Source organism: Sulfitobacter sp. CW3, from assembly GCF_019392245.1.
Classification (GTDB): Bacteria; Pseudomonadota; Alphaproteobacteria; order Rhodobacterales; family Rhodobacteraceae; genus Sulfitobacter.
Map to the genome: position 1 here is coordinate 401,615 of NZ_JAHXRL010000002.1, position 56,083 is coordinate 457,697.

At 58.1% G+C, this 56,083-nt stretch carries 59 protein-coding genes and 1 tRNA gene (1 of these 60 only partly in view); 31 read left to right on the forward strand and 29 right to left on the reverse strand.

Going from position 1 to position 56,083, the window contains the following annotated elements; translation table 11 throughout:
- Window positions 1-27 precede the first annotated feature (27 nt).
- The 3 genes from KZZ06_RS05305 to KZZ06_RS05315 form a co-directional block, all read right to left on the reverse strand.
- Window positions 28-1,206, reverse strand: a complete 1,179-nt coding sequence (locus KZZ06_RS05305) for a type III PLP-dependent enzyme (RefSeq protein WP_219578998.1) — start codon at window positions 1,204-1,206, stop codon at window positions 28-30.
- Window positions 1,207-1,436: 230 nt separating this feature from the next.
- A complete protein-coding gene (locus tag KZZ06_RS05310; protein WP_219578999.1) occupies window positions 1,437-2,537 on the reverse strand; it encodes an endonuclease/exonuclease/phosphatase family protein in 1,101 nt (366 codons plus the stop codon).
- Window positions 2,538-2,675: 138 nt separating this feature from the next.
- Complete coding sequence (locus tag KZZ06_RS05315; RefSeq protein ID WP_219579000.1) at window positions 2,676-3,440, reverse strand: DUF1013 domain-containing protein; 765 nt, start codon at window positions 3,438-3,440, stop codon at window positions 2,676-2,678.
- A 129-nt stretch (window positions 3,441-3,569) separates the two neighbouring features.
- Between KZZ06_RS05315 and KZZ06_RS05320 the strand changes: the two genes are divergently transcribed.
- Window positions 3,570-4,214, forward strand: a complete 645-nt coding sequence (locus tag KZZ06_RS05320; protein ID WP_219579001.1) for a ribonuclease T2 — start codon at window positions 3,570-3,572, stop codon at window positions 4,212-4,214.
- A gap of 129 nt (window positions 4,215-4,343) precedes the next feature.
- Here the strand turns inward: KZZ06_RS05320 and KZZ06_RS05325 are convergent, their stop codons facing one another.
- From KZZ06_RS05325 to KZZ06_RS05345, 5 genes are all read right to left on the reverse strand, one after another.
- Window positions 4,344-5,318 carry a quinone oxidoreductase gene (locus KZZ06_RS05325; protein WP_219579002.1) on the reverse strand — a complete coding sequence of 325 codons (975 nt, stop codon included), beginning with the start codon at window positions 5,316-5,318 and terminating at the stop codon, window positions 4,344-4,346.
- Between the two features lie 9 nt (window positions 5,319-5,327).
- Window positions 5,328-6,314: an NAD(P)H-quinone oxidoreductase gene (locus KZZ06_RS05330; RefSeq protein ID WP_219579003.1), complete on the reverse strand. Its 987-nt coding sequence runs from the start codon at window positions 6,312-6,314 to the stop codon at window positions 5,328-5,330.
- A gap of 92 nt (window positions 6,315-6,406) precedes the next feature.
- Window positions 6,407-7,003 (reverse strand): energy-coupling factor transporter transmembrane protein EcfT, encoded by a 597-nt coding sequence (locus KZZ06_RS05335; protein WP_219579004.1) that lies wholly within the window; start codon window positions 7,001-7,003, stop codon window positions 6,407-6,409.
- Window positions 6,978-7,703 carry an energy-coupling factor ABC transporter ATP-binding protein gene (locus KZZ06_RS05340; RefSeq protein WP_219579005.1) on the reverse strand — a complete coding sequence of 242 codons (726 nt, stop codon included), beginning with the start codon at window positions 7,701-7,703 and terminating at the stop codon, window positions 6,978-6,980. Before KZZ06_RS05340 ends, KZZ06_RS05335 begins: the two co-directional genes overlap by 26 nt.
- A gap of 83 nt (window positions 7,704-7,786) precedes the next feature.
- Window positions 7,787-8,485, reverse strand: a complete 699-nt coding sequence (locus KZZ06_RS05345) for a COQ9 family protein (protein WP_219579006.1) — start codon at window positions 8,483-8,485, stop codon at window positions 7,787-7,789.
- A 115-nt stretch (window positions 8,486-8,600) separates the two neighbouring features.
- Here KZZ06_RS05345 and rpsU point away from each other — a divergent pair, with 115 nt between their 5' ends.
- Window positions 8,601-8,807, forward strand: coding sequence for a 30S ribosomal protein S21 (gene rpsU / locus KZZ06_RS05350; protein ID WP_176247948.1), 207 nt, complete (start codon window positions 8,601-8,603; stop codon window positions 8,805-8,807).
- Between the two features lie 77 nt (window positions 8,808-8,884).
- Here rpsU and KZZ06_RS05355 read toward each other — a convergent pair whose 3' ends face one another.
- Window positions 8,885-9,613: an STAS/SEC14 domain-containing protein gene (locus KZZ06_RS05355; protein WP_219579007.1), complete on the reverse strand. Its 729-nt coding sequence runs from the start codon at window positions 9,611-9,613 to the stop codon at window positions 8,885-8,887.
- Window positions 9,614-9,693: 80 nt separating this feature from the next.
- Window positions 9,694-10,152, reverse strand: coding sequence for an Lrp/AsnC family transcriptional regulator (locus KZZ06_RS05360; protein WP_219579008.1), 459 nt, complete (start codon window positions 10,150-10,152; stop codon window positions 9,694-9,696).
- Between the two features lie 142 nt (window positions 10,153-10,294).
- Here KZZ06_RS05360 and ald point away from each other — a divergent pair, with 142 nt between their 5' ends.
- Window positions 10,295-11,413, forward strand: coding sequence for an alanine dehydrogenase (gene ald, locus KZZ06_RS05365; protein WP_219579009.1), 1,119 nt, complete (start codon window positions 10,295-10,297; stop codon window positions 11,411-11,413).
- Window positions 11,414-11,483: 70 nt separating this feature from the next.
- Here the strand turns inward: ald and mscL are convergent, their stop codons facing one another.
- From mscL to pyk, 10 genes are all read right to left on the reverse strand, one after another.
- On the reverse strand, window positions 11,484-11,915 hold the full coding sequence (gene mscL, locus KZZ06_RS05370; protein WP_219579010.1) for a large conductance mechanosensitive channel protein MscL: 432 nt from the start codon (window positions 11,913-11,915) through the stop codon (window positions 11,484-11,486).
- A gap of 161 nt (window positions 11,916-12,076) precedes the next feature.
- Complete coding sequence (locus KZZ06_RS05375) at window positions 12,077-12,526, reverse strand: YtoQ family protein (protein WP_219579011.1); 450 nt, start codon at window positions 12,524-12,526, stop codon at window positions 12,077-12,079.
- A 15-nt stretch (window positions 12,527-12,541) separates the two neighbouring features.
- The gene (gene pheT / locus KZZ06_RS05380; RefSeq protein ID WP_219579012.1) at window positions 12,542-14,941 is read right to left on the reverse strand and encodes a phenylalanine--tRNA ligase subunit beta; all 2,400 of its coding nucleotides are present in this window, start codon (window positions 14,939-14,941) and stop codon (window positions 12,542-12,544) included.
- 74 nt (window positions 14,942-15,015) lie between these two features.
- Window positions 15,016-15,813: a polyhydroxybutyrate depolymerase gene (locus KZZ06_RS05385; RefSeq protein ID WP_308340002.1), complete on the reverse strand. Its 798-nt coding sequence runs from the start codon at window positions 15,811-15,813 to the stop codon at window positions 15,016-15,018.
- Window positions 15,810-16,088, reverse strand: a complete 279-nt coding sequence (locus KZZ06_RS05390) for a YrhK family protein (protein ID WP_219579013.1) — start codon at window positions 16,086-16,088, stop codon at window positions 15,810-15,812. The genes KZZ06_RS05385 and KZZ06_RS05390 overlap by 4 nt, the downstream gene beginning before the upstream one ends.
- 29 nt (window positions 16,089-16,117) lie before the next feature.
- Window positions 16,118-17,191, reverse strand: coding sequence for a phenylalanine--tRNA ligase subunit alpha (gene pheS, locus KZZ06_RS05395; protein WP_219579014.1), 1,074 nt, complete (start codon window positions 17,189-17,191; stop codon window positions 16,118-16,120).
- A gap of 148 nt (window positions 17,192-17,339) precedes the next feature.
- Window positions 17,340-17,705 carry a 50S ribosomal protein L20 gene (gene rplT / locus KZZ06_RS05400; protein ID WP_219579015.1) on the reverse strand — a complete coding sequence of 122 codons (366 nt, stop codon included), beginning with the start codon at window positions 17,703-17,705 and terminating at the stop codon, window positions 17,340-17,342.
- Window positions 17,706-17,720: 15 nt separating this feature from the next.
- Window positions 17,721-17,921 (reverse strand): 50S ribosomal protein L35, encoded by a 201-nt coding sequence (gene rpmI, locus KZZ06_RS05405; protein ID WP_008228149.1) that lies wholly within the window; start codon window positions 17,919-17,921, stop codon window positions 17,721-17,723.
- 117 nt (window positions 17,922-18,038) lie between these two features.
- Window positions 18,039-18,266, reverse strand: coding sequence for a hypothetical protein (locus KZZ06_RS05410; RefSeq protein ID WP_219579016.1), 228 nt, complete (start codon window positions 18,264-18,266; stop codon window positions 18,039-18,041).
- A 44-nt stretch (window positions 18,267-18,310) separates the two neighbouring features.
- A complete protein-coding gene (pyk, locus tag KZZ06_RS05415) occupies window positions 18,311-19,756 on the reverse strand; it encodes a pyruvate kinase (RefSeq protein WP_219579017.1) in 1,446 nt (481 codons plus the stop codon).
- Between the two features lie 311 nt (window positions 19,757-20,067).
- On the opposite strand from pyk, the gene KZZ06_RS05420 reads away from it, so the two are divergent.
- Window positions 20,068-20,379: a DUF1244 domain-containing protein gene (locus KZZ06_RS05420; protein WP_219579018.1), complete on the forward strand. Its 312-nt coding sequence runs from the start codon at window positions 20,068-20,070 to the stop codon at window positions 20,377-20,379.
- 91 nt (window positions 20,380-20,470) lie between these two features.
- Here the strand turns inward: KZZ06_RS05420 and KZZ06_RS05425 are convergent, their stop codons facing one another.
- The 4 genes from KZZ06_RS05425 to dgcN form a co-directional block, all read right to left on the reverse strand.
- Window positions 20,471-21,415, reverse strand: a complete 945-nt coding sequence (locus KZZ06_RS05425; RefSeq protein WP_219579019.1) for a glutathione S-transferase family protein — start codon at window positions 21,413-21,415, stop codon at window positions 20,471-20,473.
- Between the two features lie 248 nt (window positions 21,416-21,663).
- Window positions 21,664-22,524: a D-amino-acid transaminase gene (locus KZZ06_RS05430; protein ID WP_219579020.1), complete on the reverse strand. Its 861-nt coding sequence runs from the start codon at window positions 22,522-22,524 to the stop codon at window positions 21,664-21,666.
- 3 nt (window positions 22,525-22,527) lie between these two features.
- A complete protein-coding gene (gene dgcA / locus KZZ06_RS05435; protein WP_219579021.1) occupies window positions 22,528-23,493 on the reverse strand; it encodes an N-acetyl-D-Glu racemase DgcA in 966 nt (321 codons plus the stop codon).
- Window positions 23,494-23,538: 45 nt separating this feature from the next.
- Window positions 23,539-24,540: an N-acetyltransferase DgcN gene (dgcN, locus tag KZZ06_RS05440; RefSeq protein WP_219579022.1), complete on the reverse strand. Its 1,002-nt coding sequence runs from the start codon at window positions 24,538-24,540 to the stop codon at window positions 23,539-23,541.
- A 249-nt stretch (window positions 24,541-24,789) separates the two neighbouring features.
- Between dgcN and KZZ06_RS05445 the strand changes: the two genes are divergently transcribed.
- The 3 genes from KZZ06_RS05445 to KZZ06_RS05455 all read left to right on the forward strand — a co-directional run bounded on the left by KZZ06_RS05445 (window position 24,790) and on the right by KZZ06_RS05455 (window position 27,483).
- Complete coding sequence (locus KZZ06_RS05445) at window positions 24,790-25,749, forward strand: L-malyl-CoA/beta-methylmalyl-CoA lyase (RefSeq protein ID WP_219579023.1); 960 nt, start codon at window positions 24,790-24,792, stop codon at window positions 25,747-25,749.
- Window positions 25,750-25,855: 106 nt separating this feature from the next.
- On the forward strand, window positions 25,856-26,455 hold the full coding sequence (locus KZZ06_RS05450; protein WP_219579024.1) for a LysE family translocator: 600 nt from the start codon (window positions 25,856-25,858) through the stop codon (window positions 26,453-26,455).
- A 65-nt stretch (window positions 26,456-26,520) separates the two neighbouring features.
- On the forward strand, window positions 26,521-27,483 hold the full coding sequence (locus tag KZZ06_RS05455) for an acetyl-CoA carboxylase carboxyltransferase subunit alpha (RefSeq protein WP_219579025.1): 963 nt from the start codon (window positions 26,521-26,523) through the stop codon (window positions 27,481-27,483).
- 60 nt (window positions 27,484-27,543) lie between these two features.
- Here KZZ06_RS05455 and KZZ06_RS05460 read toward each other — a convergent pair whose 3' ends face one another.
- Genes KZZ06_RS05460 through KZZ06_RS05470 form a run of 3 tightly spaced genes read right to left on the reverse strand, consistent with a single transcriptional unit; the run spans window position 27,544 to window position 29,379 of the window.
- On the reverse strand, window positions 27,544-28,194 hold the full coding sequence (locus KZZ06_RS05460) for a GntR family transcriptional regulator (RefSeq protein WP_219579288.1): 651 nt from the start codon (window positions 28,192-28,194) through the stop codon (window positions 27,544-27,546).
- A 37-nt stretch (window positions 28,195-28,231) separates the two neighbouring features.
- On the reverse strand, window positions 28,232-28,666 hold the full coding sequence (locus KZZ06_RS05465) for a VOC family protein (RefSeq protein ID WP_219579026.1): 435 nt from the start codon (window positions 28,664-28,666) through the stop codon (window positions 28,232-28,234).
- Window positions 28,667-28,689: 23 nt separating this feature from the next.
- Entirely contained in the window at window positions 28,690-29,379 is a 690-nt protein-coding gene (locus KZZ06_RS05470) for a M48 family metallopeptidase (RefSeq protein ID WP_219579027.1), read from the reverse strand.
- Window positions 29,380-29,491: 112 nt separating this feature from the next.
- On the opposite strand from KZZ06_RS05470, the gene KZZ06_RS05475 reads away from it, so the two are divergent.
- The 4 genes from KZZ06_RS05475 to KZZ06_RS05490 all read left to right on the forward strand — a co-directional run bounded on the left by KZZ06_RS05475 (window position 29,492) and on the right by KZZ06_RS05490 (window position 31,784).
- On the forward strand, window positions 29,492-29,815 hold the full coding sequence (locus KZZ06_RS05475; RefSeq protein WP_219579028.1) for a TIGR02300 family protein: 324 nt from the start codon (window positions 29,492-29,494) through the stop codon (window positions 29,813-29,815).
- A 117-nt stretch (window positions 29,816-29,932) separates the two neighbouring features.
- Window positions 29,933-30,008 (forward strand) — tRNA-Ala (locus KZZ06_RS05480).
- 182 nt (window positions 30,009-30,190) lie between these two features.
- The gene (locus tag KZZ06_RS05485) at window positions 30,191-30,784 is read left to right on the forward strand and encodes a TetR/AcrR family transcriptional regulator (RefSeq protein WP_219579029.1); all 594 of its coding nucleotides are present in this window, start codon (window positions 30,191-30,193) and stop codon (window positions 30,782-30,784) included.
- Window positions 30,785-30,803: 19 nt separating this feature from the next.
- The gene (locus KZZ06_RS05490) at window positions 30,804-31,784 is read left to right on the forward strand and encodes a zinc-binding dehydrogenase (RefSeq protein ID WP_219579030.1); all 981 of its coding nucleotides are present in this window, start codon (window positions 30,804-30,806) and stop codon (window positions 31,782-31,784) included.
- Window positions 31,785-31,865: 81 nt separating this feature from the next.
- On the opposite strand, the gene pobA is transcribed toward KZZ06_RS05490, so the two are convergent.
- Window positions 31,866-33,035 carry a 4-hydroxybenzoate 3-monooxygenase gene (pobA, locus tag KZZ06_RS05495; protein ID WP_219579031.1) on the reverse strand — a complete coding sequence of 390 codons (1,170 nt, stop codon included), beginning with the start codon at window positions 33,033-33,035 and terminating at the stop codon, window positions 31,866-31,868.
- 61 nt (window positions 33,036-33,096) lie between these two features.
- Between pobA and KZZ06_RS05500 the strand changes: the two genes are divergently transcribed.
- The 19 genes from KZZ06_RS05500 (at window position 33,097) to KZZ06_RS05590 (ending at window position 53,626) form a co-directional block, all read left to right on the forward strand.
- On the forward strand, window positions 33,097-33,990 hold the full coding sequence (locus tag KZZ06_RS05500; RefSeq protein ID WP_219579032.1) for a helix-turn-helix domain-containing protein: 894 nt from the start codon (window positions 33,097-33,099) through the stop codon (window positions 33,988-33,990).
- A 179-nt stretch (window positions 33,991-34,169) separates the two neighbouring features.
- Window positions 34,170-34,970: an urease accessory protein UreD gene (locus KZZ06_RS05505; protein WP_308340003.1), complete on the forward strand. Its 801-nt coding sequence runs from the start codon at window positions 34,170-34,172 to the stop codon at window positions 34,968-34,970.
- 1 nt (window position 34,971) lies between these two features.
- Window positions 34,972-35,274, forward strand: a complete 303-nt coding sequence (locus tag KZZ06_RS05510) for an urease subunit gamma (protein WP_008227618.1) — start codon at window positions 34,972-34,974, stop codon at window positions 35,272-35,274.
- Window positions 35,275-35,286: 12 nt separating this feature from the next.
- A complete protein-coding gene (locus tag KZZ06_RS05515) occupies window positions 35,287-35,472 on the forward strand; it encodes a hypothetical protein (protein ID WP_219579034.1) in 186 nt (61 codons plus the stop codon).
- A complete protein-coding gene (locus KZZ06_RS05520) occupies window positions 35,469-35,774 on the forward strand; it encodes an urease subunit beta (RefSeq protein WP_219579035.1) in 306 nt (101 codons plus the stop codon). The genes KZZ06_RS05515 and KZZ06_RS05520 overlap by 4 nt, the downstream gene beginning before the upstream one ends.
- 25 nt (window positions 35,775-35,799) lie before the next feature.
- On the forward strand, window positions 35,800-37,509 hold the full coding sequence (ureC, locus tag KZZ06_RS05525) for an urease subunit alpha (protein ID WP_219579036.1): 1,710 nt from the start codon (window positions 35,800-35,802) through the stop codon (window positions 37,507-37,509).
- Between the two features lie 8 nt (window positions 37,510-37,517).
- Window positions 37,518-37,970 (forward strand): urease accessory protein UreE, encoded by a 453-nt coding sequence (locus KZZ06_RS05530; RefSeq protein ID WP_219579037.1) that lies wholly within the window; start codon window positions 37,518-37,520, stop codon window positions 37,968-37,970.
- On the forward strand, window positions 37,970-38,605 hold the full coding sequence (locus KZZ06_RS05535; RefSeq protein WP_219579038.1) for an urease accessory protein UreF: 636 nt from the start codon (window positions 37,970-37,972) through the stop codon (window positions 38,603-38,605). Before KZZ06_RS05530 ends, KZZ06_RS05535 begins: the two co-directional genes overlap by 1 nt.
- The gene (ureG, locus tag KZZ06_RS05540) at window positions 38,602-39,231 is read left to right on the forward strand and encodes an urease accessory protein UreG (protein WP_219579039.1); all 630 of its coding nucleotides are present in this window, start codon (window positions 38,602-38,604) and stop codon (window positions 39,229-39,231) included. The genes KZZ06_RS05535 and ureG overlap by 4 nt, the downstream gene beginning before the upstream one ends.
- 136 nt (window positions 39,232-39,367) lie before the next feature.
- Entirely contained in the window at window positions 39,368-39,985 is a 618-nt protein-coding gene (locus KZZ06_RS05545; protein ID WP_219579040.1) for a CHAP domain-containing protein, read from the forward strand.
- Between the two features lie 282 nt (window positions 39,986-40,267).
- The gene (locus KZZ06_RS05550; protein WP_219579041.1) at window positions 40,268-42,442 is read left to right on the forward strand and encodes a DEAD/DEAH box helicase; all 2,175 of its coding nucleotides are present in this window, start codon (window positions 40,268-40,270) and stop codon (window positions 42,440-42,442) included.
- A 313-nt stretch (window positions 42,443-42,755) separates the two neighbouring features.
- Window positions 42,756-44,147 carry an aspartate aminotransferase family protein gene (locus KZZ06_RS05555; protein WP_219579042.1) on the forward strand — a complete coding sequence of 464 codons (1,392 nt, stop codon included), beginning with the start codon at window positions 42,756-42,758 and terminating at the stop codon, window positions 44,145-44,147.
- A gap of 135 nt (window positions 44,148-44,282) precedes the next feature.
- On the forward strand, window positions 44,283-44,540 hold the full coding sequence (locus KZZ06_RS05560) for a YMGG-like glycine zipper-containing protein (RefSeq protein ID WP_219579043.1): 258 nt from the start codon (window positions 44,283-44,285) through the stop codon (window positions 44,538-44,540).
- A 119-nt stretch (window positions 44,541-44,659) separates the two neighbouring features.
- A complete protein-coding gene (locus KZZ06_RS05565; protein ID WP_219579044.1) occupies window positions 44,660-46,123 on the forward strand; it encodes a PLP-dependent aminotransferase family protein in 1,464 nt (487 codons plus the stop codon).
- A 99-nt stretch (window positions 46,124-46,222) separates the two neighbouring features.
- Window positions 46,223-48,001 carry a sulfoacetaldehyde acetyltransferase gene (gene xsc / locus KZZ06_RS05570; protein ID WP_219579045.1) on the forward strand — a complete coding sequence of 593 codons (1,779 nt, stop codon included), beginning with the start codon at window positions 46,223-46,225 and terminating at the stop codon, window positions 47,999-48,001.
- 3 nt (window positions 48,002-48,004) lie between these two features.
- A complete protein-coding gene (locus tag KZZ06_RS05575; RefSeq protein WP_219579046.1) occupies window positions 48,005-49,087 on the forward strand; it encodes an acetate/propionate family kinase in 1,083 nt (360 codons plus the stop codon).
- Between the two features lie 15 nt (window positions 49,088-49,102).
- Window positions 49,103-51,931, forward strand: a complete 2,829-nt coding sequence (locus tag KZZ06_RS05580; protein WP_219579047.1) for a molybdopterin oxidoreductase family protein — start codon at window positions 49,103-49,105, stop codon at window positions 51,929-51,931.
- A gap of 76 nt (window positions 51,932-52,007) precedes the next feature.
- Window positions 52,008-52,754, forward strand: a complete 747-nt coding sequence (locus KZZ06_RS05585) for a 4Fe-4S dicluster domain-containing protein (protein WP_219579048.1) — start codon at window positions 52,008-52,010, stop codon at window positions 52,752-52,754.
- On the forward strand, window positions 52,754-53,626 hold the full coding sequence (locus KZZ06_RS05590) for a DmsC/YnfH family molybdoenzyme membrane anchor subunit (RefSeq protein ID WP_219579049.1): 873 nt from the start codon (window positions 52,754-52,756) through the stop codon (window positions 53,624-53,626). Before KZZ06_RS05585 ends, KZZ06_RS05590 begins: the two co-directional genes overlap by 1 nt.
- 56 nt (window positions 53,627-53,682) lie before the next feature.
- Here the strand turns inward: KZZ06_RS05590 and dapA are convergent, their stop codons facing one another.
- A complete protein-coding gene (dapA, locus tag KZZ06_RS05595; protein ID WP_219579050.1) occupies window positions 53,683-54,558 on the reverse strand; it encodes a 4-hydroxy-tetrahydrodipicolinate synthase in 876 nt (291 codons plus the stop codon).
- Between the two features lie 120 nt (window positions 54,559-54,678).
- Between dapA and KZZ06_RS05600 the strand changes: the two genes are divergently transcribed.
- Window positions 54,679-56,083 carry the 5' portion of a lytic transglycosylase domain-containing protein gene (locus tag KZZ06_RS05600; protein ID WP_219579051.1) on the forward strand. Its footprint extends 569 nt past the window's final position, so 1,405 of the gene's 1,974 nt are visible here — the first part of the coding sequence; its start codon is at window positions 54,679-54,681; the stop codon falls past the right edge of the window.

Sequence of the window (56,083 nt, forward strand, 5' to 3'; positions counted from 1 at the left end):
TCCTTCCCGCGCGACGTTTCTGGTTCTTTACAGAACCAACACATCAAGCGGCGGAAATCCGTTGAACCCGACCGAGCTGTAAGAGCTGGTATAGGCACCACAATTCTTGATCATGATCTTGTCACCGTCCCTAAGGTCAAGCGGCAAGTCCACTGGGTTCTTTTCATACAGAATATCTGCGGAATCGCAAGACGGACCTGCCAGAACACAAGGACCGACCGGGCTGCCGTCATGTGCAGTCACGAATTCGTAGCGGATCGCCTCGCCTTCGGTTTCGGCCAGACCGGAAAAACGACCAATGTCCAAATAGACCCAACGGCGCAGTGCCTCGGTGGATTTGCGCGACACCAGCATGACTTCGGCGGCGATATGGCCAGCCTCGGCGACCATGCCACGGCCCGGCTCTGCCATCACGTACGGGACGTCGCCAAAGCGTTCTTTGACGGCGGCCATGACTGCGGCGGCATAGCCGCGTGGCGCATCAACGGGATCGCCGTGATAGGCTGGGAAACCGCCACCAATGTTCAGCAATTGCAGGTCGTGACCGGCCGCTTTGGCCGCGTGCCATAGGGGTGCAACCTGATCCAGAACCGGGTTCCAGTATTCCGCTTTGCGCGTTTGCGATCCGACGTGAAAGGACAGCCCATAAGGCACCAAGCCTAGGGATTTGGCATAGTCCAGCAGGGACGGCAGCAACGTGTCCGCGCAGCCAAACTTGCGGGTCAACGGCCAGTCCGCCAGCGAATTTTCGACGATCAAGCGGATGTAAACCCGCGCGCCGGGGGCATGTGCTGCGATCTTATCCAGCTCGGCCTCGCAATCGGCGGCGAAAAGCGTGACGCCGATCGAGTGGGCGAATGCGATATCAACACCCCGTTTGATCGTGTTACCAAACGAGATTTTGGCAGGGTCCGCCCCTTGGGACAGGCACAATTCGATTTCCTGACGCGATGCTGCATCAAAGCCCGAACCACGTTCAACCAACAGACGGATGATTTCCGGTGCCGGGTTTGCTTTGACGGCATAGTGGATGTTCGCATTCCCCAAGCCCGCATTCAGCGCATCATATTGTTCGCCCACACGTGCGCGGCTGACCACAAGGGTCGGTTTGTCAAAGCTGTTGTTCCAGATGTAATCGGCGGCTTCGTCAAAATTGGACGGTGCGGACACGGATAGGGCGGCAGTGGTGGAAGCGTTCATGGTCATCTCCAAAGAGCAAGGCGGGGCGGGAGCACCCCAAACTGTCGTTTTAAGAGACGTTACCGTCGCTGCATAAACGCGGGACAATCAGAAAATCTGATGAGCCAGCTGCGCGTGCGTTGGCGTCTGTGAACGCGCATCTATCCTGTTTTCAGATTCGTGCAAGAACCAAATTATCGTGAGTGAATATTCCTCACTTCGCGGGGTCGCGCGGCCACAATCTCTTGTTGCTCGGCTCAATCGTTTTCCCAATCCGTGCCGATCGCCTCTCTGTCTTTTTGACGTTCTTCCTCTACGATCTCTTTGACTTCGTCGCGCTCGCTGGCGTCGCTCGGCTCGGGTGTTGAATTCGCCTTTTTGATGTTGGTCAATGCAAGCGAAAACAAAATCGGAAAGTGATCAGACCCGATGTGACGCAAACGATCCATGCGGATCAGGCGGAATTCGGAACTGTGGAACAGATGATCCAACGGCCAGCGCAGCAGCGGAATACCCGCATGAAATGTGTTGTAGAACCCCCGGCCCACACGCGGATCCAGCAGGCCTGACAACCGTTGAAACCGGCGCGTCGGCGCGGACCATGCCACGTCGTTCAGGTCGCCCGTGACAACAACAGGCAGGTCATCTTTGCCCGCCTCAATCCCAGTCATCGCGATCTCGCCATCACGCCCTTTGGTATCGTGGTTGGGCACGGGCGGTTCGGGATGAATGATATACAGCCGCCAGTTCTGGCCCGACTTGGTCTGAACATGCGTGCGGATAGACGGCACATCGTCCACCAGCAATTCGCGCACCTGTGTCTGGGACAGCGGCAGGTTGGACATCAAAACAATGCCGTAAGAATTGCTTTTGGGCACCTTAACCCAATGCTGATAGTCGTCTTTCAACGCGTCATAGAGTGCATCCACCCAGTCCTGATCAACTTCAAGAGCGGTGGCGATGTCTGGTTGTTCTTCTTTGATCAGATCAACAAGCTGCTGATAATCCCGGTTTGATTGCTTCACATTTGCTGCGATCAGCGTGACATGCGTGTCTGTATCCGCAAGCTCGGCTTGGTTGGCACCAACCGATTGCTTGGTCCAGATCGGCGTGAACTTTACAATATATCCGACATGGATTGCCGCAGCGATACCCAAGGCGCAAATCGCGAAAACTCTGGGCTGCGGTTCCAGCACGAAAACCGATAGCAGGATCATCGCCAAACTCAGGACAAAGAACTGCTCTCGGGGGAATGCGATACCGCGAACGGCCCCATGGGCGATTTTACTGAAGGGCAGAAAGCTCGACAAAAACAAAAAGGCGACGGCAAACCAGAATAACAATGTCAGCAAGAGCATCTGGCGCGGTCCTTTTCTAGCCTTTCAAAACATCATTGGGCGGAGAGAATAATCCCACCGCCCAATACCCAACATCTCGTTGGTTGTTTTGGTTCCACTTTTACCTGATTACGGCAAAGCGGCTTATCTATTGTCGTCTTACTTGTCGTCGTCTTCGTCGCTATCGTCCGCGCCACCCTCGGGCAGTTTAAAGAAACTGTCCGCGTCGGAATAATCACCGCGATCACGGTCATCATCTTCTGCTGGATTGCCAGACAAGGTGAATGTTTCAAGACCCTCGATGGCGGATGGAATTTTGGATTCAGGGTCCATGCCAAGCGACTGTTCAGTACTCACCAGACGGCGACGTTCGTCGTCGGTCATCAATCCACCTTCGGCTGCTTTCTTGGCAGCGGCTTTTTGAACGGCAGCATCCAGTTCGGACTGTTTGCACAGGCCAAGTGCGACAGGGTCAATCGGCTGGATGTTGGCGATGTTCCAGTGGGTCCGCTCGCGGATGGCCTGGATTGTCGGCTTGGTTGTGCCTACCAGCTTGCTGATCTGGCCATCGGACAATTCAGGGTGGAACTTGACCAGCCAATAGATCGACGCAGGCCGGTCCTGACGCTTGGACAACGGCGTATAGCGCGGGCCGCGACGTTTCTCTTCGCCTTGGGCCGCCGCGTTGTACTTAAGCGCCAGTTTGTGCAGCGGGTTGCCTTGGGCTTTTTCGATTTCTTCTTCGGTCAGCTGGTTGTTGGCGACCGGGTCAAACCCCTTGACCCCTTGCGCCACATCGCCGTCAGCAATGCCTTGAACTTCCAGCTCGTGCATCTCAACGAAATCCGCAATCTGTTTAAAGCTAAGGGTCGTGTTGTCCACCAGCCAAACGGCAGTCGCGCGGGCCATAATTGGTTTTGCCATATCGGTCTCTCCTTAAAACACACCTTCCCCGTCGCCTGAAATTGGCTGTCCTGCCGGGGCAGAACGGTTTCCATTGTGGGGGAACTTGCAGCTTATATAATGATCCAAGCTGAATAAGGAAAGACCCCAATGCGTTTGCTGATCCTGTGCCTTGTAACACTTGTTGCGCTTGCCCCCCGAGAGGTGCCTGCAAAAGGTGAAATCGCAGGACAGTTTGACTATTATGTTCTGGCGCTCAGCTGGTCACCAAACTGGTGCATCCTAGAAGGCGATGCACGCCGGTCCCCCCAATGCGACAACGGCGAAGACCACGGGTGGATCATGCACGGGCTGTGGCCGCAATTCCATCGCGGTTACCCTTCGTATTGCCACACCGTACAGCGCCCCCCGTCGCGGGGCATGACGGCCGAAATGGCCGATATTATGGGCACCCCCGGCCTTGCGTGGCATCAGTGGAAAAAACACGGCAGCTGCACGGGGCTGTCAGCGACCGATTACTACGCGACCTCGCGCGCGGCATATGGGGTGATCAAACGCCCCGCCGTCTTTAGAAAGCTCAACAATGATATAACCGTGCCAGCGTCCGTGGTTGAGGCCGCGTTTCTGAAAGACAATCCAGCACTGTCGGCGAACGGCGTAACGGTGACCTGCAAAAGCGGCTATATCCAAGAAGTGCGGATATGCCTGTCCAAGACCCTGGACCCGGTCCCCTGCGGGCGCGACGTGATCAAGGATTGCACACTTGATGACGCGTTGTTCACACCAATCAGATAAAAATATCGCTCTGTGAGCGATTGCCTCCGGCGGGGATATTTAAGAGCCAGAGAAGACAAGCGGTCCTGCCCTTCTCTGGCTTTTTCAATATCCCGGCCGGAGGCAGCGGCGCGGTAGCGGCGCTTTCTCTTAGATCTCAAGGATCGTGCTGCCCGTTGTCTGGCGCGCTTCAAGTGCGGCGTGGGCCTTGGCGACATCTTTCAACGCGAAACGCTGGCCGATGTTTATTTTCACGTCACCGGACAACACTTTATCTGACAAATGCTTGGCCATTGCCTGACAGGTTGCGTGATCGCCGATATGCGTAAAGATCGTAGGACGCGTGATTTTCAGCGACCCTTTTGCCCCTAAAATGCCTACGCTGAACGGTGGTACGGGGCCCGATGCGTTCCCGAATGAAATCATCATTCCCAATGGTTTCAGACTGTCGAGCGAGCCTTCGAATGTGTCAGCGCCCACCGCGTCCATGACCGCGTCAACGCCCGCGCCACCTGTCAGTTCAGCCACGCGTGCGGCCCAATCCGTGGTCCGGTAATTGATGCAATGGGTGGCACCGTGATCCAACGCCAGCTGACATTTCTCATCCGTTCCGGCGGTGCCAATCAGTGTGATCCCTTCGGACTTTGCCCATTGGCAGGCAATCAGGCCAACGCCACCCGCCGCGGCGTGGAACAACACCGTATCGCCCCGCTTGAGCGGCGTGGTGCGATGGAAAAGATACTCTACCGTCATGCCTTTGAGCATCATTGCGGCACCTTCTTCGAACGATATGCCGTCGGGCAGCGGGCATACTTGTGCAGCGGGCATCACACGCGCTTCGGTATAGGAACCGGGGGGTTGTGACGCATAGGCCGCGCGGTCGCCGACCTTGAGATGGGTTACCCCTTCGCCAACCGCTTCGATAATGCCTGCGGCTTCCATCCCCATCGCGTGGGGCAGTTTCATCGGGTACAGGCCGGTGCGTTGGTAGACGTCGATAAAGTTTAGACCAACGGCCTTGTGGGCAATGCGGACCTCATTGGGGCCGGGTTCGCCAACCTCGATATCGACAAGCTTGAATTCTTCCGGGCCGCCGTGGGCCTCGATTACTGCGGTGAGCGCCATAACTATTTCCTATCCATTCACTTTAAGAACGATTTTGCCGATATGGCCGCTGGTCTCCATCCGTGCATGGGCATCGCTTGCTTGTTCGAACTCATACTCACTGTCCATCACGGGCGAGATTTTACCTGCGTCTAGTAGCGGCCAGACGTGTTCGCGCAGTTGGTCTGCGATCCGTGCTTTGGCAAGATCACTTTGCGGGCGGAGGGTGCTGCCCGTCATGGTCAGTCTGCGGGTCATCAAGGTGGCAAAGTTCACCTCGACCTTGGGGCCGCTTAGAAATGCGATCTGCACCAGACGGCCATCTTCGGCGAGCGCTTGCAGATTGCGCGGGATGTAGTCACCGCCCACCATATCAAGGATCAGATCGGCACCGCCTTCGGCTTTCAGCACGTCGACAAAATCGGTGTCCCGATAGTTAATCGCGGCCTCGGCCCCCAGCTTGGCGCAGGCTGCACATTTGCTATCGGTTCCCGCTGTCGCAAAGACGCGCGCCCCAAATTCGCGGGCAAGCTGGATGGCTGTCGTTCCGATTCCCGAGGATCCGCCGTGCACCAGGAACCGTTCGCCCGCCTTTAGGCCACCGCGCATGAACACGTTGGACCAGACGGTAAAGAATGTTTCGGGCAGGCAGGCAGCTTCCTTCATGCCCATGCCGTTTGGCACCGGCAGGCAATGCGCGGCGGGCGTGGCCACATATTCGGCATAACCACCGCCGGGCAGCAATGCGCAGACTTTATCACCGATCGACAAACCCGTCACACCTTCGCCGATTGCCGAAATCTCGCCCGATGCTTCGAGCCCTGGCAGATCGCTGGCTGTTGGGGGTGGCGCGTACATGCCTGCGCGCTGCAACGCGTCGGGGCGGTTCACACCGGCATAGGCAACCTTGATCACGACCTGACCATGGGCGGGCTGCGGAATTGGGCGTTCAACCGGTTGCAAGACTTCGGGTCCGCCGGGTTTGGTGATTTCAATTGCGCGCATGGTGTCTGACATGATGTGGTGCCTCCTCTGGGGTCTGTGTTGCGGATAACATAAGCCACCAGTTGGGGACGTACAGAGCGAACTGATGGGCGTCAGGAAACTAGTTAAAGGCCCCCGCGAGCGCGCAGCGCCTCGGCCACATGTTCAGCATCGTCCAGGGCCAGAACGGCAAAGGGGATGATCGTCCGCCAGCCTAACCGCTTGGCTGACCGTGCCCGCCAAGACTGTGCCAGCATCTGACCTTTTTCCACCAGAACCGGGATAAAGCGGATCACCAACGCGATGCCCAATTCAAGGCTGCGCGTCTGAAGCCCGACCTTGCGCAGGGGGGTCGTCAACCATGTCACCACATCCACCATCTGCGACAGTTTGGTGGTCATCGTGACCAGATTGGCGATGGCCACGGCACAGACCATGCGCAATGCAATCACAGCGCCGTTTTCAAGGTCATCGGTCGCCACATGCCAGATCAGGATCAGCACCATAAAGGGCCACAAAATCCGCAGCCGGGCCATGCCAGTCTTGAAAAACTGCCCGTCAGGAAGCGCGTATAATACCGCCGTCGCAGTTAGCATCGACAGCTGGAACCAAAGCGCTGTGAAGCTGAACAAGATCAGCGTGGCCGCACATAACGCCGCGAGCTTTACCCCCGCTGGCCAAGCATGTGCGCGCGTTTTAACCGGAGAGGTGAGTGAAATCATCCTGCTCTCCCAAGTGCTGCATGCGGGTTACAAAGGCTTTGGTGATCGTTGCTGCCGGGCCATCTTGGGCGATCCGGCCTTCGTCGATCCAGACCACACGATCATAATCGGACAGATATTGCGGGTCGTGGGTGATGTGCACCAAATGCGCATCCAGTTGCGACAACACACGGCCAAGGTGCAGCGTCGTCGGGATATCGAGACCCGCAAAGGGTTCGTCGAGGATAATCAGCTTGGGCTGCATCGCAAGGATCGACATCAGGCAAACCAGCTGACGTTGGCCCTGTGACAATTGGTGAATGGCCGCTTTGGCCCAGTGGGCGCGACCAAACTGGGCCAATATCGTATCGGTGTTATGCGCGGCCTCGACCTTGGACTGGCCAAGCTGGGTCAAGCCAAAGCTGATTTCTTCCTCAACCGTGGGAAAGATGATCTGATGGTCGGGGTTCTGAAACAGGATGCCGACATTGCGCAGGGCTGCCTTGCGGTCTTTTGCGACGTCAATACCCGCGATGCGCGCCTGCCCCGATGTCGGGGCAACCAGCCCGGCCAAGATGCGCGCCAGTGACGTTTTGCCAGACCCGTTACGGCCCACGACACCGATCCGACGCTCGTTTCCCTGCAAGGACACATCATGCAAAACCGCAGCCCCACCGGGGGCAAAAGACACGGCATTCAAGTCGATCAAAGGATGGGACATCGTATTCAGCACCAACGGTTCAGGCCCGCGAAGATTGCGGCCCGTCGGTGGCTAGCAGGTCTGAATGTCAGAGTGAAGCCAACCTAACGGCGGGGGCTGGTCCAACTGCCCGGCAAACCCATCTTTGGCGCGCGCGATGGTGCTTTGACATGAGACAGCAACCAGTTCGGACCGGTCATCAGCTTGCTTAGTGTCGGGCTGTTTCTGACCTGCGCCTTTACCTTTTCGATCTGCATCACATTATCGATGCGCCGGTCCAGAAATGCCCACGTGGCCTGATGCCCGTCGCTTGTATCGCCCAGCCAGTACAAAACCGTTGACGAATATACCGCGCTGAGCGTCGCCCGTTTGGTGTACCAGTTCACATCATCCGATGTATCGCCCAAGGCATCCCAAATCGCGTCGCAGGTGCCCCAGACCAGTTTGGCACCGTCGCCTGCATGTTGCGGCAGGGCAAATAGGGTTGTCCCACGGCGCACCACTTCTTTGTCGGTCACGACCTCAAGGCGGAACCGTACCATCGCGGCGATTTTATCGCGATACTTCATCTCGGTCAGGTCTTCGGACGTCATCCGGTCAATCATCAGGGCATCGCCCTGCTTGTGATAGGCCACAGCCAGATCAACCGATCCACGAGGGCACACGGCATTGGCAACCGTCGAATCGATGCCCGTATCAGCAATGGCCGCTTGAAATGTGGTGTCCGACCAACCATCAAAGGGGACATGTATCAATGCGGCGTCCAGCAACTGATCTTTGGGGTTTTGGGCAGTTTCGGTCATGGCGGGCCTCCTAAGCGGTCAATGGCTTGGCACTAGACAATATAGGTCATGCTTGCTATATGGCCACTTCCTGCAAATCCTTGCAACTTCAAACTAGAAAGGTGGTGAAAACCACATGCAGGTTAGTGTTCGCGATAACAACGTCGATCAAGCGCTGCGCGCCCTGAAGAAAAAACTTCAGCGCGAGGGTGTGTTTCGTGAAATGAAGCTTAAGCAACATTTCGAGAAGCCTTCCGTCAAGAAAGCACGCGAGAAAGCCGAAGCGATCCGCCGTTCCCGGAAACTGGCGCGGAAAAAATTGCAACGCGAAGGCATGATGTAAATCATACCGAGTGTCGTATAAGAATAAGAACCCCCGATACCCTTAGGTGCCGGGGGTTTTATTTTGTCTGATGCAGCTTAGTCGGCGGTGATCCATGCCTGTGCCGCTTCAAAATCGTTCTTGTCGAAATATCGCGCGTCTTTGCCGATCAGACGTTTGACGATCTGAACAACCATCGCTTCCCATTTTGAATCGCCCACCACAGCGGCGCGATCCAGCTGGCCAGCGTGGTCACGTACAAGGCCGAAATGCGCAGCCATTGCGCTGAGCCCCTGCCAACCGTCAAAGCGTCTGATATCGAGCAGCAACCGAAAGCGGTCGTTCTTGCGGATAAAGGCGTTCATGTCTTCGATCTCGGAGGCGTATACATCCGCATCGATTTTACCCAACAATTCGACATGCAGCGCACCGGCACCCAAATCTGTTTGATGAATGGCACCCAGCGATTCGAACAACCACAGGCGGGCATCGTCCTCGTGCCATTTTCCGAACACCGACACAGGGCACGGCATCAAAATCGAAAACGCGCGGACCAGCCGTGTCATCGCCTTGTTCGCGGTGACGATGGCAACCCTTTCAAAGCCGCTCCAGTTGCCGATGCCCATTTTCGCATCATCCCAAAGCGCGCCCATGGTAAAGTCGGTCAGGTCGGCGTCTATCACCACCAACATCCGCAGCTTTTCGCCTTTGGCCAACGCGGCATCCAGCGCAGGTATCAATACTTCGCTATAGTCTTTATCAGTAATCGGTGCCTTCATATGCACCTCTAGCAGGTTCTCCTGCGTTCCAGATTGGACCTCAATCATTGTCTTTTCTCCCTTAGAGTACCCCACCTTGCTAAGGGAGTTGTGAAGGCCGCACGTTGATCTGGATCAACGCCTGACATTCACACAGGCAAAGCGGTGGTATTGCAGACCGTGCGCAAGGCAAAGCTGGATTGCATTTGCCCGACGCCGGGCAAGCGGGCCAGAAACTGACGGTGGATGCGCGCGAAATCTTCGGTGTTTTCAGCGACAACCTTAAGCAGGTAATCAGCCGATCCCGCCATCAGATGACATTCAAGCACAGCAGGTATCCGCGCCACGGCCTTTTCAAACGCATCCAGCACCTCGTCCGCCTGGCCTTGCAAGGTGATTTCAACAAACACAGTGGTGGGCACGCCCATCTTCCGCGCATTCAACAAGGCGACGTAGCCCTGAATGTAGCCTTCGTTCTCAAGCTGCTGCACGCGTCTGTGGCAGGCCGAGGGGGACAGATGCACCTGTTCGGAAAGGTCTGAATTCGACATCCGCCCCTTGCGTTGCAGGGCAGTCAGAATGCGGCGGTCAATATCATCCAAGCTCATCTATGCAATACTCTCTTGCTAATTCGTCAATTCATCGCAGATTATTCTAATTTTGGGCCATAAGGCGACCCATAATCAGTGTCTAATTTCATTTTAAGGGGCGTATTTTGGCGCACAGACTCACCCCAACAGGATAAACCCCATGAAAATCGGTTGCCCAAAAGAGATCAAGCCACAGGAATTTCGCGTCGGCATGACGCCGAATGCCGCATTCGAGGCCGTGAATAGCGGTCACGAGGTTATCATCGAAACTGGCGCAGGCGTTGGCGCAGGTTTTGAGGATGCCGATTACATCGAGGCAGGTGCCAAAATCATCGCCACTGCCGCCGAGATTTTCGCAGCCGCGGACATGATCGTTAAGGTCAAGGAACCCCAAGCGGTCGAGCGCAAGATGCTGCGCGAAGGGCAAATCCTGTTCACCTATCTGCACCTTGCCCCCGACGCAGAACAAACCAAAGACCTGTTGGCCTCTGGTGCGACCTGCATTGCCTATGAAACCGTAACCGACCGCAGCGGCGGCCTGCCTTTGCTTGCCCCCATGTCCGAAGTTGCGGGCCGTCTGGCCCCCCAAGTTGGCGCGTGGACCATGCAAAAGGCAAACGGCGGACGCGGCGTGTTGATGGGCGGCGTTCCCGGCGTTGGCCCTGCGCGGGTTGTCGTGATTGGCGGCGGCGTTGTTGGTACACATGCAGCACGGATTGCGGCAGGTATGGGTGCGGATGTCACCGTGCTTGACCGTTCCCTGCCCCGCTTGCGCTATCTTGACGATGTTTATGGCGGCACGTTCAAGACGTCTTATGCGTCTGCGGGCAACACCATCGAACTGGCCCGCGCCGCCGACATGATTATCGGTGCCGTGCTGATCCCCGGTGCAGCCGCGCCCAAATTGATCAGCCGCGCCCAACTGTCCGAGCTAAAGCCCGGCGCCGTGTTGGTTGACGTGGCCATCGACCAAGGGGGTTGCTTTGAAACCTCCAAGGCCACCACACACCAAGACCCGGTTTATGAGGTCGACGGCATCATGCATTACTGCGTTGCCAACATGCCGGGTGCGGTTGCACGCACATCCACGATCGCACTTGGCAATGCGACGATGCCGTTCATGCTGGCACTGGCCAACAAGGGCTGGAAGAAAGCCTGCGCAGACGATGCGCACCTTAAGGCCGGGCTGAACGTTCACGCGGGTCAATTGACCTATGCGGCCGTCGCCGAAGCGCTTGGCCTTGAAAGCATCACCGCTGACCAAGCCATTGCCGGCTGATCAACGACGATGAATGCAAAAGGCCCGCAGTCACCTGCGGGCCTTTCTCGTTCCGACAAACGGAAACGAATTACTTCTTGGCGAGCGAGTCGCGGATTTGCAAAAGAACGTCCAGCTCGGATGGGCCGGTTTCGACTTCTGGTGCGACTTCTTGTGGGCCTTCGGCTGCGGCTTTCATCTTGTTGACAGCCTTAACCAGCATGAACACAACAAATGCGATGATCAGGAAGTTGATGCAGGCAGTGATGAACGCGCCGTAAGCAAAGATCGCAGCGCCAGTTTCGCGTGCGGCGTCAAGGCCGATACCCGCTGGTACATCGCCGGACAGAACAGCGTAAAGGCTGGTAAAGTCAGCGCCGCCCAAAACCAGGCCGATGATCGGGTTGATCAGATCGCTGACCAGCGAGCTAACGATCGCAGTGAACGCAGCACCGATGATGATACCGACGGCCAGATCCATAACATTGCCCTTGGCAATGAAGTCCTTGAATTCTTGAAGCATAGTATGTCCCTCATGTTTTATTATCCGCACGCTTTTACGTATGTTAACGGCGCGTGCAGCCCGTTAGCACAGGTTGCACCAATTACGAGCATTTATTTTAAGAAAACACGTAAAATAGACGAAATAATGTAAATACCGGCAAATTCACGCCAGTTAAGGGCCTAAACGGGTAGTTTCCCGGTCAAAACGTACCGCAAGATCTGAACGACTTGCGCTGGCTCTTGGGCGACGGCCAAAGCTGCGGCATCGACCTCTTTCAAGGCATGGGCGTGATCGGGGCCATGCAGGATCACCAGCGATTTACCCAATGCCGCGGCATACCCCGCGTCAAAAGCTGCGTTCCATTGCTTGTACTGGTCCCCGAACCGCACAACGACCACATCGGCCATTTCAATGCCCTTGCGCGTCCGGATCGCGTTTAGCTGCGCACCTTTGCGATCATGCCAAAATTTATCGGCTTCGGCGCCCATGATGGCCACGCCGCAATCGTCGCTGGCCGCATGATCCGTAACCGGGCTGTCAAAACTGACATCCAGATCGGCAGCACCATTGATGATCTGCTCGCGCCAGTCGGTGTGAATTTCACCGGACAAATACACATTCAATGTCATGTCGAATTACTCCCCTTAACCGCGCAGAACGCCGCCTGTGGCTTTGGTCACTTTCTCGACCACCTTGGCCCCGACTGCTTCGATATCGGCATCTTTCAAGGTTTGCTCAACCGGTTGCATCCGCACAGTCAACGCGAGCGATTTTTTGCCCTCGCCCAAAGCACCGCCGATGAATTCATCGAATACACGCACGTCATCAATCAGCGCCTTATCCGCGCCCATCGCGGCGTTCACCAATGTCATTGCATCGATATCGGCATCCACCACAAAGGCGAAATCGCGTTCAACGGCTTGCAATGCGCTGGTTTTCAGCGCCGGTCGCGTCGCGCCAACTTTGCGTGGCAACGGCACCTCGGCTGGCCAGATGGTAAAGCCCATGGCCGGGCCTTTCACATCCAATGCGGCCAGCACGCGGGGGTGAATTTCACCAAACACACCCAGCACTTTTTTCGGGCCAAGGCAGATTTGACCGTGACGCCCCGGATGCCACCATTCGGCACCGTTGCGGTTGATCTGCACCTTGGCGGGTGCGCCGATGGCGGACAGCACCGCTTCGATATCGGCCTTCACGTCGAACAGATCGACAGGCCGGGATGCACCATGCACATCCTTTGGGCCAGTGCGCCCGATCAACACGCCGCTGACCTGCAAGTGCTGTTCACCGGGTTCGCCCCCGGTAAATACCGGACCGACCTCGAACAGGGACATATCCGGAAAACCGCGTGCCTGATTGCGCGCAACGGCTTGCAACAACGCAGGCAGCAAGGCCGGGCGCATGTGGCTCATGTCATTGCTGATCGGGTTCTCAAGACGGGTCTCGTCGGTTCCCCCACCAAACAGCGCGGCAGAGGGCTGATCGATAAAGCTGTATGACACGCATTCATTATACCCCAACGCGGCACAGGCACGGCGCGCGGCGGCCTCGCGACGCTGCGCAGGTGACAGGATCGGTTTGGGGATACCTGTCGTCAGACGCGGCAAGGGGCGTCCTTCAAGCTTGGTGAGCGATGCAATACGTGCGACCTCTTCGACCAAATCAGCCTCGCCCTGCACATCGGGGCGCCAGCTGGGCACATGTGCCATATTGCCTTCAAGGCGGAAGCCAAGCGACGTCAATGTCTTGCGTTGGTCCGCTTCGGAAATTGTCATGCCTACAAGCGACTGCACCCGCGCGGCATCCAACTTATACGCCCGCGAGAAATCTGGCACCTTGCCAGCAACCACAACTTCGGACGCTTCGCCGCCTGCATTATCAAGGATCATCCGCGTGGCATGTTCGATCGCGTAAGGCGTCCATTCAGGGTCGATACCGCGTTCAAAACGATACCGCGCATCCGAGTTGATCTTGAGCGCGCGACCCGTATAGGCGGTGCGCACCGGATCGAAATAAGCCGCTTCGACAAAGACATTCACGGTGTCCAAAGAACAGCCGGTCTCGGCTCCGCCCATAACACCCGCGATGCTTTCGACCTTTTCAGCGTCAGAAATCAACGTCATGCCTTCGGTAAATGTGTATTCCTTGTCGTCCAAACCCAACAAAGTCTCGCCGCCCTTGGCACGGTGAACGCGCAGCGTGTTGCCCGCGATTTTATCGGCGTCAAAGACGTGCAAAGGCCGGTTGCGGTCATAGGTGAAAAAGTTGGTCACATCGACAAGGAACGAAATCGGGCGCAACCCGATGGCGCGCAACGCGTCTTGCAGCCACACAGGCGACGGGCCGTTCTTCACTCCACGGATCACGCGACCGTAAAAGACGGGGCATTGGTCCAATGTGTCTTCGTCGATGGACACTGTGACGGGGCAGGGAAATGTCCCCTCGACAGCGGGGGTGTCGCGTTTTTTCAACGTACCCAAACCACGGGCCGCCAGATCGCGTGCAATGCCGCGCACGCCCAATGCATCGGGGCGGTTCGGGGTAATCGCGATCTCGATCACCGGATCAACCTTGGCCGGATCATTTTCGGCCAGCCAGTCGATGAAACGATCCCCGACATTGCCCGAGGGCAGTTCGATAATGCCGTCATGCTCTTCGGACAGTTCCAGCTCGCGCTCGGACGCCATCATGCCAAAGCTTTCGATGCCACGGATTTTGCCGACACCAATCGTTGTATCAATCCCCGGCACGTATACGCCCGGCTTGGCCACAACCACGGTGATGCCTTCGCGGGCGTTGGGGGCACCGCAAATGATCTGCTGAACACCCTCGTCGGTTTCAACCTGACACACGCGCAAACGGTCTGCATCGGGATGCTTTTCCGCAGACTTCACATAGCCCAAGGTAAAATCCGCCAGTTTAGCACCGCGATCTTCGACGCCTTCAACCTCGAGGCCCAGATCGGTCAGCGCATAGGTGATTTCATCAATCGACGCCGTGGTGTCGAGATGATCCTTTAGCCAAGAGAGTGTGAATTTCATCGGGTCAATCCTCGTGCAAATGCTTGGGCTAGGGCGTACCGCTTAATCTGCGCGGGTTCAATGCGGTTAGCGCGTCATTCACGCGCCATCAGGTCATCCAACTGCGTGCCCAGCCAGTGTTCGGGAATAAAATGCCCGCCTGAATGCACATCTAGCGTTACCTTGCGGCCTTGGCTGCACGTGTCCCAGACGATGTTCGTCGCTTCGGTATTGGCGCGGATCAGCCAATGTCGGGTAATCTTGCCCTGACCGCAGCGAAAGGTTTTGCGCCACAGCGCGACAGCGTTGGTTGCATCATGGCCGGGGCCACGCGGCAGGCTCATCCAGATGTCTTGCAAGCCGTGCACATGGCGCACTTGATCGGGTGGATTAAGGCACGGGGTCGCCTGCGGGATCGTGCCCGACATGGTCATCAGCCCCGCAATTTTATCGCCCCGCGCACAGGCGTAGCGCCACGCCATCGCCGCCCCGAATGAAAACCCCGAGATGTAAATCTGGTCTGGGTCCACCGGATAGCGCGCAGCCACATCGGCCAACACGGCATCGGAAAAGTCGATGTCGGCAGGGTCGTCCTGCCAGAACCGCCACGCTCGGTTTTGCGCAGATGGGGCGATGAGCATCACCCCACGCGGTCTGGTTTCAATACCGATCCGCGGGTGGTTCACCACCGTCTTGCCGCGCCGCAGGAAGGCGTGGAAATGCATCATTACCGGAAGGGGAGAAGTACCGTCCCAACCATCAGGCAGCAGAATGTTGTATTCGCGATTGCCTATCTTGCAGGGGATATCACCGCCGCAGGTTTGGGCCGATGCTGCGCTGGCAAAAGCCGGCAACATAAGCAGAATGAACAACAGCCAACGGGTTAGTTTCACTTCGCTCTTTCCGCGAGGTCTTTGACATCGTCCATCCGGTACAGCTTGATCTCGCGCACCAATCGCAAGGTCGGCTTTGCCGCGAACAGAAACGACCCGATCAGGAAAAACCACGTAGCGGGTATCTGCTCTGTCTCGAAAAAAAACAGAATGGACCCGACGATGAAGCAAATGGCAGCCATGAAATCCACGAAGGTATAGACAAGTTCGAACCGCGCATAGACGGTTCGGCTGGCATCTGATGACTCGCGGCTACTATGACGGAAAAGCTTCACTTTAAGGTCTCCGATAACGCGGGCTTTGCTTACCTACTCAAACCACCATGCAAGTTCGGCTGGTCAAGGCTGGCGAACCCGTAGTGGCGCAGCCAGCGCAGGTCTGAATCAAAGAAAGCGCGCAGGTCGGGGATGCCGTATTTCAGCATCGCGATGCGGTCGATGCCCATGCCAAAGGCAAAGCCCTGCCATTCAGCCGGGTCGATCCCGCCCGCTTGCAGCACCTTGGGGTGGACCATGCCGGAACCAAGGACTTCCATCCAGCCGTCACCTTCGCCGATGCGCAACTGGCCGTCGACCCAGGAACACTGGATGTCGACCTCGGCCGATGGTTCGGTGAACGGGAAGTGCGAGGCGCGGAAACGGGTTTTGATGCCGTCGACCTCAAAGAACGCGGCAAAGAATTCTTCGAGCGTCCATTTCAGGTTCGCCATCGAGATGTCTTTGTCGATCGCCAGACCTTCGACCTGATGGAACATCGGCGTGTGGGTCTGGTCGTAATCGGCGCGGTACACACCACCGGGGCAAATGATGCGCAGGGGCGCGCCTTGGGCCTCCATCGTGCGGATTTGCACGGGGCTGGTGTGCGTGCGCAATACATGCGGCGGACGGTCGTCGCCCTCGGCGCGGGCCATGTAAAACGTGTCCATCTCGGCGCGCGCGGGGTGGTGGCCGGGGATGTTCAGCGCGTCAAAGTTATACCAATCCGTGTCGATGCGCGGCCCTTCGGCAACGGAAAAACCCAGCTCGGCAAAGATTGCGGTGACTTCTTCCGTCACCTGACTGACGGGGTGGATCGTGCCCTGACGTGTGCCACGGCTGGGCAATGTCACGTCCAGCCATTCGCTGCGCAGACGCTCGTCCAGCGCGGCATCACCCAAAGCCGCCTTTTTGGCAGCAAGGGCCGAGTTGATCTCGTCTTTCAGCGCATTCAGTGCGGGGCCAACGGTCTGGCGTTCTTCCGGGGTCATCTTGCCCAGTTCACGCATTTTCAACGCGACTTCGCCCTTTTTACCCACGGCGGCCAGACGGATGTCTTCCAGCCCGGCTTCGTCAGCGGCACCAGCGATCTGGCCCAGATATTTCGCTTTCAGGTCGTCCATATCGGCCTCATGTCTTTTGTTCTGGCTGGTGCTACCAGAATTGCGCCCGAATACAAGGCGGCGTGGCAAAAACCGCGCCACCCCACAACGTAAAACGCCGCCCTGAGATCAGAGCGGCGTTTCATTATTTCTAAGATGCGAATGGCGCTTACGCGGCCAGTGCGTCTTGTGCTTGCTTAACAATTGCACCGAACGCGTCTGGTTCATTCACGGCCAGATCGGCCAGAACCTTGCGGTCTACTTCGACGCCTGCAAGGGACAGACCATTGATAAAGCGGCTGTATGTCAGCGCTTCGTCATGGCTGCGCACAGCAGCGTTGATCCGCTGGATCCACAATGCGCGGAAGTTGCGCTTGCGATTCTTGCGGTCACGGGTTGCATATTGGTTTGCTTTGTCGACGGCTTGACGCGCGACCTTAAAGGTATTCTTGCGGCGGCCATAGTAACCTTTGGCTGCTTTAATTACCTTCTTGTGACGGGCGTGGGTGACGACACCACCTTTTGTACGGGACATATCGGCTCTCCTATCTTAGCGGTCGTAGGGCATGAAGCCCTTGATGATCTTTGCATCTGGCGCAGACAATGCTGTCGTGCCACGTGCGTTGCGCAGGAACTTGTTGCTCCGCTTGATCATGCCGTGCTGTTTGCCGGCCTGACTGCCGATGACCTTACCGGTCGCCGATACTTTAAAGCGCTTCTTAGCGCTCGACTTGGTCTTCATCTTGGGCATTTCCGTCTCCTTGACTTGAGTTCGGTAGATGCGCGACTCGGCATGCCACGTGGGCCGGACGCGCGGAACGAAGCTGGCGTATAGGTCGGACCGGGAATTATGGCAAGCCCAAAAGCGTTACCAGAATTTGTACCGGGCGATCACATGCACGATCGCATCGGGAATATCGCTCGGTCCGTACCCCTCGGGGTGGCTGATCAGGGCATATACAATCAACCCGACCGCGATCACCAAAGTGACAACCGAAACGCGCGGCGCGCGGCTGTCGGCAAACGCGGACACCATGGATGGGATCGACAGCACAGCAAGGGCAAGACCCAGAACCAAAGCAAGATCAGTGTCCATGGAATGTTCGCCCTTACCGAATTAATGTCACCTTGCGGCGCAGGTTAGTCCGGATCGGCGCTGAAAATCAAACTTTCATCGCAAGGTGCAACGCGCAAGATGTTCGTACTGCCTTCGACGTTGAAGGGCACGCCCGCTACCACAACCACCATATCTTCCGGCTCGGCATAGCCTTCGTCGCGGGCGGCACGCACGGCGCTGACAACGGCCTTTTTGAACCGGTCAAGCCGTTCGGTGACGACGCAGTTGGTACCCCAGCTGAGCGTAAGCCGGCCGGCAGTCTTGGCAAGTGGTGTCAGCGCGATAATTGGCACCCGAGGACGTTCGCGGGCGATCAACAGGCCCGTTGTACCGCTTTGGGTGAAACAGCAGATCGCCTTGATGTTTGTGGTTTCAGCGATCTCGCGCGCGGCCGCGACAATACCGTCCGCAACCGTCATACGGTCAGCGGTACGCGATGCTTCGATGATCTGCGTATATGTGGGGTCAAGCTCGACCTCGGTGGCGACATTGTCCATCGTCCGTACAGCTTCGATTGGATAAGAACCGGCAGCGGATTCTGCGGACAACATCACCGCATCGGCCCCTTCGTAAATGGCGGTGGCCACATCCGAGACTTCGGCACGGGTTGGCATCGGGCTTTCGATCATCGATTCCAACATCTGCGTCGCAACGATGACCGGCTTTGCCGCCGCACGACATTTGCGGACCAGACGTTTCTGGATCGGCGGGACGTTCTGGATCGGCAGCTCGACCCCCAAATCGCCGCGCGCCACCATGATGCCGTCGCTGACCTCTAGAATATCTTCAAACCGGGCAACCGCAGATGGCTTTTCGATTTTGGACAGCAACGCAGCACGACCCTTGGCCAGTTTGCGCGCCTCAAGAACGTCTTCGGGGCGCTGAACAAAGCTGAGCGCGAGCCAGTCGACACCCAGTTCGCAGACGAACTCTAGATCAGCGCGGTCTTTGTCAGACAGCGCCGCAAGGGGCAGCACCACATCTGGCACGTTCACGCCTTTGCGGTTCGAAATCACGCCCCCGATCACCACTTCGCAATTGGCAAAATCAGCACCGCAATCTTTGACCTTAAGACGGATTTTACCGTCATTTACCAAAAGGCTTGCACCGGGTTCCAGCGCCTGAAAAATCTCGGGGTGGGGCAAGCATACGCGGCTTGCGTTGCCTTCTGCCTCGTCCAGATCCAACCGGAATGGCGCGCCTTCGACCAACAGCTCGCTGTCGCCCGCAAACACACCAACGCGCAGCTTTGGCCCCTGAAGATCGGCAAGAATACCGATGGTCGATCCGGTTTCCTTTTCGACCTGCCGGATAATCTTATGCTTGATGCGAATTTCATCATGGCTGCCGTGGCTCATGTTCAGGCGAAACACATCCGCACCCGCCGCATGCAAAGCCGAGATCATCTCATGCGTATCAGAGGCAGGCCCCAAGGTAGCGACTATTTTTACATTGCGTGTGCGTTTCATACTTTACGTCATCCTTCGTCAGCCGGGCCGGTCATTGGCCCCAAATTTACCCAAGTTCACCCTTCTTTAGCACGGGAGTCGCCCAGAGGGGATAGTAAATAGGTTAGCGGTAACATCAATCGCGCAATGCGGCCCACAATACCCGTCGCCTGCCCCTCGCGTAGAACTATACGTCAAATGGTTTCAGCAATATGACCGGCATCGCCTTTTCAAACGAACTGCGCGATGATCTAGCCGCAGCTGCCACTGGTCCCGATCCTTGACACCACGCGGACCCAAGCCCAACTTTGATCTCAAACAGGAGAGACATCATGCCCACACAAACCGAGATCGAACTGCAAGCCGCCGCCTTTCGCCGCCTGAAACAACACCTAATGCAAGACCGCACCGATGTGCAGAACATCGACATGATGAATTTGGCCGGGTTTTGCCGGAACTGCCTGTCGCGCTGGTATCAAGAAGCCGCTGCCGAACGCGGCATCGACATGGGCAAAGAAGAAGCCCGCGAGCTGTTTTACGGCATGACAATGGACGAGTGGAAAGCCAACTACCAAACGGATGCCAAACCCGAGAAGCAAGAGGCGTTCAAAGTCGCGTTCGAGGAAAATGTCGGCCAAAAATAGCGCTTTCACGTTGTAGAAGCTGACCGGATTCTGGCGGTCCGTGAATATGCGGAAGGCGTTGTGCCTTCCGCAACATTTGACCCATTAGCGGTCAGACTACATCGACGCGGTAACCGGAACGCGGGAAATGCACACAAACCGTGCCAACCTCGTCAGAGCTCCGCTCGATTGCGATACTCTCGGCATTTGCAAAACGGACGGTGCCAGCGACCGGTTGCTCGCCACCGTTAACGTCAGGCATCACTGTGACAGGCATACCCACCTCAAGCCCCTGAGGTTCGTTCGCGGCCACACCCGTTTCTGAAACAGGCCCCAGATCGCGGGCAAGCGCAATGGCATCTTGCGGGTCTAGCGCAATCTGGGTGCCATGGCCGACTGCCTGAATATTCTCTTCCCAACGTACCAGATGGGTGAATTCCGACAGGAATGAAGGACCATCCGCCCAGCGCCCGCGCAAAAACCACACGACATGATAAAACTGCGCATCAATCGCGGCAGGTGCCTGTCCCAACAAAAAGTCGCGACCGTCCGACAGTTGCGCATTAAGCCACGACAAAGGCGCACGTACTTGCGCAACAAGATGCGGCAAATCGGCATTGGCCTTTCGCAATCCTTCGGCCCAGTCTTCGCCCAGATAAAGCCGCCCGCGGTCCGCCGCGAAATCTTTGTCCAGCTTATCCCCAGCCGATCCCAGAACATGCCTGACCGTCTGATCGAACAAGGCACCATCGGTCCACCGGCTAAGGCACCACATCAGGCCCTGATCGTCTGTCGGCATAAGGGTCGGCGACGGAAACCGCCGGTCAAGTTCGCGGATGATACATTGGCTATCGCAATAAATATCAGCCCCGATTTGCATCACGGGCGTCCGACGGTAGCCCCCTGTCAAGGTCGTCAGCATCGGCTTGGGCGGCAACCGCGGGATCTCAACATTGCGCCACGTCAAACCTTTGATACCAAAAACGACCCTCACCTTCTCAGCAACAGGTGATTGCGGGTAGGCGTGAAAAATAACTTCGGAGCTTGGGGCAGGCACTTGGAAATCCTTATTGTTTTGCGGCCCAACCCATAGCACCCCTCACCTGACCGAGATAGCCTCTTACATTGCCACCCGACGGTGCCAGTTTAACCGCAAGGGTCTGGCGAAATATCACGGCGGGTTTGAAGTTTCAGGCACAAGGCCAAGCTGGGTTCGAACCCAAACAAATTCGGTGAATATCGGCGGCTTAGAAACAGGAACGCTGCATCAACAGCGTTCCTGATCATGCGACCATAGACAGTGGCTTAAACAGCCGCCTTACGCATCTCGTCCAGATAGATCTCGCGCAGGCGCGGTGCAATCCGGCCCGGTGTGCCGTCGCCCAGCATAACGCCGTCAATCTCGACCACGGGCATCACAAACGCGCTGGCGGATGTGGTAAACGCCTCATCCGCTTGCTTGGCCTCGTCGATGGTAAAGTTACGTTCCTCCACTTCCATCTGCGCCTCTTTGGCGAAACGCAGAACGGCGGCGCGGGTGATGCCGTGCAAGATATCATTGCTCAGCGCGCGGGTGATGATCTTGTTGCCCTTAACGATATAGGCGTTGTTGCTGGTGCCTTCGGTCACGAAACCATCCTCAACCATCCACGCATCATCGCAGCCCGCCTTCTTGGCCATCATCTTGCCCATCGACGGATACAACAACTGCACCGTCTTGATGTCGCGACGGCCCCAGCGGATGTCTTCGATGCTGATGATCTTGGCACCCTTTTTCGCGGCAGGGCTGTCGGCCATGCCGGGCTTGGACTGGGTGAACAGCACAATCGTCGGCTCGGTCGTTTCAGGATCAGGAAAGGCGAAATCGCGGTCGCCGTCAGACCCGCGCGTGACCTGCAAATAGATCAACCCCTCGTCGATTTCGTTCAGGCGAACCAATTCGCGATGCACCTCAAGCAGATCGTCCTTCGAGATCGGGTTGCGCATTTCCAACTCGTTCAGCGAACGGCTTAAACGGATGGCGTGGCCTTCAAAGTCAATCAACTTGCCATCCAGAACCGATGTAACCTCGTACACCCCGTCTGCCATCAGAAACCCGCGGTCAAAGATCGAAATCTTGGCTTCGTTCTCGGGCAGGTATTCGCCATTCACATAAACAGTCCGCATGTCTTATCCCCAAAGCTTGGCCGTGGGCGGATGCACCCCGGCTGCGTCAAATATCAAAGCGTCCTCGCGGTCTTCGGCCAGAAGCAACGGCCCGTCAAGGTCTACGACCTGCGCGCCCTGCGCCACCAAGGTCGCCGGGGCCATAGCAAGCGACGACCCGACCATGCAGCCGACCATGACGCCGTAGCCTTCGGCCAGCGCCGCATCGCGCAAGGCCAACGCTTCGGTCAACCCGCCGGTTTTATCCAATTTGATGTTCACGACATCATATTTGCCCTTCAACTTGGGCAGACTGGCCCGATCATGGCAGCTTTCGTCGGCACAAACAGGCACAGGCCGGTCCATCCCGATCAGCGCATCATCTTCCCCGGCTGGCAAAGGTTGCTCGACCAGCGACACCCCAAGCCGCACCAAATGCGGGGCCAGATCGGCGTATACCCCGGCCGACCAACCCTCGTTCGCATCAATGATAATCTGCGCGTCAGGGGCCCCTGCGCGCACCGCCTCAAGCCGCGGCATGTCGTCGGGCGTGCCCAACTTGATCTTCAGCAAGGGCCGATGCGCATGCAAAGCCGCCTGCGCCTGCATCTTCGCGGGTGTGTCCAGCGAAAGAGTATAGGCCGTAATCTCCGGCCCCGGCGCTGGCAAGCCGGCCAGCTCCCAAACCCGTTTACCTGCCTGTTTGGCCTCAAGATCCCACAACGCGCAGTCCACGGCGTTGCGCGCCGCACCCGCTGGCAACAGATCATACAGGTCAGCCCGCGAGAACGCGGCAGGCAGGCCCTCGATCTCCGCCGCCACACTCTCTAGCGTCTCGTCATAACGCGCATAGGGCACACATTCGCCCCAGCCCGTCACGCCACCGTCGGACACCCGCACCGTCAACACCTGCGCCTCGGTCCGCGACCCGCGCGAAATCGTGAACACCTGCGCCAACCGAAACACATCGCGGCTTACTTCTATACGCATACCCGCTCCTTCATTTTGCCAAATAAACTCTCCCCGAAGGGCCGGTCAGAGGGCCGCCAATGCGTCTGCCAATTTAGCGGCCCCTTGGCGGAACGGATCAACAGCAGGCAAACCAAGACGCTCTTCCACCTCGGCCAGATACGCGTCTGCCTCGGCCTCTGACATGTGCTGGGTGTTTATCGAAATGCCAACAACTTTGCACGCGGGGTTGGCGAACTTCGCCAATGTCAGCGCTGTATCGCGCACATCTTCCAGGCTGGGCAATGCATAATCCGGCAAGCCCCGCATGGTTTTGCGCGTTGGCTCGTGACACAGGACCAACGCATCGGGCTGGCCACCATGGATCAACGCAAGCGTCACGCCGGAATAGGACACGTGGAACAGGCTGCCCTGCCCTTCAATCACATCCCAATGATCATCGTCATTGTCCGGCGTCAGATATTCGATCGATCCGGCCATGAAATCCGCGACGACGGCGTCCAAGGGGACACCTTCGCCAGTGATCAAAATCCCGGTCTGTCCGGTGGCGCGAAAGGTGCTTTTCATCCCCTTTTCCTGCATCGCGGCATCCAGTGCCAATGCAGTATACATCTTGCCCACGGAACAATCCGTCCCCACGGCCAGCACCCGCTTGCCACTGCGCTTAACGCCATTCGCGATGGGGTATTTTACCGACGGGATGCGCACATCATGCAAGCTGCGCCCGTTCTGGACTGCCGCACTGACCAGATCGGCCTCGTCGCGCAAGAGGTTGTGCAACCCCGATGCCAGATCAAAACCCAGATCAAGCGCTTCGAGCAGAACCGATTTCCAGGCTTCGCTGATGATCCCGCCACGGTTGGCGACGCCAATCACAAGCGTCTTTGCACCCGCTTCTTTTGCCTGCGCCAATGTCATGTCTGCCAGCCCCAGATCGGCCTTGCATCCCTCCATACGGAACTGGGCCACAGCATTGTCCGGACGCCAGTCCTTGATGCCTTGCGCGACTTTCACAGCCAGCTGGTCGGGCGCGTCGCCCAGGAAAAGAAGATACGGTGTTTCAATCATGGCTACGTGCTCCGGCAAAATTGGTTTGCGTCATTTTCGCTGTTTCTACCCACAAGAGGATTGCAAGTCTGCCCACCCAGCAACGAATTGCGAAATAATAATGTGCATATTCATGTTTTTGTCGAATATTTGTGCAAGCCACGCAAGACGCAATGCTGCACCTGCGAAATCAGACTTGCGACCCGCTGTGTAATTTAATACCAACTCAAGCAACCCACTTGTAACATTATTACCCGAGGAAACCCGATCATGAGCTTTCGCATCCAGCCGACGCCACCTGCACGTCCCAACCGCTGCCAGCTGTTTGGACCGGGGTCCCGTCCTGCCTTGTTTGAAAAAATGGCCAGCTCGGCCGCTGACGTGATCAACCTTGATCTGGAAGACAGCGTCGCACCGTCGGACAAGGACAGCGCACGTGCCAACATTATCAACGCAATCAACGATGTGGATTGGGGCGACAAAACATTGTCCGTCCGGATCAACGGGCTCGACACCCCTTATTGGTACCGCGACGTGGTTGATTTGCTGGAACAAGCTGGCGAACGCCTGGACCAGATCATGATCCCGAAAGTGGGCTGTGCTGCGGATGTGTATGCCGTTGATGCGCTGGTAACCGCGATTGAAACAGCCAAGGGGCGGACCAAGCGGATCGCGTTCGAAGTGATCATCGAATCGGCTGCAGGCATTGCCCATGTAGAAGAGATCGCAGCGTCCAGCCCGCGGCTTGAGGCGATGAGCCTGGGTGCCGCAGATTTCGCCGCGTCCATGGGTATGCAGACCACCGGCATCGGCGGGACACAGGAAAACTATTATATGCTGCGCGACGGGGTCAAGCACTGGTCTGATCCGTGGCACTGGGCGCAGACTGCAATTGTTGCCGCCTGCCGCACCCATGGTGTGCTGCCGGTCGATGGTCCGTTTGGCGACTTCTCGGATGACGAAGGCTTCCGCGCGCAGGCGCGGCGGTCGGCCACTTTGGGCATGGTCGGCAAATGGGCGATCCACCCCAAGCAGACCGCCGTCGCGAACGAGGTCTTTACCCCCTCGGAGGAAGCCGTTGCCGAAGCGCGCGAGATTCTAGCCGCGATGGAGACCGCGAAGGCAAACGGTGAGGGTGCCACGGTTTACAAAGGCCGGTTGGTCGACATTGCTAGCATCAAACAGGCCGAAGTTATTGTGCGTCAGTCTGAAATGATCGCGGCACGCTGACTTCATCATTACACGCGGGGGGCCAGCCCCCCGCACCCCCCGGGATATTTTTCAGCCAGAGAAAGGGGGGCTTGGCGCGGGTGCCGAGTTCGGGCATCAGGTGGGTATGACTTTTGATGTACTCTCAGCCCTCGCGCTATTTGCGCTCATAACGTCCATGACACCGGGGCCGAATAACCTGATGCTGATGGCATCGGGCGCAAATTACGGTTTTGCGCGGACTGTCCCGCATATGCTGGGGATCACCTTTGGCTTTATGGCTATGCTGGTTTTGGTCGGGCTTGGGTTGATCCGGGTGTTTGATGCCTTTCCGGTTATCTATACCGTCCTCAAGGTATTGAGCGTCCTTTATCTGCTTTTCCTCGCCTACAAGATTGCGACCGCTGGCCCCGCACAGCAAGCGGCGGCAACCGGTCGCCCCATGAGCTTTCTTCAGGCGGCGGGTTTTCAGTGGGTCAACCCCAAGGCGTGGGCCTTTGGGCTAAGTATTATCACGATTTACGTACCCAATGCCGATTTTGGTCCCTTGCTTGTAACGGCCTGTGTCGTGGCGCTCATGGCGTTTCCGTCGGTGACAATGTGGACCGTACTTGGCAAAGAAATGGCGCGTTTTCTGACCAACCCACGGCGTTTGAGGGTATTTAACTGGACAATGGCCGCTTTGCTGGTTGCGTCACTGCTGCCCGTGCTTTGGCCTGCCACCTGAAAGCGCCGCGTTGCAAAGGCAGCAAATCAACGCCATATAGCGCATAACCTAACGCGGAGCATGTGATGACACAGTATCTGGATTTTGAAAAACCACTCGCCGAGATTGAGGGCAAAGCAGAAGAATTGCGCGCCCTTGCACGGTCTTCGGAAGGAATGGATGTCAACGCCGAAGCGAAGGCGCTGGATAAAAAAGCCCACCAGATGTTGGACGATTTGTACAAGTCCCTTACGCCTTGGCGAAAGTGCCAGGTGGCACGGCATCCCGATCGCCCGCATTGCAAAGACTACATCGAAGCGCTGTTCACCGATTACACTCCGCTTGCCGGGGATCGCAATTTTGCGGATGATTTGGCCGTGATGGGCGGCCTTGCCCGTTTCAATGACATGCCTGTCATGGTGATCGGCCATGAAAAGGGCAACGATACCAAGTCACGGATTGAACGGAATTTTGGCATGGCCCGGCCCGAAGGCTATCGCAAGGCGGTGCGGTTGTTTGAACTGGCAGGCAAGTTCGGTTTGCCGGTGATTACCTTGGTCGACACCCCCGGTGCCTATCCCGGCAAAGGTGCCGAAGAGCGTGGCCAATCCGAGGCCATCGCCCGTGCGACCGAAAAATGCCTGCAAATCGGCGTGCCGTTGGTATCGGTGGTCATCGGCGAAGGCGGCTCTGGTGGGGCTGTTGCGTTTGCGACGGCGAACCGCTTGGCGATGCTTGAGCATTCTGTCTATTCGGTGATTTCCCCCGAAGGCTGCGCGTCGATCTTGTGGAAAGATGCCGAGAAAATGCGCGAGGCAGCCGAGGCGTTGCGCCTGACGGCCCAAGATTTGAAACAGCTTGGCGTGAATGACCGCATCATTCCCGAACCGCGTGGCGGAGCACATCGCGATCCGGCCAGTGCGATTAAAGCTGTCGGCAAAGCGATTGAAGGCATGTTGCAGGATCTGAGCGGCAAAGACAGCAAGGCGCTGATCTCTGACCGGCGGGCCAAATTCATGGATCTGGGTGCAAAAGGTCTGGCGGCATAATCTGAGGCGGGTGTCGTTTTCTTAGCAAGAAAACGGTTCGGACTTTTTCAAAAGTCCGGCTCAGGTCGCCAGCATCCGCAACCCTTGGGTCACGTCGGTTCTGACCGCAAGGCGCAGGCCTGGCTCGTCCCCTGCACGCAGCGCAGCGATAATCAACCGGTGGAAATGAGGCGGCTCGGTCCGGCGCAAACGGCCATATAGCGCCCGCATGGTTGGCCCCATTTGCAGCCAGACGGTTTCTGCCATTGCCAGCATCGCAGGGGCCTGCGCGCGCAAATACAAAGTGCGGTGAAACTCAAGATTAGTGCGGATGTAGCTTACAGCATCACGATGTGCGACCGCTTCGGACACAGCATTGTTTATCGTTTGAAGCCGGTCGATCAGGGCGAAATGCGCACGCGGCAGGGCACGGCTGGCCAGCTCGACCTCGATCAAGGCGCGTAGCGCTGCCAGTTCCTCGATGCGCTCGTTGCTAAGTTCCGGTGTGGATATGCGACCCGAGGCTGACATCGTCAGCGCGCCTTCGGCGACCAGACGGCGCACAGCCTCGCGGGCGGGCGTCATTGAGACCTCGTAATCCTTACCGATCCCCCGCAATGTCAGCGCATGGCCCGGCGGCAGATCGCCATGCATAATACGGCTGCGCAATTGCCGATACACACGGTCATGCGCCAAAGGATTCGCATCAAGGGGGCGAGGGTTCAGGTTCATATGGCCGTTGTGATCACAAAAAGGGATCACGTCAACGTCAAGCTTGATCAGGTGCGACGGGTCGATCACCAATTAACTGGCTAAACCGAAGCAGATAGCCGTCCGGATCCTGTACCAGAATTTCCATTACACCGCGTTCGACCGTGTCGATACGATACCACGCCGTTTCGGGGTTCTGAAACAGCGGAACCTTTGATGCAGAAAGACGCGCCACAATCGGCTGCAGGTCTGGGACCACAATCTGGAAATTTATGCCCCGCCCATATGGGTGCTCCAATGGTCCGGTGTCCCAATAACCATTTGATTGCTCAAGCATTATTTGCGCCTGCCCGAGAGCCAAAAAAGCAAAACCACGCTCAGACCTTTCGAATAGCACCTCGAACCCAAGGATTACTGTATAGAATTTCAGGCTCCGCTTGAAGTCACTACATGAAAGTTCGGGAACCAATGCAGCGATGTGAGGGTGTGTCATGAGCAGCTCCGATACGTACTATTCTAACTAAATCGATACCGGTGCAAATCACTGCCGTTTTGGCGCAGCCAGCCGCGTGCATCTTTGTAGGGGCCATAGATTCGTTCGACCTCGGCCCAGAAGGCGGGCGAATGATTCATTTGCGCCAGATGGGCGACCTCGTGGGCGGCGACATAGTCCAGAACCTCGGGCGGGGTCAGTATCAAGCGCCACGAAAACATCAGCCCGCCATCTGACGTGCACGACCCCCACCGTGACCGCGTGTCGCGCAGGGTTAGCTTGCTGTAGGGTCGGCCCAAAGCTGCGGCGTAGTCATCGCAAGCGCCCGTCAGACGGTCCCGCGCCAGTTCTTTCAAATGCGCGGCAAGCCTTACGGGCACGCGGTCTTCGCGGCCCGGCACTGCGATTGTATCCTCGCCCAGTTGAACGCGCCGGCCCTGCCCCTGAACCACCTGGACCATGCGACCACCCAACGGAAATTCAGCGCCGATGCCGATTGGCACATCGGCACCGCGCGCGTCCAGATGTTTGCGAATCCAGTCTTCTTTCTCGCGGGCGAATGCGATGCCCTCGGTCTCTTTCAGGCGCTTGGGCAGGGTCAGCGTCACGCGACCGTCCAGCTGTGAGATACGCAAAGATATACGCTTGGCCTGTGCGGAACGGCGCAGGATAAGCGGGATTGGCGGATTACCGGGCAGGAACGGATCGGGCATTTAGGGCTTTCGGGCGAATACAGGGTGGCGATTGCCTTTGACAGTTCCTATCTCATATGGCACTTGGCCTGAATCATCTATACGCAACAACACTTTCAAAAAGGGGACTTCGATGCCCAATGAAGAATGGGGAACCAAGCGCCTGTGCCCCACAACGGGCAAGCGGTTCTACGACCTGAATAAAAATCCGATCATCAGCCCGTACAGCGGTGAGGTTGTCGAGATCGACAACTCCAAGTCCCGTATGATCGCCGCCGATGCCGAAGATGCCGTCACAGCCAAAGCCAAAAAAGGTGATGACGAGGACGACGTACTGGTAGATGACGACGACGTAGATGTGGATCTGGATGACGATATTCTGGACGACGACGACGACGATGAAGATACAGTTCCGCTTGAAGAAATCGCGGACGTTGCCGCCAACGACGACGACTGATTGAACTTTACGAAGGCGGGAGTGGATTTTCCTCTTGATCCCGCCTTCGCTTGCGCCTATTCAGCGGCGCAGCAGCCATCCCGGGTTGCGAATACTACCGGATCATTGATCCACGATGGGGCCTTAGCTCAGCTGGGAGAGCGCCTGCATGGCATGCAGGAGGTCAGCGGTTCGATCCCGCTAGGCTCCACCAAACCACCCCCCCCTTTTTCCCAGCACGACCCTAGCACCAGATTTTGGGCTGGCTTGCGCGCATTTGCGCTCTGACAATTAAATACCCCCTAGTAATCCCCCGAAATACCTTTGAGCCCATCGCACAAAACGTTTTCGTGAGCCTCACTAGACGACTGGTCTATTACTCATTATCTACGCTCTATGACAGAGCAAAAGAAATCAGATCAGACGCGACAAAAAATCCTGACGGCGGGGCGCACCCTTGTCAGCCATCACGGTTTTGGCGCAGTGGGATTGGCCCGTATTCTTAAGGAAAGCGACGTTCCCAAGGGATCGTTCTATTACTACTTCCCGTCAAAGGAGGCCTTTGGCCAAGCCTTGCTGACAGATTACGTCGCCGACTATCTTGGTCGGGTCGATGCGCTGTCAAATGGTCCGGGAACTGCCCATGACAAACTGACCGCTTTCTGGTCGGCGTGGTTAACGCATGCCGGGGCCGAAGGCATTGCCAGCCAATGCCTTGTCGTAAAGTTGGGTGCAGAAGTGGCCGATTTGTCAGAAGACATGCGTCAGGTTCTTGATGATGGCGTCGCCGCGCTGGTTAACCGGATCGCCGCGCTGCTGATCCAGGGGGCCAAAGACGGGTCCGTAGTAGCCATCGATGACCCGCAGTCCACCGCACAGATGCTGTATGCGAAATGGCTCGGTGCCGCGATTCTGGCCAAGCTTGCGCGCGATGAAACCCCGCTGCGGCGGGCCCTGTTTGAAACAAACAAAACCCTTTCAACATCATAACCTAAAGAAGAGAAGACACATGAAAGCTGCAATTCACGATTCATTCGGCGAACCAATTGACGTACTGAACGCTGTTGAGGTTAACAAACCTACCGCCGGCGCGGGCGAGGTGTTGATCAAAATGACCCTGTCGCCGATCCACAACCACGATCTGTGGACCATCCGTGGCAATTATGGCTACAAGCCGGAACTGCCCGGTGCGATTGGCGGCTCAGAGGCGTTGGGCACAATCGAGGCGGTCGGCGAGGGTGTTGACGATGCCATGATCGGCAAGCGCGTCACCATCGCGGGTGTGCATGGCACGTGGGCCGAATATTTCGTGGCCCCCGCAACAGGTGTGCTGCCCCTGCCCGACATGATCTCGGACGTCGCAGGTGCGCAGTTGATCGCGATGCCGTTCAGTGCCATTTCACTGCTGGAAACCCTAAGGGCCAAAAAGGGTGATTGGATCATCCAAACCGCCGCCAATGGCGCAGTGGGCAAGATCATGGTGACACTGGCCAAGGCGCGCGGGATCAATCTGTTGAACCTCGTGCGCCGCGACGAAGCGGTGAAAGAGCTGACCGACATGGGGATCGAAAACGTTCTATCCACATCCGACGCGGATTGGGTACAAAAGTCGCGTGATATCATTGGTGCCGCTGGTGCCGCCTCCGCAATCGATTCGGTGGGCGGTGATATCTCTGCCGATCTGGTTGAACTGCTGGGCCTCGATGGTGAACTGGTCGTTTTCGGCACCGCAACAGGCGCGCCAATGCCGCTGTCGTCGGGTGCGCTGATCATGAAGCACATCACCGTTAAAGGGTTCTGGGGCTCGCGCGTCAGCGGCGATATGAACCCGGAAGAGCGTAAACGCTTGATCACGGAGCTGGTTACGCTGGCCGCCAAAGGCGAACTGGTGCTGGAAGACGGTGGCGTCTTTGGTCTGGATGATGTTGCCAAGGCAATGAAAGCGGCCCTAACGCCGGGCCGCGCCGGCAAAGTCATGATCCGCGGCTAAACCGCCACGCCCAAGAAAACAGAAAGCCCGCCCCTTGAGACGCTCAAAGGCCGGGCTTTTTTGTTACGACTGGACACCTGTCTAGAACGGCAAACCGATGTAGTTTTCGGCCAAATCACGGCGTGCCGTTTCGCTTTGCGACAGATGGCTTAGGGTCGCCTTGCGCATCTGCGCGGCAAAGCTGTCTTCGCCGTCAAACTGGTGCAGCATTGTGGTCATCTGCCAGCTAAACCGCATCGCCTTCCAGATACGCGCCAACGCGCGGTCTGCATAGCTGTCGACGCCAGCGTGATCGCCCTTCTTGAGCGCGGCAATTAAGGCATCGTGCAGATAATACACATCCGACACAGCCAGATTCAGCCCCTTGGCCCCCGTGGGCGGCACGATATGTGCAGAATCGCCGACCAGAAACAGATTGCCCCAACGCAACGGCTCGCTGACAAACGACCGCAGCGGCGCGATTGATTTTTCGATCGACGGGCCTGTCACCAAGGCATCGGCGGTTTCTTTGGGCAAGCGCATCTTCAGGGCCTCCCAAAAGCGGTCATCGCTCCAGTCCTCGACCTTGTCGGTCAGCGGGGCCTGCACATAATAGCGCGACAGGTTTTCATTGCGCATCGACGCCAGTGCAAAGCCGTGGCGTGAATTGGCATAGATCAGTTCGTGATTGGCTGGCGGTGTGCGTGACAAGACGCCCAGCCACCCAAAGGGGTAAACCCGTTCGAATTCCTCGCGTTTATCCGCCGGTATGGTCTGGCGGCTGACCCCGTGGAATCCGTCGCACCCCGCCACAAACTGGCAGTCGATGCGCTGGCGCGTGCCGTCATGGGTATACTCGACATAAGGCGCACCTGTCGTAACATCGTTGATCACCACATCATCGACGTCGTGAATAATGCGCGTGCCCATCGCATCTTGGGCATCATACAGATCGGTCGTTACCTCGGTCTGGCCATAGACCATCACCTTTTTGCCGGTCAGTTCGTGAAAATTGATCCGCACCATCAGATCATCATCGGTCAGGTAACACCCCTCGTGCGGGATACCCTCGCGGTCCATGCGGTCACCGACCCCTGCCTCGCGCAGCAATTGCACGGTGCCGCTTTCCAGCACACCTGCCCGGATGCGGTCCAACACACGCTTGCGCGAGGTCCGTTCCAGAATAACGGTGTCAACGCCTGCACGGTTTAACAGTTGCGACAAAAGCAAACCCGAAGGGCCACCCCCGATTATGACGACTTCGGTTTTCATAACGTGCTTATTTCCCTTCGTGATGTTGAAGGGAAAATAGGACGATTGGAGTGTTGCGTGAATGGACCGGCAGCGCATTCGCTGGTACTATGCGTGCATGATGAATTTGCCGACTATCCCAGAATACATGCTTTATGGTGAAACCGACGCTTTCCCCGATGTGGTACATTGCGAACATATCAAGGACCGCGCACCGGATCATGGATGGCGCATCGCGCCGCATCGACATGCGCAATTGGCGCAGGTGTTTTTCATTCAAACCGGCCATGCAACCTCCGTCGTTGACGGGCAGGAATTCGAACTTTCCGATAACCAGCTGTTCTATGTTCCTGCGCAGGCCGTTCACAGCTTTGCATTTGCCCCGAACACCCAAGGGATGGTGCAGTCATTTCCCATCTCCGTGCTGCGCAGCATCGCCCCCGCAAATGACGAAGTTGCACGCGCCCTATCGCTGCCGTTTGTCACGACGCCTGACGCAAAACTGCTAACGCTGATGACCCTGCTCGACACCACATTGGCGGATGGCGGCCCTTACCGAACGCAAACTGCCTTGGGATTGGCACATGCGGTTTTATCAATCACCGCCGCCCTAAACCCTAATCCGCATGGGCCAGCTGGCACCAAACGTGATCGCAGGCTCGCACAGCTTGATCAGTTAATCAGCGATCCCCAAACCGCTGGATGGCGCGTGCAGGAATATGCCGCAAAAATGGGCCTGAGCACCGGGCACCTAAGCCGCCTGTGCCGCGCCGCCAACGGATTATCCGCCTCAGCATATATCGAGGCACATATCATCCAAGAGGCATGTCGGTTACTGGCTTTCACCCAGCTTTCGGTGGCCGAGGTCGGATACAGGCTTGGATTTACCGATCCTTCCTATTTCTCGCGGCGGTTTCGGGCAGTCCAACAGGAAACGCCGTCGGTCTACCGGCAGCGATTTGTCAGCCAGCCATAAGCCGCCCTTAGCGTGCCTAAAAATTGTGCAAGGCGCAAAAATTAGCCTGATATTTACCCGAACGCAGCCGTTTACCATCGCCTCGACAGCGAATTCCGTTATCCATGATCAGGCTTTTAGCACCACGACGGGAGGGGCCCATTAACATCGCGACACATATCGATCTTGTGCCAGACGCAGTGTCACAGCCCCGCGCCTTGGGCGATCTGTCTGTGACCAGCAAGACATATGGCGATGCGTCGGTGCTGGGCGATTTGTATCAATCCGGATGCCTCAAGGCGCTGTTTCCACGCGCCAACGCGACGGGCCTGACGGGCGTTTTTCTGAACACATCTGGCGGGATGACAGGCGGCGATCGTCTGACAATCCGCGCAGACGCCGGGCCAAACAGCCGGTTAACACTGACCTCCCAAGCGGCCGAACGTGTTTACCTGGCGCAGCCCGGCCCCCCCGCGCAATTGACCAGCACACTGCATGTGGCAAAGGCTGCGCGGATCGACTGGCTCCCCCAAGAAACGATTCTCTTCAACGGTGCCGCCTTGCAACGGCGATTGGACGTTGATCTGGCCCCCGATGCCACCTTCTTTGGGGTGGAACCGCTGGTTTTTGGCCGTGTCTCGATGGGCGAAACCCTGACCACGGGCAGTTTTGCCGACAACATCACTATTCGCCGCGATGGCGTTCTGATCTTTGCCGATGCCGTGCGCCTGTCAGGCGATATCGCTGCGCAAATGGCGGGCCCTGCCACCGCAGCGGGCCAGTTCGCCATGGCCAGCGTGATCTATGCCGCCGCCGATGCCGAGGGCCTGCTTGGCCCGTTGCGTGCGCTGCTGCCTGCGACAGCCGGTGCCAGTCTGATCCGGCCCGGCGTGCTTTATGCGCGCGTCCTTGCCCCCGACAGTTACATCCTGCGCCAGTCTTTGGTGCCGATCATTGCCCGCCTGCACGGCGCGGCCCCACCCAAAACATGGATGCTTTGACATGCAGCTAACCCCCCGCGAAAAAGACAAATTGCTGATCGCAATGGCAGCCGAGGTCGCCCGCAAGCGCCTTGCCCGTGGCGTGAAACTGAACCACCCCGAAGCCATCGCCCTGATCACCGACACCGTGGTCGAAGGCGCGCGTGATGGCCGCAGTGTCGCCGACATGATGCAAGCGGGCGCTCAAGTCATCACCCGCGACCAATGCATGGAGGGTATCCCCGAGATGATCCACGACGTCCAAGTCGAAGCCACTTTTCCCGACGGGACCAAGCTGGTCACCGTCCACAATCCTATCCGCTAGAAAGGCCCCGATATGAAACATCTGATGATCCTGCCCGCTTTGCTTTTGGCCTCTCCTGCGTTGGCGCACCCCGGCTTGCACATCGCCCCGCACGGTGCCGAATGGATGCCGGTGTTCATGGGCCTCGCCGTAATCGGCACCGCCGCAGCAATCGCCCTACGCGCCCGTATCAAAGCTGCTGCGAAGGCCCGCAAATGATCCCCGGCGAAATCTTTTGCGCTGATGGTGACATCACCCTGAACGCGGGTCGCGAGGCGATCACGCTCATGGTGGCCAACACCGGTGACCGCCCCGTGCAGGTCGGCAGCCACTATCATTTTGCCGAAACCAACCCCGCGCTGGATTTCGACCGCACCGCCGCCCACGGCTGCCGTCTGGACATTGCCGCTGGCACCGCCGTGCGTTTTGAGCCCGGCCAGCGCCGCGAGGTGAACCTGATCCCGCTCGCAGGCGACCGCAAGGTTTTCGGGTTTAACGCCGCTGTGATGGGCGCGCTTTAACGCGCAAAGAGGAAAGAGATCGACCATGACCACCAAACTGCCCCGCTCTGAATATGCTGCCATGTACGGCCCGACCACGGGCGACCGTCTACGTCTGGCCGATACCGATCTGATTATCGAGGTCGAGCGCGACCTGACGACCTATGGCGAAGAGGTTAAATTCGGCGGCGGCAAGGTCATCCGCGACGGGATGGGGCAGTCTCAGGTCACGCGAGCGAATGGGGCGGTCGATACCGTGATCACCAACGCGCTGATCGTGGACCATTCCGGCATCTACAAGGCGGATGTCGCGCTGAAAGACGGGCGGATCGCTGGCATCGGCAAAGCAGGCAACCCTGACACACAACCCAACGTCGACATCATCATCGGACCGGGAACCGAAATCATCGCGGGCGAAGGCCGGATCCTGACCGCGGGCGGGTTTGACAGCCACATCCACTTTATCGCGCCCCAGCAGATGGAGGATTCGCTGCATTCCGGCGTGACTACCTGTTTCGGCGGCGGCACTGGTCCTGCCCATGGAACGCTTGCCACCACCTGCACCCCCGGACCGTGGCACATCGGGCGGATGTTGCAGGCGATGGACGGCGTGGTGATGAACATCGGCCTATCGGGCAAGGGCAACGCCAGCCAGCCCGGCGCGTTGGTCGAGATGGTCAATGCCGGGGCCTGTTCGCTGAAACTGCACGAGGATTGGGGCACCACACCTGCCGCGATTGATTGCTGCCTGTCGGTCGCCGATGACATGGACGTGCAGGTGATGATCCATACCGACACGCTGAACGAATCCGGCTTTGTCGAACATACGCTGGCCGCCATGAAAGGCCGCACAATCCACGCTTTCCACACCGAAGGTGCGGGTGGCGGACACGCACCCGATATAATAAAGATTTGCGGCGAAGAACATGTTTTGCCGTCCTCCACCAACCCGACGCGCCCCTTTACAGTGAACACGCTAGAAGAGCATCTGGACATGCTTATGGTCTGTCACCACCTTGATAAATCGATCCCCGAAGACGTCGCCTTTGCCGAAAGCCGGATCAGGCGCGAAACGATCGCCGCCGAGGATATCCTGCATGACATCGGCGCATTTTCGATCATCGCGTCCGACAGTCAGGCGATGGGCCGCGTGGGCGAGGTGTTGATCCGCACATGGCAAACCGCCGACAAGATGCGCAAACAGCGCGGGCGTCTGCCCGAGGAAACCGGCGACAACGACAACTTCCGCGTCAAACGCTACATCGCGAAATACACGATCAACCCCGCAATTGCCCACGGGGTCAGCCGCGAGATCGGGTCGATCGAGGTTGGTAAAAAGGCCGATCTGGTGCTGTGGAACCCTGCGTTTTTTGGTGTGAAACCCGAAATGGTGTTAATGTCGGGCATGATCGTCGTGGCACAAATGGGCGACCCGAACGCGTCGATCCCCACGCCGCAGCCTGTCTATACCCGCCCCATGTTTGGCGCGTACGGCAGCGCGTTGCAGCATTGTGCCGTCACTTTCATTTCTGAGGCCGCACAATCAAACGGGTTGCGTGATAGCCTTGGCCTGTCCAAGCAGACCATCGCCGTCAAAAACACCCGCAATATCGGGAAATCGGACCTGATCCACAATTCGGCCACCCCCAAGGTCGAGGTAAACCCCGAAACCTACGAGGTGCGCGCAGATGGCGAATTGCTGACCTGCCAACCCGCCGAAACCCTGCCCATGGCACAACGCTATTTCATGTTCTGAGGCCCGATATGACCGACCTTACGCCCGCCCACACGATCAAACGCAGCGGCCACTGGGATGATGCCCATGACAGCTGTGTGTTGACCTATGATGAACGGTTCCTGCGCCGCAAACGCCTGCTGACCGCCCATAACCAAGGGTTCCTTGTTGACCTGCCGCATACGGAATCGCTCAACCACGGGGATGCGTTCCAACTGGAAGACGGGAAGCTGATCGAAGTCATCGCCGCCGAGGAAGCCTTGCTTGAGATCACAGGCGAAGATCTGGTGCGGCTGGCGTGGCATATCGGCAACCGCCATTGCCCCTGTCAGGTCGAACCGACGCGCCTGCTGATCCAGAACGACCACGTGATCCGCGACATGCTGGGCAAGCTGGGTGCGACCCTGCGTGATGTGTCTGAACCCTTCATCCCCGAAGGCGGTGCCTATGGTCACGGGCGCACACACAGCCACGCCCATTGATGCAAACGCAATCGCTCATCACCTTGGCGCAATGGCTGTCGCCCAGCTTTCCGGTTGGCGCTTTCAGCTATAGTCACGGGCTCGAGATGGCTGTGCATGATGGCACGATCCATGATGCGGCTTCGCTGCAAGCGTGGCTGGGCGATATCATCGCCCACGGTGCAGGACGAACCGATGCGATTCTACTCAACGCTGGCTTTCAGGGCGAGGGATTGGCAGACGTTGATGCGCTGGCGCGCGCCCTTGCCCCGTCATCAGAGCGGCTGTCCGAGACCACACAACAAGGTGCGGCCTTTGTGCGGGTGGTGAATGACGTCTGGGGGCATGGCTTGCCCGATCTGACGCTGCCTGTGGCTTTCGGTGCGGCCTGTGCGGCCCAAGGCTTGCCGGTGAAAGACGCCGCGCAAATGTTCCTGCACGCCTTTGTCAGTGCCCTTGTCTCTGCCGCCATCCGCGCTGTGCCTTTGGGCCAAACCGACGGGCAGCGGGTGATCACTGTCCTTGCCCCGCTGTGCCAGCAAACGGTTGAAACCGCCCTGACCCAAACCATCGACGACATCGGCAGCGCCTGTTTTCTGGCCGACATTGCGTCGATGCGACACGAAACGCTTTACTCAAGGATGTTCCAAACATGACCTCACCCCATGGCCCTTTGCGGATCGGAATTGGTGGCCCTGTGGGCGCGGGCAAAACCACGCTGACGGCCGCCCTGTGTCGGGCCATGCGCGACCGCTGGTCTATCGCTGTGATCACCAATGACATCTATACCCAAGAAGACGCCGAAGCCCTGATGCGGATGCAGGTGCTGCCCCAAGACAGAATCATCGGGGTCGAAACCGGCGGCTGCCCCCACACCGCAATTCGCGAGGATGCTTCGATCAATTTGGCCGCTGTGGCGCGGATGCAGGAACGTCATTCTGATCTGGATTGCATATTGATTGAATCGGGCGGCGATAACCTGTCTGCCACCTTTAGCCCCGAACTGGCCGACATCACTTTATATGTCATCGATGTCGCCGCAGGCGAAGAAATCCCTCGCAAGGGCGGCCCTGCGATCACCAAGTCGGACATCCTGATCATCAATAAAACAGACCTCGCACCCTATGTCGGGGCATCGCTGGACGTGATGGACCGTGATGCAAAACGGATGCGCGGCGACCGCCCGTTTGTGTTTGCCGCGATGAAAACCGATCAAGGTGTCGCCGACGTTCTGGATTTGATCATACAGATTGGTGGCTTACAGCCGGTTCCCGCTGATTGAACATTTGTAATAAAACTGGCGGATTCCTGCCGTTGGTTAACAGAGCGCTTTGATTTTTACCTGAAATCGTCAAAGCTCCGCCGTGCTTCGCCCGGACAGTGAAGCACGGATAGGCAACCATTGAGGGCAGCAAAAAATGAGCGTGAAACACGCCTTATCGACAAAAATCAGCATTCCATTTCTATGTTTGGGGCTACTTTTCGCAGCGGGTTGTGCGCAATCGCCGTCAGGGCTGCGGACACTTTCGTCGGCAGACATCAACCCCGAGCTACACGCCATGGCGATTCGCGAAGTGCGCGCCTTGCAGTCACAAGGCCGCCGCGTTTGGTGCGTACCTTTTGCGCGTAACGCCAGCGGTGTGAATATCCGCGGCAATGCGAATACCTGGTGGAGCCAAGCCAAGGGCCAATATACGCGCGGCAAGGAACCAACAGCCGGTGCTGTGATGGCATTCAAGGGAACCAACCGTAACCCGATGGGCCATGTTGCGGTGGTGTCCAAAGTGGTGTCTCCGCGCGAAGTTCTGGTCGATCACGCGAATTGGGAACGTAACAAAATCTCCCTTCAGATGAGCGTCATTGACGTATCGCCACGCAACGACTGGTCCAATGTGCGCCTAGAAAGCCAACCAGGTACATATGGTAGGGGCTATCCTATCAATGGTTTCATCTACCCGGACAACAAACTTCACCCAAATACCCATGCCGCATCCAATCCGACATTCGCGTTCATGGACACCGCCGCTAAACCCTAGTGAAAATCGTGATGCCCCGGCATGGCACCGGGGCGTTACGCAGTTCATGCCGGGCGCAATTGGGTTTTGATCAGATCAATCTCATCGCCCCCCCCACAATTCGAAACGACACGACACTAAAACTGAAAAGCCAAACCAAGCCTATAATTAATCGCTTTCGACAAAGTCATGTACATTCTGGCCACAAGCGATTAGGGACGGCGGCAACACTCGGCTGGCGTGCGCGCCATTGCCGTGCCGCGCGCATTTTTGCCGCCCTTTTTATTCAGTCAGGACTTACCGTTGATCCAAACCATCGCAGACGCGCTTGCCAAACAAGGCTATGAAACGCTCACACCCGTACAACAGGCGGTCACAGATCCGGCCCTTGCCGACGCTGACCTCTTGGTATCCGCACAAACCGGATCAGGCAAGACCGTTGGTTTTGGCCTGGCGATCGCGCCAACCTTGCTTGGCGATTCCGAGAAATTCGGCCATGCGGGCGCACCCCTTGCGCTGATCATTGCGCCCACCCGCGAACTGGCCATGCAGGTCAGCCGCGAACTGACGTGGCTATACGGCCCGGCCGGCGCTGTCGTCACCACCTGTGTGGGCGGCATGGACACGCGCACAGAACGCCGTGCACTGGACCGCGGCGCACATGTTGTTGTCGCCACACCGGGCCGGTTGTGCGACCACATCAAACGTAACAACATCAACCTGTCGGACATCCGCGCCGTGGTGCTGGACGAAGCCGACGAAATGCTGGATCTCGGGTTCCGCGACGAGCTTGAGTTCATTCTTTCGGAAGCCCCCGAAGAACGCCGCACCTTGCTGTTCTCTGCGACCGTCCCTGCGGCGATTGCCAAGCTGGCGAAATCCTACCAGCGCAACGCACAGCGCGTTGAAACCATCGGCGAGGCCAAGCAGCACACCGATATCGAATACCGCGCCCTGACCGTGCACCCGCGCGATACGGAAAACGCGATCATCAACGTGTTGCGGTTCTACGAGGCCAAGAACGCCATCGTCTTCTGTAACACCCGCGCTGCCGTTGCGCGCCTGACCACACGGTTCACGAACCGTGGTTTCTCGGTCGTGGCGCTGTCGGGCGAGCTGTCGCAATCCGAACGTACGAACGCATTGCAGGCGCTGCGCGATGGCCGCGCCCGCGTGTGTATCGCGACGGATGTTGCGGCACGTGGGATCGATTTGCCCAACCTCGAACTGGTTATCCACGCCGATCTGCCATCCAACTCCGACACGCTGCTGCACCGCTCTGGCCGGACCGGCCGCGCGGGACGCAAAGGTGTGTCTGCCCTGATCGTACCTGCTAAACTGCGCAGCAAAGCCAACCGCCTGATCGGTGGTGCCAAGCTGAAAGTCGAATGGGCGAACCCGCCCTCGGCCGAAGAGGTCAACGCCGAAGACGAGAAACGCTTGCTGGCCGATCCAGCTTGGTCGGATCCGATCCCCGATGATGCGGCAGGCTTTGTTGCCAATCTGGTCGAACAGTTCAGCGCCGAACAACTGGCAACGGCTTTTGTGAACCTCTACCGTGCCCGTCAGTCCGCGCCAGAACAGCTGGCCGAACCCGGTACACCCGCCGATGAAAAACCACGTGGCGATTTTGGCCCTTCTGTCTGGTTCTCGATTTCTGTCGGGCGCAACCAAGACGCCGAACCACGCACCATCCTGCCGATGATTTGCCGCATGGGCGATCTGACCAAGGATGACGTGGGCGCGATCCGCGTACAGCCCAGCCATACCTTCGTCGAAATCCTAGCCAAGTCTGAGGCGAAATTCACCAATGCGCTTGGCCCCGATATGAAAGTCGAAGACGGCGCAATCGTCACCAAGCTTGACAAGGCACCTGACCTGTCGCGCGGGCCGAAACCCGGCGGCCGCGGGCCAAAGCCTGATCGGGGTCCCAAGCCTGACCGCGGCCCCCGCGCTGAGCGCGCCCCGCGCCCGGCCTATGATCCTGATGCCCCACGCGCCCCGCGAAAACCCCGCGCCGAGACAGCCGAAGCTCCAGTCGCGTTCAGTGAAAAGCCACGTGGCCCAAAGCCCCAAGGTGATAAACCACGCGGCGACAAACCCAAGTTCGACAAACCGCGCGCACCCAAGGGCGAACGCCCGCCAAAGTCGCACAAGACGGAACGCAGCCCCATGAAACCGGGGGCAGCGCCCAAACCAAAGTCGAATCCAAAGCCCGACGCTTTTGACAAGCCCGCGGGCAAGCCAAAGGCCAAAGCGGTCTGGAAAAAAGAGAAGTCCGACGCCCCCCGCGGTGATGCGAAACCAACTGGGGACAAGCCGTTCAACACACGCGCCACTGATCCATCAAAGCGTTTTGTGCCACCGAACAAGCTGGGTCAGGCTGGCGGCAAACCAAAAGGCGGCAAACCCGCAGGCCGACCAAAAGGCGGCGAAGGTGCGCCTAAACGCCCCAAAAGCAGCTTCCGTCCCAAGTAAGTGATATCAAAGCACGCGGTTCACGCCGCGTGCTTTGCACATACAGCCTTCAGCACCGGACTGAAGGCACCAATACTTCAGACAACGCCCGGAAAAACCGGCCGGAATTTTTCAAAAATTCCGAACCGTTTTCTTTAAAAGAAAACGACACCGGGCGGCTGATGTTTTTGAAAACCTCATGTCCCTTTATCATTTGGACCTAAAGATAGGTGTCGACTGGCCCTACTGCGCCCTTCCCATTTGCGATGATGTGATATCAAGCTAGGCTGTGTAACCACGCCCTCACCCATCCTCATATTCGAAAGGTCAGTCAATGGACGGTACATTCAATGAGAACGACATCTCCCGTATTGTCGAGGCCGACCGCGCCCATATCTGGCATCACCTAAGCCAGCATAAACCCTATGAAACCACAGACCCCCGCATCATTGTCGAAGGCAAGGGCATGCGCGTCTGGGACCAAAAAGGCAAAGAGCATCTGGATGCCGTGTCGGGTGGTGTGTGGACCGTCAACGTCGGCTATGGCCGCGAAAGCATTGCCAACGCGGTGCGCGACCAACTCATCAAACTGAACTATTTTGCCGGTTCTGCCGGGTCGATCCCGGGGTCGATCTTTGCCGAAAAGCTGATCGAAAAAATGCCGGGGATGAGCCGGGTATACTATTGCAACTCAGGTTCAGAAGCGAACGAGAAGGGCTTTAAGATGGTGCGCCAGATCGCGCACAAGCGCTATGGCGGCAAGAAACACAAGATCCTGTACCGCGACCGCGACTATCACGGCACGACCATTGCCTGTTTGTCGGCGGGCGGTCAGGACGAACGCAATGCACAATACGGCCCCTTCACAGACGGCTTCGTGCGCGTGCCCCATTGCCTTGAGTATCGCAAATTCGAACAGGAAGGCGCGCCCGACGAGAACTACGGCGTGTGGGCTGCCGATCAGATCGAAAAGGTCATTCTTGCCGAAGGTCCCGATACTGTTGGCGGGCTGTGCCTTGAACCCGTGACCGCTGGCGGCGGCGTGATCACCCCGCCTGATGGCTATTGGGAGCGCGTGCAGGAAATCTGCCGCAAATATGACATCCTGCTGCACATCGACGAAGTCGTCTGCGGCGTTGGGCGCACCGGCGAATGGTTCGGCTATCAGCATTACGGCATTAAACCCGATATGGTGACGATGGCCAAAGGTGTCGCCTCGGGCTATGCCGCCATCGCCTGCCTTGTGACCACCGAAGAGGTGTTCAACATGTTCAAGGACGATGCCGCCGACCCGATGAACTATTTCCGCGATATTTCTACCTTTGGCGGCTGCACGGCTGGCCCCACTGCGGGCATCGAAAACATGGCGATTATTGAACGCGAAAACCTGCTGCAGAACACTACAAACATGGGCAACTATATGCTCGAGCAGCTGGAAGAGCTGTCGGACAAGTATTCGGTCATCGGCCAAGTACGCGGCAAAGGTTTGTTCCTGGGTGCAGAGCTGGTCGAAGACCGCAACACCCGCGCGCCCGTTGCCGAGAAAATCGTTCAAGCGGTCGTTGCCGATTGTATGGCCCAAGGTGTCATTATCGGGGCCACCAACCGGTCCTTGCCCGGCAAGAACAACACATTGTGCTTCAGCCCTGCCCTGATCGCCAAGAAAGATGATATCGATGAAATCATCACGGCGGTAGATAATGCGATGGGCCGTGTTTTCGGGTAAAATCACGTTGTAATCAGCGACGCCTGCATGCCGCGCGGCGCATGCAGGCTCAGCCATTTCTTGCCGATGCCAAAAATACGCTGGAACTATTTCCGCCATACTGCGTTATCTAAGGAACACAACTTGGAGAATACCATGAAAAAGTTTCTGTTGATTCTGCCACTGCTGGGTGCAGTTGCCGCATGTGACACGCAAAATCAGTCTGCCTTGACCGGTGCCGCCGCTGGTGCCGCTTTGGGTGCCGTAGTTTCCAACGACAGTGACCGTGCCAAGGGTGCTGTCTTGGGTGGCTTGGCTGGTGCAGCTGCTGGCGCATATATCGGCCGCAGCACGACCGGTGAGTGCGTTTATCAAAACTCCGCCGGTCAACGTTATACGGCTCCTTGCCCATAAGCGTTGCCGCTTAACAAACCGACATATAATCAGGCCTCGGCATTCGCCGGGGCCTTTTTCGTAGCGCCACATCATAATGCCAGATTGCACCGCGCCTAGGTCCAGCTTAGGTTGGCGCTATGGCGCTTCCTGTTGAAACATTTTTTCTGCACCCTGATGCAGAGGGTACTCTGCAACAGCAGATACAGCAGATGATCGCCCAAGGGATTTTGACCGGGCGCTTTAGCACCGGTGAAAAACTACCCTCCACCCGCAGTCTGGCACGGCATCTTGGGATCAGCCGTATTACGGTGACAATCGCCTATACCGAGCTGCTGGCGAATGACTATCTGACCTCCAAAGGGCGGTCGGGCTATTACGTTTCGGAAAACGCGCCAGCCCCGCCACAATTCACCCCCGCCGAAAACACCCCCGACGCCGTCGATTGGGCACGCGCAATCGGGCAGCGGTTTAGTGGGGGCGTCACGCCGGTCAAGCCGCAAGACTGGGGCAAATACCGCTATCCATTCATTTATGGCCAAGCGGACCCATCACTATTTGATCACGCGAATTGGCGACTTTGCGCGCTACAGGCTTTGGGCCAACGCGATTTTACGGCACTAACGACAGATTACTATGATCAGGACGACCCCAAACTGATCGAATTCATTGCACGCCATTCCCTGCCCCGCAGGGGAATCTCGGCCCGTCCCGAACAGATACTGATCACGCTGGGGGCGCAGAATGCCCTATGGTTGACGGCGCAGGTTCTATTGACCCAACGACGGCGCGCCGCACTTGAAGACCCCTGTTACCCGGCGCTTCAGGATATATTGACGCAATCGCGTTGCCATGTGTCACCCGTGCAGGTGGATCAAGAAGGGCTGATCCCCGATGCGATCCCCGACGATACCGATGTCATATTCACGACCCCCAGCCACCAATGCCCCACGACGGCGACCATGCCGATGGCGCGGCGGCGCGCCTTGCTGGACCGCGCCCGTGCCTTGGACGCGCTGATCGTCGAAGATGATTACGAATTCGAGATGTCGTTTCTGAAATCCCCTTCGCCCTCGCTCAAATCGCTCGATCAGGATGGGCGTGTGATCTATGTGGGCAGCTTTTCGAAATCGCTGTTTCCCGGTCTGCGCCTTGGTTATCTGGTCGGGTCCGAGCCGTTCATCCGCGAGGCACGCGCCCTGCGCGCATCTGTCTTGCGGCACCCGCCGGGACATATCCAGCGCACAGCCGCCTATTTCCTGTCGCTGGGCCATTACGACGCGCTGGTGCGCCGGATGAGCAATACCTTGCACGGCCGTCGCACCGTGATGGAGGACGCGATCAAGGCAAACGGGCTGCAAATCGCCGGGCGTGGAGCCTATGGCGGGTCGTCATTCTGGATGCGCGCGCCCGATCACATCTGCACCGACGATCTGGCCATGCGGTTGCGGGCGAAATCCGTGTTGATCGAACCGGGTACGCCGTTTTTCAATGGTGACGCCCCGCCGCAAAACTATTACCGGCTGGCCTATTCATCGATCCCGTCGACCCAGATCGCGGCGGGCATCGCCCATGTCGCCCAGGAAATTCATCGTATGGGCTAAACTGGCCTTATCCAGCGCCCCCTGCTGGCCCTAACCCGTACCTCCCCCAGGCCCTAGTGTGCCTCCAACTCAAAATCACCTCCAAGGATGCCCCCTGACATGAAGATGACCACCGAAGAAGCCTTTGTGAAAACCCTTCAGATGCATGGCATCGACAATGCGTTTGGTATCATCGGGTCCGCGATGATGCCGATTTCTGATATTTTCCCCGACGCGGGCATCACATTCTGGGACTGCGCCCACGAAGGCAGCGCCGGCATGATGGCTGACGGTTTCACCCGTGCAACCGGCAAAATGTCGATGATGATCGCGCAAAACGGCCCCGGCATCACCAATTTTGTGACGGCTGTGAAAACCGCCTATTGGAACCACACGCCCTGCCTTTTGGTCACGCCCCAAGCCGCGAACAAGACCATAGGCCAAGGCGGTTTCCAAGAGATGGAGCAGATGAACCTGTTCGCCGATTGCGTCGCCTATCAAGAAGAGGTCCGCGACCCGTCGCGCATCGCGGAAACCCTGAACCGCGTCATCATGCAGGCCAAACGTGCCTCTGCCCCTGCGCAAATCAACGTGCCGCGTGATTTCTGGACCCAAGTGATCGACATCGAGCTGCCCGAAATTGTCGCGTTCGAGCGCCCCTCAGGTGGTGAAGAAGCCATCGCCAAGGCCGCGGCCTTGCTATCGGACGCCAAGTTTCCCGTGATCCTGAATGGCGCTGGTGTGGTGCTGGCAAAAGGCGGGATCGAGGCAAGCAAACTGCTGGCCGAACGTCTGTCCGCGCCCGTTTGCGTTGGCTACCAGCACAACGACGCCTTTCCCGGCGGGCATCCGCTGTTTGCGGGGCCGTTGGGGTATAACGGGTCCAAAGCAGGGATGGAGCTGATCGCGAAGGCAGATGTGGTGCTGGCCCTTGGTACGCGGTTGAATCCGTTTTCGACCCTGCCCGGTTATGGCATCGACTACTGGCCCAAAGACGCCAAGATCATTCAGGTCGACATCAACCCCGACCGTATCGGCCTGACCAAAAAGGTCAGCGTTGGTATCGTTGGCGACGCGACCAAAGTCGCCAACGCGCTGCTGGCCAGTCTATCTGGCACCGCCGGCGACGAAGGACGCGAGGACCGCAAAGCCACCATTGGCGAGACCAAATCGAAATGGGCGCAGCAACTGTCTGGTATGGACCACGAGGACGACGATCCGGGCACCAGCTGGAACGAACGCGCCCGCGCCGACAAACCCGACTGGATGAGCCCCCGCATGGCATGGCGCGCGATCCAATCCGCGCTGCCCGCCAACGCGATCATCTCGTCCGACATCGGTAATAACTGCGCCATCGGCAACGCCTATCCGTCGTTTGACGAGGGCCGCAAATATCTGGCACCCGGTCTGTTTGGCCCCTGCGGTTACGGCCTGCCTGCCATTGTGGGGGCCAAGATCGGCTGCCGTGATGTGCCCGTCGTGGGCTTTGCCGGCGATGGTGCCTTTGGCATTTCGGTCAATGAACTGACCGCCATCGGGCGTGGCGAATGGCCAGCGGTGACCCAAGTGGTCTTCCGCAACTACCAATGGGGTGCTGAAAAGCGCAACTCGACCCTGTGGTTCGATGACAACTTTGTCGGGACCGAGCTGGACGAAGATGTATCCTATGCTGGGATCGCGCAGTCTTGCGGCCTACAAGGTGTAATCGCCCGCAATATGGACGAACTGACCGCCGCGCTGAACAAGGCCATCGACGACCAGATGAACCACGGCAAAACCACCCTGATCGAGGCGATGATCAACCAAGAGTTGGGCGAACCCTTCCGCCGCGATGCGATGAAAAAACCCGTCTCGGTCGCGGGCATCAGCAAAGACGACATGCGCCCCCAGACGGTCTAGCGCGTGCCGGACAGCCATATCCTTGTGATCAATGCAGGGTCGTCGTCGATCAAGACGGCCCTGTTTGACGACCATCTGACCGAAGTTCTTCGGGTCGAGGCGACAGGCGTTGGCGGCACGGGAACTATGAAAATCGGAGCCACGGCACGCACTGCAGACCTGCCCGACAATGCCGCAGCCCTTGCAGCGATCTTTGATGCGCTGTCACAGCAAGGTATCGCTGTCACCTCGCTGCGTGCAGCGGCGCACCGCGTCGTTCATGGCGGCATCACGCTAACGGCCCCCTGCCGCATCACGCCCGAAATCCGCCAAGCCATTGCTGATTGCATTCCGCTTGCCCCACTGCACAACCCGCATCATCTGGCTGCAATTGACGCGGTAGCCGCCCTTGCGCCCGACTTGCCACAATGCGCCAGTTTTGACACGGCGTTTCACGCCACGATCCCCGATATCGCCCGCCGCTATGCGCTGCCCGATCGCGCCGATCTGACGGATCTGCAACGCTACGGCTTTCACGGGACCAGCTATGCCGCCCTCGTCCGCGCCCTACCCCAGCAAAGCATCACACTGCCGAAACGATTGCTGGCTTGCCACCTTGGCAACGGCGCGTCGCTTTGCGCGATCCTTGACGGGCAAAGCGTGGCCACGACGATGGGCTACTCGCCGCTCTCGGGCCTTACCATGGGCACCCGCGTGGGCGAGATCGACGCCGGTGCCGTCTTGCGCCTTGTCCGCCAGCTTGGGCTCGATGAAACCGAAACGCTGTTGCATCATCAATCCGGCCTTCTGGGGCTATCCGGCATCAGCTCTGACATGCGCAGCCTCGAAAACAGCACCAGCCCCAATGCCCGATTTGCCATCGATCATTTCTGCTATTGGGCCGGCCGTCAGGCCGGGTCGATGATCGCCGCCATGGGCGGGCTGGATGCTGTGGCATTTACCGGCGGTATCGGCGAAAACTCCGAACCGATTAGGAACGGCATTCTTGACAAGCTTTCGTGGATGGGAAACTTTCCCAGCTATACCGTGGCAGCACAGGAAGAAATTCAGATCGCCCGCGAAGCCAGCGCCCTGCTGAACGCCTAAGAAAAGAGAGCAAGGATGACGCCGAAGCAACCCGTTCTTGACCTTAGCCCGCCCGTTTCGGACGAAATTCGCAAAACCACCTGCTATATGTGCGCCTGCCGCTGCGGCATCAATGTGCATATGAAAACCAACGCCGACGGCGACATGAAGGTCGCCTATATCGAGGGCAATCGCGACCACCCCATCAACAAAGGCGTGCTATGTGCCAAGGGCAGCGCGGGCATCATGCAACACAACGCCCCGGCCAGACTGCGCAAGCCCCTGAAACGAGTGGGCGAACGTGGATCGGGCGAGTTCGAGGAAATCGAATGGGAAGAGGCACTGCAAATCGCCACCGATTGGTTGGCCCCCATACGTGCCAATGCCCCCGAGAAGCTGGCGTTTTTCACAGGCCGCGATCAATCGCAAAGCTTCACCTCATATTGGGCGCAAAACTTTGGCACGCCCAACTATGCCGCACATGGCGGATTTTGTTCGGTCAACATGGCCGCCGCTGGCATCTACACGATGGGCGGCGCGTTCTGGGAATTCGGCCAGCCCGATTGGGACCATACCAAACTGTTCATGCTGTTTGGCGTCGCCGAAGACCATGACAGCAACCCGATCAAGATGGGTATCGGCAAGATCAAAGCACGCGGCGCGCGGGTCATTGGGGTGAACCCGATCCGCACCGGCTATAACGCCGTGGCCGACGATTGGGTCGGCATTACGCCGGGCACCGACGGGCTGTTCATCCTGTCGATGATCCACTGCCTGATGAAGGCTGGGCGCATTGACCTCGACTATCTCGCGCGGTTCACCGATGCCCCCGCACTGGTAAACGGTGACCCTGGGTCGCCCGAATTCGGCCTGTTCCTGCGCGACAAGAACGGCAAGCAACAGGTGATCTGCCGCAAGACGGGCAAGCTTACCGCCTTCGACCAACCCGGCGTCCGACCTGATCTGTCAGCCACCCATATTATCGGCGACATCACCCACCGCCCGGTCTTTCACCACATGGCCGAAAAATACCTGACCGACGATTACGCCCCCGAAGATGTCGCCGACCGCTGCGGTATCCCTGCCCCGCGCATCCGCGCCATTGCAACTGAGATCGCCCGCGTCGCCTTTGACGAGGCATTCGAGCTGGACCACGAATGGACTGATTTCCGCGGCGATGTTCACAAAACCATGACGGGCCGCCCCGTGTCATTCCACGCCATGCGCGGCATCTCGGCCCATGCCAACGGGTTCCAGACCTGCCGCGCCCTGCATACCCTCCAGATCATCCTCGGCACGGTAGAGGTCCCCGGCGGCTTTCGTTTCAAACCACCTTATCCCAAGCCGGCAACCGCACACCCCAAACCCCATTGCGGCGTAACACCCGGTAAACCGCTGGACGGCCCGCATCTGGGGTTCGTCCAAGGGCCCGCCGATCTGGCGCTAAAAAACGACGGCACCCCGGCGCGCATCGACAAGGCATTCACCTGGGAAAACCCGATGAGCGCCCATGGCCTGATGCATATGGTGATCTCGAACGCCCATGCAGGTGATCCCTACAAGATCGACACGCTGTTCATGTACATGGCCAATATGTCGTGGAATTCATCGATGAACACCGGCGGCGTGATGAAGATGCTGACCGACAAGGACACAAACGGCGATTATGTGATCCCGCGCATCATCTATTCCGATGCCTATTCCTCCGAGATGGTTGCCTTTGCCGACCTGATCCTGCCCGACACCACCTATCTGGAACGCCACGACTGCATCAGCCTGCTGGACCGCCCGATTTGCGAGGCTGACGCCGCCGCCGATGCAATCCGCTGGCCGGTGGTGGAACCTGACCGCGATGTGCGCGGTTTTCAATCAGTGCTCTGTGATCTTGGTGCGCGGCTTGGCCTGCCCGGCTTTGTCGACGATACAGGCGGCCAGAAATACGCGGACTATGCAGACTATATCACAAACCACGAACGCCGCCCCGGCATCGGCCCGTTGGCGGGCTTTCGTGGCGCGGATGGCACTCAGGCAGGGCGCGGCGCGGCGAACCCCGATCAACTGAACCGCTATATCCAGAACGGTGGTTTCTTTACACACCACATCCCCGACGGCGCACAGTACTACAAACCATGGAACAACGCCTATCAAGACTGGGCCGTAGAAACGGGCCTATATGATGCGCCCCAACCGTACCTGTTTTCCCTCTACGCTGAACCGATGCGCCGCTTTCAGCTTGCTGCCGAAGGCCACGGCGACCGTCAGCCCCCCGACCATTTGCGCGACCGTATCAAACACACGATGTCCCCCCTGCCAATCTGGTACGAAACCGACCAACAGGGCAACGACGGCTTCACGATCACCGCGCTCACCCAGCGCCCCATGGCGATGTACCACAGCTGGGGCAGTCAAAACGCATGGCTCCGCCAGATCCACGGTCATAACCCGCTCTACCTGCCGACCAAACTGATGCGCGCAAACGACTTGCAAGACGGCGACTGGGCCCGCGTTACGTCCCCCCATGGCGAAATCACGGTTCCGGTTATGGAAATGGCCTCCCTGAATGAAAACACCGTCTGGACATGGAACGCCATCGGCAAACGCAAGGGCGCTTGGGCGCTGGACGATGCCGCCCCCGAAGCAACCAAAGGCTTCCTGCTCAATCACCTGATCCATGAACTCCTCCCCCCCAAGGGCGACGGCCTGCGCTGGTCCAACGCTGACCCGATCACAGGCCAGGCTGCTTGGTTCGACCTCAAAGTCAAAATCGAGAAATCCCCCGCCCAGACAGAATCCAAACCAACCACCCCCAAGCAAAAATCGCCCGTCGCCGCCGCACCGAAAAACCTCGCTTGGAAATCCAGATAGCCCCTTCTCTGGCTCGAAAATATCCCGGGGGTATGGGGGCTGGCCCCCACTCCGACATCAGCAAAGCAGACCGCACATGACCGAACTGCCACAAGCCACACAGAAAAAGCTCGGCCTCGTGATCGACCTGGATACCTGTGTCGGCTGCCACGCCTGCGTGATTTCTTGCAAAGGGTGGAACACTGAAAACTATGGCGCGCCGCTGTCGGATCAGGATGCTTACGGCGCGGACCCGTCTGGCACCTTCCTGAACCGCGTGCACAGTTACGAAGTCCAGCCTGATACAGGCCCCGCGCAGCTGTTCCACTTTCCCAAATCCTGCCTGCACTGCGAAGACGCGCCCTGCGTCACCGTCTGCCCGACCGGTGCCAGCTACAAACGCGCCGAGGACGGGATCGTGTTAGTCAACGAATCCGACTGCATCGGTTGCGGGTTGTGCGCGTGGGCCTGCCCTTACGGCGCACGCGAACTGGACCAAGCGGCGGGCGTGATGAAAAAATGTACCCTTTGCGTCGACCGCATCTATAACGATAACCTGCCCGAGGAAGACCGTATTCCAGCCTGCGTGCGGACCTGCCCGTCGGGCGCGCGGCATTTCGGTGATCTGGGCGACCCCGACAGCGATGTCAGCCAATTGGTTGTCGCGCGCGGCGGCGTTGATCTGATGCCCGAACAAGGCACCAAGCCGGTGAACAAGTACCTCCCGCCCCGCCCCAAAGACCAAATGCCTGAAATCGACGTGCTCGCCCCCTTTCTGGCCCCGATAGATCAAGAGCCTAAGGGCTTCCTTGGCTGGCTTGACCGCACATTGGATAAAATCTGATGCACCCTGCACCCTCTGTAATCTTCTTCAGCGTATTTTCCGGGCTTGGGTTCGGCTTGTTGTTCTGGCTGGGGTTAGGATGGCCCTCTCCCACAGGCGTCGTGGCTTTTGTCTTTTTCGCCATTGCCTATGTGCTGGCCGTCGGCGGGCTTATTGCGTCCACATTCCATCTGGGCCGCCCCGAACGCGCGCTCAAGGCGTTCAGCCAATTGAAAACCAGCTGGCTCAGCCGCGAGGCGATCTGCGCAGTGGCGGCTTTGCTCCTGATGGCCGTTTACGGGGCCGGGGCGGTATTTCTTGACCAGCACTGGCGCATCATTGGCGTTCTCGGGGGCCTGCTATCGCTGGGCACCGTTTTCACCACCTCGATGATCTACGCACAGCTCAAAACCGTACCACGGTGGAACATGCCGCTGACGCCATTGAACTTTCTGTCGCTGTCCGTTGCCGGCGGTGCGTTGCTTGCGGGCCAAGTGACCTGGGCGCTTTGGCTCATCCTGATGGCGGGTGCTGTTCAATTTGCCACGTGGATCATCGGCGATACACGCTTTGCGGCATCTGGCACTACCCTCGCCACGGCCACCCAGTTGGGTCAGATCGGATCGGTGCGCGCGTTCGAGCCGCCCCATACCGGCACCAACTATCTGCTGCGTGAATTTGTCTATGTGATCGGACGCAAACACGCCTTCAAGCTGCGGGTTATCGCGCTGCTGCTGATATGCGTGTTGCCCCTCATCCTGCTGCTGGTCCCGTTTTCACATGCCGCTGGCGGGTTGGCTGTTCTTGCCCATGTGGCAGGTGTTCTGACAGCACGCTGGCTGTTCTTTGCCCAAGCCGAACATGTCGTCGGATTGTACTACGGCAAACGTTAAAATGGCGGTGCAAGGTGGGTTTTCACCTTACGCCGCCATCAAAAAATGTGCGTGATTTAGTTCAGCAAACCAGCGTGACGCAGACCGGCATTTACCAATGCCTTGGTCCCGTCCGTCAGGGGCACCAGCGGCAAACGCACCTCATCCGAACACAGACCCAGCTGGGCCATCGCATATTTCACGCCAACCAAACCCGGCTCGGTAAAGATCGCCTTGTGCAGGGGCATCAGTTTGTCCTGAATGGCCAGTGCAGCCGCATAATCACCGGCAAGGCAATGCGCTTGCATCTGACTTAGCAGTTTGGGCGCAACATTCGCAGTCACCGAAATACATCCAACGCCGCCTTGGGCATTAAACCCGTGTGCTGTGGCATCTTCGCCCGAAAGCTGGATGAACTCTGGCCCGCACAGCATCCGCTGATCGCAGACCCGCGCCAGATCACCGGTTGCATCCTTGACACCTACGATGCGCGGCAACTTGGCCAGCTCGGCCATGGTCGCGGGCATCATATCCACAACGGAACGGCCGGGGATGTTATAGATGATAATCGGCAGACCGCAGGCTTCGTGGATCGCGGTGAAATGCGCGATCAACCCTGCTTGGGTCGGCTTGTTGTAATAGGGGGTTACAACCAGCACCGCATCGGCCCCCACGCTTTCGGCGTGCTTGGCCAAACGAATGCTTTCGATCGTGTTGTTCGATCCCGCCCCTGCGACAACAGGGATGCGTCCGGCAGCGGCCTTAACCACTTCGGCGACAACGGTTTCATGTTCGGCATGGGTCAGCGTGGGCGATTCACCAGTGGTCCCAACCGGGACCAGCCCGTTCGATCCTTCGGCAATGTGCCACTCAACCAGTTTCTTGAGCGTGTCCAAATCCAGCGCGCCGTTCATAAACGGCGTGACGAGTGCAGGCAGAGAACCTTGTAACATATGCACGCTCCTTTTCTTGCGTTGCTGGGCAGGCGCCCGATTGCTGATTGGCGGCAACGTGAGTTGAAACCCACCCGCCTTACAGTATGTTGCAAGGCTGTAGCCTTTGATCACTAGGAAATGCAAGAGATGACACGCGCCGCTCTGACGCTGATACTGCTATTCGCCCTTGCTTTGCCTGCACAGGCTGAACGCCCGCGCCCCTTGGGTTGGGCAATGGATGCAGTACGCGCGGGCAATTGGGACAATGCAAAACGGATCGCCCAGCGTGATGGCACCGTGGCCCAAGATGTCGTCGAATGGCACCGCCTGCGCGCAGGGCTGGGAACCTATGACGATGTAATGGCATTTCTACAACGCCGCCCCGACTGGCCCGGAGAACCCTATCTGCGCATGAAGTCCGAAGACGCCGTGATTGCCCATGGTGACGCGGCTGTGCTGGAGTTCTTTGAGGGAAGGCCCCCACAAACGCCCATCGGGGTGCTTGGGTATGCGACCGCCCTCAAGAACGCGGGGCGTTCAGGTGAAGCCGACGCGCGGCTGGTTCTGGCGTGGCGCACAATGCCGATGGATGCCGTGTCGCAGGCCCTGTTTATCGCCGCCCACGACCGTTTGCTAAAACCTCATCACGCCGCCCGTCTGGATGAACTGTTGTGGCAAAGCGATCACGCTGGGGCCAGACAAATGTTCAATCTGGTCGGCGACGCGGACAAGGCGCTGGCTGAAACGCGCATTGCCCTGCAAAACCGCAAGAGCGACGTGAATGAATTGATCAATGCCCTGCCTGCCAGTATGGGCGGCGATGCGGGTCTGCAAAAAGACCGGTTTGAATGGCGTATCCGCAAAGGGTTCGAAGACAGCGCCAAGGATTTGCTGCTGTCCCAATCCATCAGCGCAGACGCCCTTGGCCAGCCAGAGGCGTGGGCCAACCGTCGCCGTGCGCTGGCACGCGATGAAATGCGCAATGGCAACCCAAAACGCGCCTACCAAATGGCATCGCAACATTTTCTTGAGGGCGGATCGAACTTTGCCGATCTCGAATGGCTGTCTGGTTATATCGCGCTGCGGTTCCTCAAGGATCCAAAGCGCGCCCTGACCCATTTCAAGGCACATGACGGTGCCGTCGAATCCCCGATCAGTCAGGGGCGCGCAGGCTATTGGCAGGGGCGCGCCTTGCAGGCCCTGGGTGATACGGAAGGTGCCGCCAAGGCCTATGCCCAAGGGGCGAAATTCCAGTCGTCCTTCTATGGGCTGCTGGCGGCGGAACGCGGCGGGCTGCCCTTTGATCAGACATTGGCAGGGGAACAACCGACACAGGATTGGCGCAGCTCCGCATTGGCCCGCGCGCCGTTGTTTCAGGCAGGAATGTTGCTGCAAGCCTCGGGAGAACTGAGCGTGGCAGAGCGGTTCTGGACCCATCTGGCAGAGCAGTTGATCGAGGATGACGCCGCCATGCTGGGCCAAGCCGCGATTGATATGAAACAGCCCCATCTGGCAGTGATGATCGGCAAGCGGGTTGCGCAGC

Excerpts from the sequence above, each read along its gene's own strand:
- rpmI (WP_008228149.1), bottom strand. The coding sequence starts at position 17,921 with ATGCCCAAGATGAAGACCAAGTCGAGCGCTAAGAAGCGCTTTAAAGTA.
- KZZ06_RS05510 (WP_008227618.1), top strand. The coding sequence starts at position 34,972 with ATGCAGCTAACCCCCCGCGAAAAAGACAAATTGCTGATCGCAATGGCA.
- KZZ06_RS05340 (WP_219579005.1), bottom strand. The coding sequence starts at position 7,703 with ATGTCCCATCCTTTGATCGACTTGAATGCCGTGTCTTTTGCCCCCGGT.
- KZZ06_RS05310 (WP_219578999.1), bottom strand. The coding sequence starts at position 2,537 with ATGCTCTTGCTGACATTGTTATTCTGGTTTGCCGTCGCCTTTTTGTTT.
- KZZ06_RS05560 (WP_219579043.1), top strand. The coding sequence starts at position 44,283 with ATGAAAAAGTTTCTGTTGATTCTGCCACTGCTGGGTGCAGTTGCCGCA.
- pheS (WP_219579014.1), bottom strand. The coding sequence starts at position 17,191 with ATGGACGACCTGAAAGCGAAATATCTGGGCCAGATCGCTGGTGCCGCT.
- KZZ06_RS05330 (WP_219579003.1), bottom strand. The coding sequence starts at position 6,314 with ATGTCAGACACCATGCGCGCAATTGAAATCACCAAACCCGGCGGACCC.
- pyk (WP_219579017.1), bottom strand. The coding sequence starts at position 19,756 with ATGAAACGCACACGCAATGTAAAAATAGTCGCTACCTTGGGGCCTGCC.
- KZZ06_RS05470 (WP_219579027.1), bottom strand. The coding sequence starts at position 29,379 with ATGCCCGATCCGTTCCTGCCCGGTAATCCGCCAATCCCGCTTATCCTG.
- KZZ06_RS05455 (WP_219579025.1), top strand. The coding sequence starts at position 26,521 with ATGACACAGTATCTGGATTTTGAAAAACCACTCGCCGAGATTGAGGGC.
- KZZ06_RS05315 (WP_219579000.1), bottom strand. The coding sequence starts at position 3,440 with ATGGCAAAACCAATTATGGCCCGCGCGACTGCCGTTTGGCTGGTGGAC.
- KZZ06_RS05515 (WP_219579034.1), top strand. The coding sequence starts at position 35,287 with ATGAAACATCTGATGATCCTGCCCGCTTTGCTTTTGGCCTCTCCTGCG.
- KZZ06_RS05305 (WP_219578998.1), bottom strand. The coding sequence starts at position 1,206 with ATGACCATGAACGCTTCCACCACTGCCGCCCTATCCGTGTCCGCACCG.
- xsc (WP_219579045.1), top strand. The coding sequence starts at position 46,223 with ATGAAGATGACCACCGAAGAAGCCTTTGTGAAAACCCTTCAGATGCAT.
- KZZ06_RS05590 (WP_219579049.1), top strand. The coding sequence starts at position 52,754 with ATGCACCCTGCACCCTCTGTAATCTTCTTCAGCGTATTTTCCGGGCTT.
- rplT (WP_219579015.1), bottom strand. The coding sequence starts at position 17,705 with ATGTCCCGTACAAAAGGTGGTGTCGTCACCCACGCCCGTCACAAGAAG.
- KZZ06_RS05485 (WP_219579029.1), top strand. The coding sequence starts at position 30,191 with ATGACAGAGCAAAAGAAATCAGATCAGACGCGACAAAAAATCCTGACG.
- KZZ06_RS05345 (WP_219579006.1), bottom strand. The coding sequence starts at position 8,485 with ATGACCGAAACTGCCCAAAACCCCAAAGATCAGTTGCTGGACGCCGCA.
- KZZ06_RS05530 (WP_219579037.1), top strand. The coding sequence starts at position 37,518 with ATGACCGACCTTACGCCCGCCCACACGATCAAACGCAGCGGCCACTGG.
- KZZ06_RS05335 (WP_219579004.1), bottom strand. The coding sequence starts at position 7,003 with ATGATTTCACTCACCTCTCCGGTTAAAACGCGCGCACATGCTTGGCCA.
- KZZ06_RS05585 (WP_219579048.1), top strand. The coding sequence starts at position 52,008 with ATGACCGAACTGCCACAAGCCACACAGAAAAAGCTCGGCCTCGTGATC.
- KZZ06_RS05535 (WP_219579038.1), top strand. The coding sequence starts at position 37,970 with ATGCAAACGCAATCGCTCATCACCTTGGCGCAATGGCTGTCGCCCAGC.
- KZZ06_RS05460 (WP_219579288.1), bottom strand. The coding sequence starts at position 28,194 with ATGAACCTGAACCCTCGCCCCCTTGATGCGAATCCTTTGGCGCATGAC.
- KZZ06_RS05355 (WP_219579007.1), bottom strand. The coding sequence starts at position 9,613 with ATGATTGAGGTCCAATCTGGAACGCAGGAGAACCTGCTAGAGGTGCAT.
- KZZ06_RS05475 (WP_219579028.1), top strand. The coding sequence starts at position 29,492 with ATGCCCAATGAAGAATGGGGAACCAAGCGCCTGTGCCCCACAACGGGC.
- KZZ06_RS05430 (WP_219579020.1), bottom strand. The coding sequence starts at position 22,524 with ATGCGGACTGTTTATGTGAATGGCGAATACCTGCCCGAGAACGAAGCC.
- KZZ06_RS05580 (WP_219579047.1), top strand. The coding sequence starts at position 49,103 with ATGACGCCGAAGCAACCCGTTCTTGACCTTAGCCCGCCCGTTTCGGAC.
- rpsU (WP_176247948.1), top strand. The coding sequence starts at position 8,601 with ATGCAGGTTAGTGTTCGCGATAACAACGTCGATCAAGCGCTGCGCGCC.
- KZZ06_RS05360 (WP_219579008.1), bottom strand. The coding sequence starts at position 10,152 with ATGAGCTTGGATGATATTGACCGCCGCATTCTGACTGCCCTGCAACGC.
- dgcA (WP_219579021.1), bottom strand. The coding sequence starts at position 23,493 with ATGCGTATAGAAGTAAGCCGCGATGTGTTTCGGTTGGCGCAGGTGTTC.
- KZZ06_RS05490 (WP_219579030.1), top strand. The coding sequence starts at position 30,804 with ATGAAAGCTGCAATTCACGATTCATTCGGCGAACCAATTGACGTACTG.
- dapA (WP_219579050.1), bottom strand. The coding sequence starts at position 54,558 with ATGTTACAAGGTTCTCTGCCTGCACTCGTCACGCCGTTTATGAACGGC.
- KZZ06_RS05565 (WP_219579044.1), top strand. The coding sequence starts at position 44,660 with ATGGCGCTTCCTGTTGAAACATTTTTTCTGCACCCTGATGCAGAGGGT.
- KZZ06_RS05555 (WP_219579042.1), top strand. The coding sequence starts at position 42,756 with ATGGACGGTACATTCAATGAGAACGACATCTCCCGTATTGTCGAGGCC.
- KZZ06_RS05325 (WP_219579002.1), bottom strand. The coding sequence starts at position 5,318 with ATGGCGCTCACCGCAGTAATCGAGGCCCACGGCGGCCCGGAAGAATTC.
- KZZ06_RS05450 (WP_219579024.1), top strand. The coding sequence starts at position 25,856 with ATGACTTTTGATGTACTCTCAGCCCTCGCGCTATTTGCGCTCATAACG.
- KZZ06_RS05320 (WP_219579001.1), top strand. The coding sequence starts at position 3,570 with ATGCGTTTGCTGATCCTGTGCCTTGTAACACTTGTTGCGCTTGCCCCC.
- KZZ06_RS05375 (WP_219579011.1), bottom strand. The coding sequence starts at position 12,526 with ATGACATTGAATGTGTATTTGTCCGGTGAAATTCACACCGACTGGCGC.
- KZZ06_RS05545 (WP_219579040.1), top strand. The coding sequence starts at position 39,368 with ATGAGCGTGAAACACGCCTTATCGACAAAAATCAGCATTCCATTTCTA.
- ald (WP_219579009.1), top strand. The coding sequence starts at position 10,295 with ATGAAAATCGGTTGCCCAAAAGAGATCAAGCCACAGGAATTTCGCGTC.
- pobA (WP_219579031.1), bottom strand. The coding sequence starts at position 33,035 with ATGAAAACCGAAGTCGTCATAATCGGGGGTGGCCCTTCGGGTTTGCTT.
- ureG (WP_219579039.1), top strand. The coding sequence starts at position 38,602 with ATGACCTCACCCCATGGCCCTTTGCGGATCGGAATTGGTGGCCCTGTG.
- dgcN (WP_219579022.1), bottom strand. The coding sequence starts at position 24,540 with ATGATTGAAACACCGTATCTTCTTTTCCTGGGCGACGCGCCCGACCAG.
- mscL (WP_219579010.1), bottom strand. The coding sequence starts at position 11,915 with ATGCTTCAAGAATTCAAGGACTTCATTGCCAAGGGCAATGTTATGGAT.
- pheT (WP_219579012.1), bottom strand. The coding sequence starts at position 14,941 with ATGAAATTCACACTCTCTTGGCTAAAGGATCATCTCGACACCACGGCG.
- KZZ06_RS05420 (WP_219579018.1), top strand. The coding sequence starts at position 20,068 with ATGCCCACACAAACCGAGATCGAACTGCAAGCCGCCGCCTTTCGCCGC.
- KZZ06_RS05445 (WP_219579023.1), top strand. The coding sequence starts at position 24,790 with ATGAGCTTTCGCATCCAGCCGACGCCACCTGCACGTCCCAACCGCTGC.
- KZZ06_RS05465 (WP_219579026.1), bottom strand. The coding sequence starts at position 28,666 with ATGACACACCCTCACATCGCTGCATTGGTTCCCGAACTTTCATGTAGT.
- KZZ06_RS05500 (WP_219579032.1), top strand. The coding sequence starts at position 33,097 with ATGGACCGGCAGCGCATTCGCTGGTACTATGCGTGCATGATGAATTTG.
- KZZ06_RS05410 (WP_219579016.1), bottom strand. The coding sequence starts at position 18,266 with ATGGACACTGATCTTGCTTTGGTTCTGGGTCTTGCCCTTGCTGTGCTG.
- KZZ06_RS05520 (WP_219579035.1), top strand. The coding sequence starts at position 35,469 with ATGATCCCCGGCGAAATCTTTTGCGCTGATGGTGACATCACCCTGAAC.
- ureC (WP_219579036.1), top strand. The coding sequence starts at position 35,800 with ATGACCACCAAACTGCCCCGCTCTGAATATGCTGCCATGTACGGCCCG.